At 66.1% G+C, this 53,190-nt stretch carries 65 protein-coding genes (2 of these 65 running past the window's edge); 23 read left to right on the top strand and 42 right to left on the bottom strand.

Features of this window, described 5'->3' with window-relative positions:
• From PS060_RS04935 to PS060_RS04850, 18 genes are all read right to left on the bottom strand, one after another.
• Positions 1–618: the 5' portion of an OmpA family protein gene (locus PS060_RS04935; protein ID WP_273985908.1), read on the bottom strand. It extends 534 nt beyond the left edge of the window; only the first 618 of its 1,152 coding nucleotides appear in the window; its start codon is at positions 616–618; its stop codon lies off the left edge, out of view.
• A 168-nt stretch (positions 619–786) separates the two neighbouring features.
• Entirely contained in the window at positions 787–1,251 is a 465-nt protein-coding gene (locus tag PS060_RS04930) for a DUF2793 domain-containing protein (protein WP_273985907.1), read from the bottom strand.
• A gap of 18 nt (positions 1,252–1,269) precedes the next feature.
• Entirely contained in the window at positions 1,270–3,453 is a 2,184-nt protein-coding gene (locus tag PS060_RS04925) for a phage tail protein (RefSeq protein WP_273985906.1), read from the bottom strand.
• A gap of 4 nt (positions 3,454–3,457) precedes the next feature.
• Positions 3,458–3,877 carry a hypothetical protein gene (locus tag PS060_RS04920; RefSeq protein WP_273985905.1) on the bottom strand — a complete coding sequence of 140 codons (420 nt, stop codon included), beginning with the start codon at positions 3,875–3,877 and terminating at the stop codon, positions 3,458–3,460.
• Complete coding sequence (locus PS060_RS04915) at positions 3,874–4,683, bottom strand: DUF2163 domain-containing protein (protein WP_273985904.1); 810 nt, start codon at positions 4,681–4,683, stop codon at positions 3,874–3,876. The genes PS060_RS04920 and PS060_RS04915 overlap by 4 nt, the downstream gene beginning before the upstream one ends.
• Positions 4,683–7,004, bottom strand: coding sequence for a DUF2460 domain-containing protein (locus PS060_RS04910; protein WP_273985902.1), 2,322 nt, complete (start codon positions 7,002–7,004; stop codon positions 4,683–4,685). Before PS060_RS04910 ends, PS060_RS04915 begins: the two co-directional genes overlap by 1 nt.
• Positions 7,005–7,020: 16 nt before the next feature.
• Positions 7,021–7,596: a tail tape measure protein gene (locus tag PS060_RS04905; protein ID WP_273985899.1), complete on the bottom strand. Its 576-nt coding sequence runs from the start codon at positions 7,594–7,596 to the stop codon at positions 7,021–7,023.
• Positions 7,589–7,789 (bottom strand): phage tail assembly chaperone, encoded by a 201-nt coding sequence (locus PS060_RS04900; RefSeq protein WP_273985898.1) that lies wholly within the window; start codon positions 7,787–7,789, stop codon positions 7,589–7,591. The genes PS060_RS04905 and PS060_RS04900 overlap by 8 nt, the downstream gene beginning before the upstream one ends.
• Complete coding sequence (locus PS060_RS04895) at positions 7,786–8,097, bottom strand: gene transfer agent family protein (RefSeq protein WP_273985897.1); 312 nt, start codon at positions 8,095–8,097, stop codon at positions 7,786–7,788. The genes PS060_RS04900 and PS060_RS04895 overlap by 4 nt, the downstream gene beginning before the upstream one ends.
• Positions 8,097–8,504, bottom strand: a complete 408-nt coding sequence (locus tag PS060_RS04890) for a phage major tail protein, TP901-1 family (RefSeq protein WP_273985896.1) — start codon at positions 8,502–8,504, stop codon at positions 8,097–8,099. Before PS060_RS04890 ends, PS060_RS04895 begins: the two co-directional genes overlap by 1 nt.
• A 3-nt stretch (positions 8,505–8,507) precedes the next feature.
• On the bottom strand, positions 8,508–8,906 hold the full coding sequence (locus PS060_RS04885) for a DUF3168 domain-containing protein (protein ID WP_273985895.1): 399 nt from the start codon (positions 8,904–8,906) through the stop codon (positions 8,508–8,510).
• Positions 8,907–9,062: 156 nt separating this feature from the next.
• A complete protein-coding gene (locus PS060_RS04880; protein WP_273985892.1) occupies positions 9,063–9,605 on the bottom strand; it encodes a head-tail connector protein in 543 nt (180 codons plus the stop codon).
• Between the two features lie 151 nt (positions 9,606–9,756).
• The gene (locus PS060_RS04875; protein ID WP_273985891.1) at positions 9,757–10,914 is read right to left on the bottom strand and encodes a phage major capsid protein; all 1,158 of its coding nucleotides are present in this window, start codon (positions 10,912–10,914) and stop codon (positions 9,757–9,759) included.
• A 176-nt stretch (positions 10,915–11,090) separates the two neighbouring features.
• The gene (locus PS060_RS04870; RefSeq protein ID WP_273985890.1) at positions 11,091–11,507 is read right to left on the bottom strand and encodes an HK97 family phage prohead protease; all 417 of its coding nucleotides are present in this window, start codon (positions 11,505–11,507) and stop codon (positions 11,091–11,093) included.
• Positions 11,492–11,797, bottom strand: coding sequence for a DUF6127 family protein (locus PS060_RS04865; RefSeq protein ID WP_273985889.1), 306 nt, complete (start codon positions 11,795–11,797; stop codon positions 11,492–11,494). The genes PS060_RS04870 and PS060_RS04865 overlap by 16 nt, the downstream gene beginning before the upstream one ends.
• The gene (locus PS060_RS04860; RefSeq protein ID WP_273985888.1) at positions 11,794–12,951 is read right to left on the bottom strand and encodes a phage portal protein; all 1,158 of its coding nucleotides are present in this window, start codon (positions 12,949–12,951) and stop codon (positions 11,794–11,796) included. Before PS060_RS04860 ends, PS060_RS04865 begins: the two co-directional genes overlap by 4 nt.
• Before the next feature lie 26 nt (positions 12,952–12,977).
• The gene (locus PS060_RS04855; RefSeq protein ID WP_273985886.1) at positions 12,978–14,342 is read right to left on the bottom strand and encodes a DNA-packaging protein; all 1,365 of its coding nucleotides are present in this window, start codon (positions 14,340–14,342) and stop codon (positions 12,978–12,980) included.
• On the bottom strand, positions 14,339–14,812 hold the full coding sequence (locus PS060_RS04850) for a hypothetical protein (protein ID WP_273985885.1): 474 nt from the start codon (positions 14,810–14,812) through the stop codon (positions 14,339–14,341). Before PS060_RS04850 ends, PS060_RS04855 begins: the two co-directional genes overlap by 4 nt.
• Positions 14,813–15,074: 262 nt before the next feature.
• Between PS060_RS04850 and PS060_RS04845 the strand changes: the two genes are divergently transcribed.
• Entirely contained in the window at positions 15,075–15,347 is a 273-nt protein-coding gene (locus PS060_RS04845) for an usg protein (RefSeq protein WP_273985884.1), read from the top strand.
• Positions 15,348–15,404: 57 nt separating this feature from the next.
• Complete coding sequence (locus PS060_RS04840) at positions 15,405–15,971, top strand: hypothetical protein (RefSeq protein ID WP_273985883.1); 567 nt, start codon at positions 15,405–15,407, stop codon at positions 15,969–15,971.
• Here the strand turns inward: PS060_RS04840 and spt are convergent.
• Together spt and PS060_RS04830 are read right to left on the bottom strand one after the other, a co-directional pair.
• Positions 15,964–17,202 (bottom strand): serine palmitoyltransferase, encoded by a 1,239-nt coding sequence (spt, locus tag PS060_RS04835; RefSeq protein WP_273985882.1) that lies wholly within the window; start codon positions 17,200–17,202, stop codon positions 15,964–15,966. The two genes, PS060_RS04840 and spt, sit on opposite strands and share 8 nt — an antisense overlap.
• Before the next feature lie 2 nt (positions 17,203–17,204).
• Complete coding sequence (locus PS060_RS04830; protein ID WP_273985881.1) at positions 17,205–17,447, bottom strand: acyl carrier protein; 243 nt, start codon at positions 17,445–17,447, stop codon at positions 17,205–17,207.
• A 135-nt stretch (positions 17,448–17,582) separates the two neighbouring features.
• Between PS060_RS04830 and PS060_RS04825 the strand changes: the two genes are divergently transcribed.
• Entirely contained in the window at positions 17,583–18,158 is a 576-nt protein-coding gene (locus PS060_RS04825; protein WP_273985880.1) for a Pycsar system effector family protein, read from the top strand.
• Between the two features lie 6 nt (positions 18,159–18,164).
• Here the strand turns inward: PS060_RS04825 and PS060_RS04820 are convergent, their stop codons facing one another.
• Positions 18,165–18,527: a response regulator gene (locus PS060_RS04820; protein ID WP_273985879.1), complete on the bottom strand. Its 363-nt coding sequence runs from the start codon at positions 18,525–18,527 to the stop codon at positions 18,165–18,167.
• Positions 18,528–18,621: 94 nt separating this feature from the next.
• Here PS060_RS04820 and PS060_RS04815 point away from each other — a divergent pair, with 94 nt between their 5' ends.
• Genes PS060_RS04815 through PS060_RS04795 form a run of 5 tightly spaced genes read left to right on the top strand, consistent with a single transcriptional unit; the run spans position 18,622 to position 21,809 of the window.
• Positions 18,622–18,858 carry a DUF3572 family protein gene (locus PS060_RS04815; RefSeq protein WP_273985878.1) on the top strand — a complete coding sequence of 79 codons (237 nt, stop codon included), beginning with the start codon at positions 18,622–18,624 and terminating at the stop codon, positions 18,856–18,858.
• Positions 18,855–19,469 (top strand): HAD family hydrolase, encoded by a 615-nt coding sequence (locus tag PS060_RS04810; protein ID WP_273985876.1) that lies wholly within the window; start codon positions 18,855–18,857, stop codon positions 19,467–19,469. The genes PS060_RS04815 and PS060_RS04810 overlap by 4 nt, the downstream gene beginning before the upstream one ends.
• An 11-nt stretch (positions 19,470–19,480) precedes the next feature.
• A complete protein-coding gene (locus PS060_RS04805; protein WP_273985874.1) occupies positions 19,481–19,939 on the top strand; it encodes a RidA family protein in 459 nt (152 codons plus the stop codon).
• Entirely contained in the window at positions 19,936–20,664 is a 729-nt protein-coding gene (locus PS060_RS04800) for a glycerophosphodiester phosphodiesterase family protein (RefSeq protein WP_273985873.1), read from the top strand. Before PS060_RS04805 ends, PS060_RS04800 begins: the two co-directional genes overlap by 4 nt.
• Positions 20,661–21,809 carry a GNAT family N-acetyltransferase gene (locus PS060_RS04795; protein WP_273985871.1) on the top strand — a complete coding sequence of 383 codons (1,149 nt, stop codon included), beginning with the start codon at positions 20,661–20,663 and terminating at the stop codon, positions 21,807–21,809. Before PS060_RS04800 ends, PS060_RS04795 begins: the two co-directional genes overlap by 4 nt.
• Here the strand turns inward: PS060_RS04795 and PS060_RS04790 are convergent.
• The gene (locus tag PS060_RS04790; RefSeq protein ID WP_273985870.1) at positions 21,806–22,126 is read right to left on the bottom strand and encodes a hypothetical protein; all 321 of its coding nucleotides are present in this window, start codon (positions 22,124–22,126) and stop codon (positions 21,806–21,808) included. The two genes, PS060_RS04795 and PS060_RS04790, sit on opposite strands and share 4 nt — an antisense overlap.
• Positions 22,127–22,413: 287 nt before the next feature.
• On the opposite strand from PS060_RS04790, the gene dksA reads away from it, so the two are divergent.
• The 6 genes from dksA (at position 22,414) to kynU (ending at position 27,452) form a co-directional block, all read left to right on the top strand.
• Positions 22,414–22,872, top strand: a complete 459-nt coding sequence (gene dksA / locus PS060_RS04785; RefSeq protein ID WP_273985868.1) for an RNA polymerase-binding protein DksA — start codon at positions 22,414–22,416, stop codon at positions 22,870–22,872.
• A gap of 184 nt (positions 22,873–23,056) precedes the next feature.
• On the top strand, positions 23,057–23,434 hold the full coding sequence (locus PS060_RS04780) for a PilZ domain-containing protein (protein WP_273985867.1): 378 nt from the start codon (positions 23,057–23,059) through the stop codon (positions 23,432–23,434).
• Positions 23,435–23,512: 78 nt separating this feature from the next.
• Positions 23,513–24,976 carry an ABC transporter substrate-binding protein gene (locus PS060_RS04775; RefSeq protein WP_273985866.1) on the top strand — a complete coding sequence of 488 codons (1,464 nt, stop codon included), beginning with the start codon at positions 23,513–23,515 and terminating at the stop codon, positions 24,974–24,976.
• An 18-nt stretch (positions 24,977–24,994) separates the two neighbouring features.
• Positions 24,995–25,405 (top strand): DUF4112 domain-containing protein, encoded by a 411-nt coding sequence (locus tag PS060_RS04770; protein ID WP_273985865.1) that lies wholly within the window; start codon positions 24,995–24,997, stop codon positions 25,403–25,405.
• 35 nt (positions 25,406–25,440) lie between these two features.
• Entirely contained in the window at positions 25,441–26,232 is a 792-nt protein-coding gene (locus PS060_RS04765) for a tryptophan 2,3-dioxygenase (protein WP_273985864.1), read from the top strand.
• The gene (gene kynU, locus PS060_RS04760) at positions 26,229–27,452 is read left to right on the top strand and encodes a kynureninase (protein WP_273985862.1); all 1,224 of its coding nucleotides are present in this window, start codon (positions 26,229–26,231) and stop codon (positions 27,450–27,452) included. Before PS060_RS04765 ends, kynU begins: the two co-directional genes overlap by 4 nt.
• Here kynU and PS060_RS04755 read toward each other — a convergent pair.
• The 12 genes from PS060_RS04755 to PS060_RS04700 form a co-directional block, all read right to left on the bottom strand.
• A complete protein-coding gene (locus PS060_RS04755) occupies positions 27,449–28,351 on the bottom strand; it encodes an SDR family oxidoreductase (protein ID WP_273985861.1) in 903 nt (300 codons plus the stop codon). The genes kynU and PS060_RS04755 overlap by 4 nt on opposite strands.
• 137 nt (positions 28,352–28,488) lie before the next feature.
• Positions 28,489–29,697 (bottom strand): acyl-CoA dehydrogenase family protein, encoded by a 1,209-nt coding sequence (locus tag PS060_RS04750; RefSeq protein ID WP_273985859.1) that lies wholly within the window; start codon positions 29,695–29,697, stop codon positions 28,489–28,491.
• A 55-nt stretch (positions 29,698–29,752) separates the two neighbouring features.
• Positions 29,753–30,508, bottom strand: coding sequence for a ThuA domain-containing protein (locus PS060_RS04745; RefSeq protein ID WP_273985857.1), 756 nt, complete (start codon positions 30,506–30,508; stop codon positions 29,753–29,755).
• Between the two features lie 2 nt (positions 30,509–30,510).
• Positions 30,511–31,281, bottom strand: coding sequence for an SDR family NAD(P)-dependent oxidoreductase (locus PS060_RS04740; protein ID WP_273985855.1), 771 nt, complete (start codon positions 31,279–31,281; stop codon positions 30,511–30,513).
• The gene (locus tag PS060_RS04735) at positions 31,278–32,432 is read right to left on the bottom strand and encodes a thiolase family protein (protein WP_273985854.1); all 1,155 of its coding nucleotides are present in this window, start codon (positions 32,430–32,432) and stop codon (positions 31,278–31,280) included. The genes PS060_RS04740 and PS060_RS04735 overlap by 4 nt, the downstream gene beginning before the upstream one ends.
• Complete coding sequence (locus PS060_RS04730) at positions 32,429–32,854, bottom strand: Zn-ribbon domain-containing OB-fold protein (RefSeq protein ID WP_273985852.1); 426 nt, start codon at positions 32,852–32,854, stop codon at positions 32,429–32,431. The genes PS060_RS04735 and PS060_RS04730 overlap by 4 nt, the downstream gene beginning before the upstream one ends.
• Positions 32,855–32,878: 24 nt before the next feature.
• Positions 32,879–33,961 (bottom strand): acyl-CoA dehydrogenase family protein, encoded by a 1,083-nt coding sequence (locus PS060_RS04725; RefSeq protein ID WP_273985851.1) that lies wholly within the window; start codon positions 33,959–33,961, stop codon positions 32,879–32,881.
• A 5-nt stretch (positions 33,962–33,966) separates the two neighbouring features.
• Complete coding sequence (locus PS060_RS04720; RefSeq protein WP_273985850.1) at positions 33,967–35,208, bottom strand: cytochrome P450; 1,242 nt, start codon at positions 35,206–35,208, stop codon at positions 33,967–33,969.
• Between the two features lie 99 nt (positions 35,209–35,307).
• Entirely contained in the window at positions 35,308–35,685 is a 378-nt protein-coding gene (locus PS060_RS04715; RefSeq protein WP_273985849.1) for a limonene-1,2-epoxide hydrolase family protein, read from the bottom strand.
• A complete protein-coding gene (locus tag PS060_RS04710; protein WP_273985847.1) occupies positions 35,682–36,449 on the bottom strand; it encodes a ThuA domain-containing protein in 768 nt (255 codons plus the stop codon). The genes PS060_RS04715 and PS060_RS04710 overlap by 4 nt, the downstream gene beginning before the upstream one ends.
• Positions 36,450–36,454: 5 nt before the next feature.
• On the bottom strand, positions 36,455–37,465 hold the full coding sequence (locus PS060_RS04705; protein WP_273985846.1) for an NADP-dependent oxidoreductase: 1,011 nt from the start codon (positions 37,463–37,465) through the stop codon (positions 36,455–36,457).
• A 25-nt stretch (positions 37,466–37,490) separates the two neighbouring features.
• The gene (locus PS060_RS04700) at positions 37,491–39,632 is read right to left on the bottom strand and encodes a molybdopterin-containing oxidoreductase family protein (RefSeq protein ID WP_273985845.1); all 2,142 of its coding nucleotides are present in this window, start codon (positions 39,630–39,632) and stop codon (positions 37,491–37,493) included.
• Positions 39,633–39,763: 131 nt separating this feature from the next.
• Between PS060_RS04700 and PS060_RS04695 the strand changes: the two genes are divergently transcribed.
• Positions 39,764–40,768: an NADP-dependent oxidoreductase gene (locus PS060_RS04695; RefSeq protein ID WP_273985842.1), complete on the top strand. Its 1,005-nt coding sequence runs from the start codon at positions 39,764–39,766 to the stop codon at positions 40,766–40,768.
• Here PS060_RS04695 and mobA read toward each other — a convergent pair.
• The 3 genes from mobA to PS060_RS04680 are packed head-to-tail and all read right to left on the bottom strand — an operon-like array spanning position 40,765 to position 42,026.
• Positions 40,765–41,277 (bottom strand): molybdenum cofactor guanylyltransferase, encoded by a 513-nt coding sequence (gene mobA, locus PS060_RS04690; RefSeq protein WP_273985841.1) that lies wholly within the window; start codon positions 41,275–41,277, stop codon positions 40,765–40,767. The genes PS060_RS04695 and mobA overlap by 4 nt on opposite strands.
• Entirely contained in the window at positions 41,270–41,611 is a 342-nt protein-coding gene (locus PS060_RS04685; RefSeq protein ID WP_273985838.1) for a putative quinol monooxygenase, read from the bottom strand. Before PS060_RS04685 ends, mobA begins: the two co-directional genes overlap by 8 nt.
• A 4-nt stretch (positions 41,612–41,615) precedes the next feature.
• On the bottom strand, positions 41,616–42,026 hold the full coding sequence (locus PS060_RS04680; protein ID WP_273985837.1) for a nuclear transport factor 2 family protein: 411 nt from the start codon (positions 42,024–42,026) through the stop codon (positions 41,616–41,618).
• 125 nt (positions 42,027–42,151) lie between these two features.
• Between PS060_RS04680 and PS060_RS04675 the strand changes: the two genes are divergently transcribed.
• A complete protein-coding gene (locus PS060_RS04675; RefSeq protein ID WP_273985835.1) occupies positions 42,152–42,961 on the top strand; it encodes an SDR family NAD(P)-dependent oxidoreductase in 810 nt (269 codons plus the stop codon).
• Between the two features lie 77 nt (positions 42,962–43,038).
• On the opposite strand, the gene PS060_RS04670 is transcribed toward PS060_RS04675, so the two are convergent.
• On the bottom strand, positions 43,039–43,827 hold the full coding sequence (locus tag PS060_RS04670; RefSeq protein WP_273985833.1) for an SDR family NAD(P)-dependent oxidoreductase: 789 nt from the start codon (positions 43,825–43,827) through the stop codon (positions 43,039–43,041).
• A gap of 201 nt (positions 43,828–44,028) precedes the next feature.
• Here PS060_RS04670 and PS060_RS04665 point away from each other — a divergent pair, with 201 nt between their 5' ends.
• Positions 44,029–45,648: an FAD-dependent oxidoreductase gene (locus tag PS060_RS04665; RefSeq protein ID WP_273985832.1), complete on the top strand. Its 1,620-nt coding sequence runs from the start codon at positions 44,029–44,031 to the stop codon at positions 45,646–45,648.
• Between the two features lie 108 nt (positions 45,649–45,756).
• Here the strand turns inward: PS060_RS04665 and PS060_RS04660 are convergent, their stop codons facing one another.
• Positions 45,757–47,019 carry a cytochrome P450 gene (locus PS060_RS04660; RefSeq protein WP_273985830.1) on the bottom strand — a complete coding sequence of 421 codons (1,263 nt, stop codon included), beginning with the start codon at positions 47,017–47,019 and terminating at the stop codon, positions 45,757–45,759.
• The gene (locus PS060_RS04655; RefSeq protein WP_273985829.1) at positions 47,019–47,606 is read right to left on the bottom strand and encodes a carboxymuconolactone decarboxylase family protein; all 588 of its coding nucleotides are present in this window, start codon (positions 47,604–47,606) and stop codon (positions 47,019–47,021) included. The genes PS060_RS04660 and PS060_RS04655 overlap by 1 nt, the downstream gene beginning before the upstream one ends.
• A 140-nt stretch (positions 47,607–47,746) precedes the next feature.
• Here PS060_RS04655 and PS060_RS04650 point away from each other — a divergent pair, with 140 nt between their 5' ends.
• Genes PS060_RS04650 through PS060_RS04630 form a run of 5 tightly spaced genes read left to right on the top strand, consistent with a single transcriptional unit; the run spans position 47,747 to position 50,871 of the window.
• A complete protein-coding gene (locus PS060_RS04650) occupies positions 47,747–49,048 on the top strand; it encodes a cytochrome P450 (protein WP_273985828.1) in 1,302 nt (433 codons plus the stop codon).
• The gene (locus PS060_RS04645) at positions 49,048–49,449 is read left to right on the top strand and encodes a putative quinol monooxygenase (RefSeq protein WP_273985827.1); all 402 of its coding nucleotides are present in this window, start codon (positions 49,048–49,050) and stop codon (positions 49,447–49,449) included. Before PS060_RS04650 ends, PS060_RS04645 begins: the two co-directional genes overlap by 1 nt.
• On the top strand, positions 49,446–49,964 hold the full coding sequence (locus tag PS060_RS04640; RefSeq protein WP_273985826.1) for a nuclear transport factor 2 family protein: 519 nt from the start codon (positions 49,446–49,448) through the stop codon (positions 49,962–49,964). The genes PS060_RS04645 and PS060_RS04640 overlap by 4 nt, the downstream gene beginning before the upstream one ends.
• 11 nt (positions 49,965–49,975) lie before the next feature.
• Positions 49,976–50,509, top strand: a complete 534-nt coding sequence (locus PS060_RS04635) for a carboxymuconolactone decarboxylase family protein (protein ID WP_273985825.1) — start codon at positions 49,976–49,978, stop codon at positions 50,507–50,509.
• On the top strand, positions 50,506–50,871 hold the full coding sequence (locus tag PS060_RS04630) for a hypothetical protein (protein WP_273985824.1): 366 nt from the start codon (positions 50,506–50,508) through the stop codon (positions 50,869–50,871). The genes PS060_RS04635 and PS060_RS04630 overlap by 4 nt, the downstream gene beginning before the upstream one ends.
• Before the next feature lie 113 nt (positions 50,872–50,984).
• Here PS060_RS04630 and PS060_RS04625 read toward each other — a convergent pair whose 3' ends face one another.
• Positions 50,985–51,503, bottom strand: a complete 519-nt coding sequence (locus tag PS060_RS04625) for a VOC family protein (RefSeq protein WP_273985823.1) — start codon at positions 51,501–51,503, stop codon at positions 50,985–50,987.
• A gap of 1 nt (position 51,504) precedes the next feature.
• Positions 51,505–53,097 (bottom strand): fatty acid--CoA ligase, encoded by a 1,593-nt coding sequence (locus tag PS060_RS04620; RefSeq protein ID WP_273985822.1) that lies wholly within the window; start codon positions 53,095–53,097, stop codon positions 51,505–51,507.
• 88 nt (positions 53,098–53,185) lie between these two features.
• Here PS060_RS04620 and PS060_RS04615 point away from each other — a divergent pair, with 88 nt between their 5' ends.
• On the top strand, positions 53,186–53,190 hold the start of the coding sequence (locus tag PS060_RS04615) for a PaaI family thioesterase (RefSeq protein WP_273985820.1). The gene runs 403 nt beyond the window's last position; 5 of the gene's 408 nt are visible here — the first part of the coding sequence; the start codon lies at positions 53,186–53,188; its stop codon lies beyond the right edge, outside the window.

The raw sequence follows: 53,190 nt of genomic DNA, 5'->3' as shown, positions 1-53,190 counted from the left end.
GATCAGGCCCACATCCGGCACGTTGAAGTAGCGATACTTCAGGCCGACATCCCACGAGTCGCTCAGCGGAGCGCGGACGCCCGCAAGCAGTTGCCAGGCAAGGCCGGTGTCCGAATCGTTCCAAACGCCCGGGCCGTTGGCGTTCACGCGGCCGTCCATGTCGACGCGCGCCACACCGATACCGCCGCCAGCGAAGGCCTGCAGGCCATCGTCGGAGCCGAAATCGAACAGGCCGTTGAGCATGAAGCTCAGGGCGTTCACTTCACCCAGCGCTTCGCGGGTGCCGGTGAAGGTCGAGATGCCGCCCGGGACGTTCGCGCCCGAGTTCAGCGCCAGACCCTGGTTGCCAGCCTGCACGTCCTGCAGGTCAGTCGCACGGTAGCTGGCTTCCGCTTCGAGGCGGAAAGCGCCGAAGTCGTAGCCGACGATGCCGCCGAAGTCGTAGCCGGTTTCATAGTTGGCAACCGCGTTATCCGGCGCGCCGTTCACATCCAGGCTCTGGTCTTCGACGATCATCACGCCGCCATCACCCTCGATGTACCACTGGCCTTCACGGGCCGCGGCAGGCGAGGTCAGCGCGGTCGAGGCCATCGCCATACCAATGACGAGTTTGCGCATTCTAGAATTCCCCTTTGTATTGGACTTGAGGCACCACGTGTCTCTATCTTTTCCCCATCCTAGAGGCAAGCAATCAATGCCCTCTTGGTGTTGCAAGAATGTCGCGATGCAGCACCTGTGGAAAAAAATTCAACGCCAAAAGGCGCGAGAATCAGCCATTCGGCGGTGTCAGGTGTTCGGCGAATCCAGTATTCCGAGCGTGATCAGCGCGTCGATCAACGCTGCCAGAGCGGCCCGTGCCGCGGTGTCGACCACAAGACCGCCAGTGGGTGCGGCGGGTGCGGCGGCATATCGCCATTCGGATCGGAACACCAAGGTGTGGTCGGCGGCCCTGTCGAACAGCTGCATCCCCTCAACCGGGCTGACGAAATGCCAGTCCCCGCCGATCAAAACGGCGATCTCATCCTCGTGGTCGACCCATGCGCCGCTTGCCGGCGCCAGGACCCGAAAGCACTCGCCATCGCCGACGGTCGCGGGTGGGGCTGGCAGCGATGCGGTGACAGCTTGCGGATGAAGCGCATCAAGCAGGCACAGCGCCTGATTGACGAAGAATTCCTTCTGCGCCTGACCTGCAATCAGCAACGGCAAGCGAATGACGGGTGTTGAGCTGGGGAAGGTAATCGGATCGGACACGCGCAGTCTCCCGTTGGATCACATCAAGGTTGCAAGAAGCAGCGCTTCGGAATGGTCGTAAGTGCCAACCTGCCTGACCCAGAGCGCGCCTGGGCCATAAAGGGTGACCAGATTGCTGCGTTCGGCTGCGCTGAGCAGAAGCGAGGGCTCATCCTGATCCCACACCACATGGGGTGCCCCGGTCGGGCCAAAGCCGGCGCGGTAGGCTTCGCGTTCTTCGACCAATGGCACCTCGACGCTGTCTTCCCACCGCCATTGCCCGCGCGCGCGGCGCGTCCAGGAAAGCAGCAGCGTTCCGTCGGCACGCATCCTGGCTTGCGGATGCACGGGGCAGGGCGGTCGGCGGGACAGGCCTGCATTGGCGAGGCTGGCGACGACCGTATCAGCATCGCCGGTGCCGATCGCAGCGATCTGCGAAGTGGCAAGCGGCGGTACCAGCAGCGGATCAAGCGGCACCAACGCATCATCGATGAGCACCACGGAGGTCAGCGCCCGATGCCCGCGGAGCGCTTCGGCTTCGGTTCCCCCTCGCCCGCGCAGGAGACCGGAGAGTCGCCAGCCACCGCCGCCGAGCGGCTCTGCGCGCAGGAACTGCACCAGTTCTCCGCCGATCAGCAACCGGTTGGCCCCGGCGGCAATCCCCGCAAGATCGGTTCCGGCAAGGTCGAGATCGTCGGCGACCAAGCTGATGGTGGCACTTGCCTGAGGCTCAAGCAGAAGTCCGGAGGATGGCGCCAGCGGCGCGGCAAGCGCCCCGAGAACCGCGCGCTGCGTTCCGGATGTTCCAAGATCGATCAGGCTGCTGCCCTGCACGGCAAACAGTGCTGCGCCGCGCCATGCACTGTTCGCGGCTGATGCGGCTGCGAAAATCAGCGGATTGGCGGGATTGCTGTTGCTGTCGGGCGGAAGTTCCAGTGCCGCGAGGTGTGTCGGGGGGATGACCAGATCCATTGGCGGCAGATTTTCCCCCGGATCGCTCTGTCGCGGCGCAATTCCGGTCGGCGCTAGCCTTTCCAGCTCCAGGGCAATGCCGCGATCAAGCCACTCCCAGCTCTTCAGCAGCCACAGGCCGGGGGCATCGGGGAGCCGGACGATGCTGCCGGGCGCAATGCGCGGATCAAGTTCGGCGATGTGCCAGGTGACCGTTTCGTGCTGCCAGCGCGCCCGGTTGGCGCTGGCGTTTGCGAGCTGGCGCGCGCCGCTGGCAATCATCGTGGCAGGCAGATCGATCATGACTTCGCGCCCGGCTTCGCGCGCCCCGGCGGCACGCTGAACACCGGTCTGGTAGTCCCGCTCCTCATCGTAATAGCGCAGTGCGGCCGGTGTCCGGGCAGGCGCGCTGGCGCGTTGCCTGGTGCGGGCCTCATCATTGCCCCAGCCGGCGGTGGCAAGCTGCTGCGGCAAGGTCATGACATCGGCGTCGCTTTCCGCGCGCGGGGCAATCGCGAGCCCTTCGCTCCCCGAAAGGCATACCAGCGGCACCACCTGATCGATCGCCGCAAGCGTCGAGGCGAGCGGCCCTCCCTCGTCGGCAAAGCCGCGTGTGTGCGCCAGCGAAAAAGCGCGGGTCAGTGTCGCCGCCGAGGGGACAAGCCCTGCAAGCGACACGCTTTCCTCGCCGCCGTCGGCGAATATCTCGAAGCTCAGCGCAGGGATCCGGTTGCCGTAGTCGCCCAGTTCGAGATTCTCGAAGACGACATAGGCACAGTCGCGAAAGGCGGGCGCGGTGTTGCCCTTGGCGGCCGCGATCAGCGGATCGACCGGGTCATCACCAAAGCCGCGATAGACGCGCAAGGTGCCGCCAACCTTCAGGTCGCCCTGCACGCCGCGCAGCAGATTGCCGTCCGCCCAGATCCGTCCAAGACGGGCAATCGGCGTACTGGAAAGGGCAACGGCGAAAGACGCGGAATAGGAATAGACCGTGGTCGAAGGCTGGCCTTTGCGGCCCTTTTCCTTGCGCTTGCTTTCGATCAGGTCGGTCGACCAGATGATCGATCCGCCGACACGCATCTTCCCGAACTGGCGGGGGATCGGCTGGCCATAGCTCGATGTGGTGATGGTCAGGTCCCGCATACGCGGGCCTTCGCGGCCCCCGGGCGCGAACAGGCGCGTGTCGACCTGCTGACCGACCAGTGCACCCAGCGCGCCGCCAATCGGGCCACCGATCGCGGTGCCGATCGCAGTGAGAAGCAGAGTTGCCATTGCCTTAGCCTTCCCTTCGATTGGCCAAACGCCACTGCGACACAACCTGCCAGGCCACATCGCGCGGCTGGATCACGACCCGCCTGAGTCCGGCATGGGCGTGCACGACCCTTGCGGGGTCGACGGCAATGACAAGGTGATGCTGGCTGTGAGGAAGCGCGATCAGCAGCACATCGCCCGCCCGGATCGGCCCATCGGCTGGCACCAGACCTGACGGGAGCGCCAGCGGCAGCCACTGGCCGATACTCAGATTGCGCAGGCCATAGCCGCTAGGCGCCACCGGTTCCGCGCCCGTTGCAGCGAGGGCCGCTGCGACCAGACCGACGCAATCCAGTCCGGTCGCGGGATCGCGTCCATGCAGGCGAAACGGGCAGCCGACCAGCGCGAGTGCAGCCTCGGCCAAAGCCGGGACGGGCCCGGTCATGGCTGGCCATAACGGGCAAGAAGGTCATTGCCCGGAAGAAACGGCTCCCCGCGGAAATTCGTCGCATTGCCGAACCGGGAAGAGCAGGTGCCCAGCGTGTGATCGCAGCCTTCGCGCAGCTGCGCTCGGGTGCCCGGCAGCGTACCTGCGACCAATGGCCTGTCGAGCACCAGCCACCCATCCTGCGCGTCGATGATCCCGAAGGCCAATCCCGTTTGCGGCCCCGCCATGAAGCGCATCCTGCCATCGACATGGGCCTCGCTATCGAGTCCTGCGAAGCGAACCCGGTTGGCGTCGAGATCGATTGCGGCAAGCGCCTGAACCGAGGAGAACCGCGCCGCCGAGAGCCCACAGCCGTGGCCGCAGAACTCGGCACGGCAGGTCGGGCTGGTGCGCGGCACCAAGTCCTGTTCGAGCAGGCTCTTGTTCGACTTGAGCTCGGCGACGAATTGCGACTGGTCGTCCTCGATCCGGCCGATCTGGCCGGTGTAGAGCGTATGGTGCCCAAGATCGCTCCAGTCGACCGCCCCGATCTCGATGGCGGCCTCGTCGAAAAGTCCGGCCGCCAGATCAACGGCTCGGATCGAGGCGTGGTTGAGCGCCCCCTGCACCTCGGCACTGTCATTCGCGAGTTCGGCGGTAAGGCGGATCGCGGCGGGGACCATGCCGGGGGCCGCCATGTGCCGGATGCCGCCGAAGGTCAGATCACGGTCGTGGCTGGTGAAGGCGAGCGCGACGCCGTCACGGCGATAGATGCGCCAGAAGGTTGCGACCGTATCGAGCTCGCGGTCGAAGAAAACGCGCATCAGGCGGTCTCCCTGATCTCGATGAGCGGCACGGAAGGTGCCTCGCCAGCGGCAAAGCTGACTGCCGAAATGTCGAGGCGATCCTCGGCAAAGCGCACCGGCACATCGAAGCGGAAACCCGCGCGCACCTCGGCACCTGCGGGGGGCGGAGAGGCAAATCGCAGCACGCCCTTGTCGCCCAGCGTCCAGCCGGTGCTGGCCGCGCCGCCGACGCTGACCACAAGCGTTTCGGCCCGCGGGCGCGTGATCGGTCGCACTTGTGGCTCGGCCCCGCCATAGGCCTTGGACAGCTGGAAGTCCGCGCGAAGTCCGTCCCCGATGCCGAGCAACTGGTCGAGCATGGTCGGCGCGCCGGTCATGCCGTTCGAACTGTTATCGAAGGGGTCGGCGATCCGGAAGCCCCGCGCAGGCCCGCGCCGGGCGCGGAAGAAGGCGATCAGTTCGGACAATTCTCCCTCCGACCGGATGCCCGGGCCGACATCGAAGTGCAGCCTTGCGTCCGACCACAGCGAATTGCGCCTCTCGTGCCCCGAGGCCGTGACCGCGATCGAGGTCGAGAATTCCGGCGCGACCGAGGCGCTGCGCCCCAGGGCAAAGGGGTAAAGCACGTCGTCGAAGGGATCCATGGCTTGCTCCGGGGGAGAGGCGAGGCGGGTGTAGCCATCGCGATTGACCTGCGGCAGCGCCCAGACATAGCGGCGCGTGATGCCGCGCGTGGCGGCTTCATCGATCCCGGCGTCGATGCGCGTCCAGAACGGCTCGGCATCGGCCGGGTCGAACACGAAGCCGGCGAGATAGTCTTGATCTGCAAGGGCATAGCCGAGCCGCGCGTTCACCAGTTCATAGGCCGCGCGCCGCGCAGCATCGGCTCCTGCGGTGAGCCAGTCGTAATCTTCCAGCTGCAACCGGTCGAAGGCGGGCGCGGCCCATCCTGTCGGCAGATTGGCGCGGTAAAGCTCGGGCGTGGCGGGGTTGAGGATCGTCGGGGTGAAGGCCAGCAGCAGCACTTCGGACGGCCCCTGCGCCGCCGCGCGCACCGCGGCGGTCAGCGCGGCAGTCGATTGCGCCAGCAACACACCTGCCGCATCGAGCAGCGCGGTGGCGGCGGCGTTCTGGGGCGCTGCGATGTCGGCGATAACCGGCGGGTTGCCTCCGAATGCAGCCTTGGCGGCATCGTCGTAGAGGCAGATCTCGCGCGCCGGTGTGACCCACCACCACGGCTCGCCGATCTGGAAGCGCACCGGCTGGCCGCTCGCCCGCAGCAGCCCGACGAAGCCTTTCGCCACGTCCGCCAGCCACCCCATCGCCTGCGGATTGGCAGGCGACAGCAGCGAGGAGGGCGGCACCCATCCGGTCAGCGCGGGCGCACCACTGGCGGTGCGTTGCTTCCAGCTTTCCGGGCAATAGGCGTCGAACAATTCGTAGGAGAGCGAGGCGATCACCTCGAACCCGCTCTCCTTGGCAAGCGCGAGGAAGCTGGTGTGCCAGGCGGCGGCAGGGGCGCACAGGGCACCGTCCGCTGCCGCTTTCAGCGATCCGTCCGGCTGGCGCGCGAGCCGCATGAAGTGGCTCATCCCGACATAGTGGACAAGATCCTCGCGGTAGCCGAGCCCGATGACCGCGCGCAGCAGCCGGGCCGGGGTCTGGTTGTAGGCATCGTCATAGGCGGTCGCCATGCGCTCGCCATGCGGGGGGACGAGCACATCGCCCAGCTCCAGCATCGCCCCTGCCCCGTCGGCGAGGATATCGGACAGAGTGACCGATCCCTCGAACCGTGCGGGCAGGGGCGCAGTGCTGCCCGCGACGAAGCCGGGAGCGACCAGCGAGATGAACATCCGGTCGATATCGGCGGGATGGATCGGCTCGCCCGGCAAGCCGTAACCGCTCTCCAGCGCCGAGAACGGCAGCTTAATGCGCGCATCGGTCGGCGAGCCTTCGGCATAGTTCCAGAGGCGCACATACCAGGTGCGGGCCAAGCCTGCCGCGTCGCGCCCTTCGATCGTCAGCGTCGGGCCATTGGGCTGGTCGAGCGCAATCACGCCGTCCGACTGCCAGCGAAAGCTCAGGATCGTGTGGGAATAGTCGCGGTCGTTGGCATAGGCGAGCAGCGGGTGATCGAGCGTGTCGGCGCTGTCCCAGATCAGCCCCACGAGCTCGCCCGCATGGTGCAGTTCGACATCGATCCGCAGGCTGTCCGGCCCGGTCGTCACGACGCTGGCCATGGCAGGGCGCGGGAAGTTGACGGTCCAGAAGCGCGGATCGAAGCGCTGGATGAAGGTGCTTTCCTGCGCCCGGCGTTCGCGGGCGAGCCAGAATGCCATGGGTGTGTTCCTTCGATCAGGCTTGCTGGAGGGCGCGGCGCACAGCGCTGGCGATCTGGCGGGACGAGCGCTGCATGGCGGTGGGCGCGGCCTGCCCGCGCGGGACGGCGACCTGGATCGCCACCCGCACATCGCGGCCCGGCGCCGCGCCGGTTTCAACCCGCCCGGCTTGGGTCGGGACGAACAGCTCGGGCCCGCGTTCCCCCACGAGGTAAGGCCGCCCGGGCGATACCGGCCCGCCAGTCGCGCGGCCCGGCAGGCCGAACAGCGCGCCGATCGACTGGCCCAGCAGATTGCCGAGCCCGCCGCCCCCGCTCCCGCCCGCGCCGCCAAACAGGCTGCCGATCCCCGATTGCAGCGCAAACCCCGCAATCTCGCCCAGCGCGCTGAAGGCGACCCGTTTGAGATCGTCAAAGCCCAGGCTCCCGCGCCGCAACGCACCCAGCAGGCCGCGCTCCAGCACGTTGCCCGCCCGCGCAAAGCCATCGACCAGCGAGCCGTCGAGCGAGCGGCGCATCCCCTCGACATCGCTGGCAAAGCCATCGGTGCTGGCGCGCACTTCGATCACCATTTCCTCGAACGTGTCAGTCATGGGCATCGCGCTCCATCATGCGGGCGATCATCTCGCGGGTGGGTGGGGGAGGGGTGGCAGGGTCTTCGGGTGCGGCGAGTGCCATCGCCAGTTCGGCCGGGGTGGCGCTCCAGAATTCGCCCGGTCGCCAGCCCAGCAGGCGTGCGGCCAGCGCGCACCAGCGGGCGGCGGCCTCGGCGAAGGACGCGCTCATGCCTCGCCCTGCAAGACCTGCGCGAGCACCGCGCGCACCGGCTGGGTCGCGCCGACCAGCCCCATCGCCAGCACCGCCTGCCCGACCGCGATCCGCTCCGGGCGGCCCTCGGCGGGCAGGCAGTGCCACAACAGCGCGGTCATTTCGGTCAGCGTCAGCGTGCCCGCGGCGGCACGCTCGACCAGCGCGAACAGCGAGCCGAGTTCGGCCTCGGCCAGCACCAGGTTTTCGAAGCTCGGGCGCAGCACGTAATGGCGGCCAGCTACGGCAAGCGAGCTTTCACCGCGCAGGGGATTGGCCGCGGGCATCACGCCGCCACCACCGGGCCGGAGCTTTCGAGCTGGAGCGTGTAGCTGCGCTCCCCGTTGAAATCCCCGGCATAATCGAGCCGCTGCACGAGGAACCGCCCGCGCAGCTTCTCGCCATCCTCGAAGGACAGCTCGTAATCGTCGAGCGTCCCAGCCAAGGCGTGGGCGCGCACTGCGCTTTCCGCCGTGCTGCCGAGGAAGATTCCCGCCGCGCTGACCGAGACCGAGCGGTTGCCCGCCCCCGACAGCAGGTCGCGCCAGCCGCCCGATTGCTTGTGGGTGACGACCACGGTGTCGCCGTTGATCGACATCTGCGTGGTGCGCAGGCCGGCGATGGTCTGATAGGCCGGGGGTGAGGCTCCGTTGGTGATCTTGAGCAGGAAGGCGGCGCCGGATTGTGCGGGCATGGGTCAGGCTCCTTGAAGCGGTTCGAGAATGCGGAAGCGGTATTCGACCAGCGCCGCCCGGCGGTTGTCCGCGCGGGCCTCGCTGCGCGAGCGCAGGAAGCGGATCGAGGCGAGTTCGAAGCCGGGGTGGAACGGCGGCAGATCGAGCACGCGTCGTTCGATCGCGCCCAGCAAGGCCGCGTCGCCTGCGGTCAGATCGGAGTGGCTTTGCAGCTCAAGCGCGATCCGCACCTCGCGCCCGGCGCGATCCTTCGTGCCCCAGTCGGCCGATGCACTGGCGGCAATGCCGAGCCAGGGCGGGGTGACGGACAGCGGCGCTTCTTCCTCGATCGCGTGCAATTCGGCGAGGGCCGGATCGGCAGCGAGCCAGGCGATCAGGCTTGCGCGCAGGTCATTTTCCATCGCGGCTATCTCCGAAAAGGTCAGGCCAGAGCGCTGCTGCGGAATACCAGTCCGCTCGCGATCGGCGGGCGCGGGTTGCAGCCTGTGTTGCGGTAAGGGCTGCGGCCCGCGCCCGCATTTGCTGCACCACGCGGCCTGCGCGCAGAACGGCGCGGATCATCCGAGCCGCATTTCGCGCCATGGCCGCCACAAGGCGGTGACGCTGGCGGGGGGGACAGCGGACTTGCCCTCGCGGTCGCGGAAATGATGCGCGGCGAGGCGAATGATCCCGTGGCGCAGGGGCGGCGGAAGGGTCGCCCAGTCATTGGCAACTCCGACCACAAGCTGCAAAGCGAGCCCTCGGCCTTCGAACGGGCGCAGGATCTGGACGCAGGCGCTGGCCGTGATGCGCCACTCGAGCACCTCGGCCAGCACCGCAATCGGTGTGCGACTGCCATCGGGCGCGATCAGCGCGCCAGCGGTCAGGTCGGTGACAGGCCGCGAGACCAGCTCTTGCCAGCCGCTCACCAGCGGGATGACTTCCTCGACCGTCTGGCGCAGCGGCGCCTTGCCGGTGAAAGCCTCGCAGATGGTCAGGCTCGTATCGAGCAGCGCCATCAGCGTTTCGTCTTCGTTGTCGCGGTTGATCCCGAGCCAGTGCTTGAGCTCCGCCAGCGCAGGCGCGCCCGCCACCGGGGGCTGCACGATTGTCCGCTGCATCGCGGTTTCTCCCAATGAGTGATCCACAAGGTTGCGCCCGCATCGCGTGTGTCAGGCGGGAGGAACGGCCTGAGGCGATGCGGGCGCGAGAGTCCGGACGGGGCGCGAAGGGGAACACGCCCCGTCCGGTAGGGGGTAAGCCGGGGGTGTCTCAGGCCTCGACCTTGAGCAGCTTGATCGCCGCCGAATCCAGCACCTTCCCGCCGATCCGCTTGGTCGCGTAGAAATGGACGAAGGGCTTGTTGGTGAAGGGATCGCGCAGGATCCGGGTCGCGCTGCGTTCGGCGATGAGATAGCCGTTGCGGAAATTGCCGAAGGCCAGCGGGAAGGCGCCGGCTGCCACATCGGGCATATCTTCGGCCTCGATCACCGGATAGCCCAGCAGCCGGTTGGGCTGGCCTTCGACAAGTCCCGGCTGCCACATGAAGGCGCCGTCTGCCGTCTTCAGTTTGCGCACGGCGGCAAGCGTGGCCGAGTTCATCACGAACACGGCGCCCTGGCGATGGCCCGGGCGCAGCGTGTGGATGAGATCGATCAGCTTGGTATCGAGCGTGGTGCCCAGCCCGGTCGCATTGCCGGTGCCGATATACTGCATCGTCCCGAAGGGGCGCACGCTGTCATCGGTGGTGGCCTTGGTGCCGGTCAGAAAGCCCTCAGGCTGATTGGTGCCCGTGCCTTTGACGAAGGCGGCCCCTTCGGCGCGGGCGAATTCGTTGGCGATCTCGGTCGCCAGCCAGCTTTCCAGGTCGAAAGCGGCATCGTCGAGCATCGCCTGGCTGGCCGCCGGGTTGGCGTAGAGATCGCCGCTCGGAGGCGCGATTTCCGCGAACTGCGGGGTGCCTGTCTCCGGACGCGCGGCTGCTTCGGTGACCCAGCCCGAGGCCACATTGGTGGTCGCCACCAGCTTGCGGTAGCCTGCCGTTCCGGTCTGCACGACCTGCGCGATCGAGCGGATCGGGCTCATCTTGACGATCCGCGAGGCAATCGCCGCGTCGATCTGGCGCGGCACGGCAAAGCCGCCATCGGCGGGCGTGACACCGGTGATCGACTTGAGTTCGGTCTCGCGACCGCGGCGAAGATAGCCATCGACGAAGCTCTTGACCTCCGCCGGGTCGCCAGCCGGTGCCGCGCCGCCCATCGCCGGACGGCTGGCCGCCCGCGCGACCTTGTCGAGGCGGGACTTCACTTCGTCGACATCATTGCGCAGCGCTGCGATGTTCGCCTCAGCCTCGTCCTGACGGGCAAGGATGTCAAAGCTGGCGTCGAGCTGATCGGTGGCGGGGCCATTGGGGGTAGAGGTATTGTCCATGGGGCAGAGGCCTTTCGGTTGGGCAGAAAAAAGGCCGCCCCAGTGGCGGCCGGTGGAAGGGTTGCGGTTTTGCGGGATTTCGGTCGCGCAGCGACCGCAAGGCCGACCGGCCGCCCGCAGCGACCGGAGGGAGCGAGGAAAGCCGAGGCCGCGGATGCGGCCGCCGGCGCTTGAGGCTATTTGATCAAATGCACCCGCGCCATGGGGTGCAGCGGATGCGTGACCAGGCTGACTTCGAAGAGGTCGACCTCGATCAGTTCGCGGCCAGCCGGGCTTTGGCGCGCGGTGCGGGCACGAAAGCCAAAGCTCAGACCATTGACCGCGCGCTGCGACAGCAACTGGGCCGCCCGGCTTTGAGGCCGATCGATGCGGGCGATCACCCTCAGGCCGCGCGCATCTTCCGCAGCGCTTTCAATGATGCCGATCGGCTGGTCGGGACGGTGCTGCCAGTACAGCGGCAGCGGCCCATCGCGGGCCGCCAATGTCCGTGCAAAGGCGCCGCGCCGGATCGTGTCGCGTCCGGCATCGGCAATGTCGAACAGTGCGGCATAGCCGGCAAACCGCATCGGGGCCGCGCTCACAGCCGGTCCCATGCGCCAAGCCTTACGATAATGCCGATCAGCAGCAGCGCCAGTGCGCCGCGAATGATCCATTCGATGAAAGCCTTCCAGGCGCTGGTCTTGGCATCGCGCCACGCCTGGAGCAGCTCGCGCAGTTCGCCCAGGTCGCCTTCCGCGCCCGGATCGCCGAGGCCAAGGCGTTCGAGAGCGCGGTCGGTGGCAAGACCGCTCGCTTCCTCGACGATGGCGCGCAGGGTGACGAGGCCGGCTCCCTCCTCGCGCGCCTGCGCCATCAGGCTGGCCAAAATGTCTTCACGGCTCATGGGGCATTCTCCTCGGCTGGGAAGCCCAGCATCTGGCGCTTTTCGGCGCGGCTCAGGAAATCGGCATCGGAGACTTGCGACCACAGGCGTTCGCGATCCTCGGACAGGGCCGGCACCTGATCGAGATCGATACGAAGCGCAGCCTCGGGGAACCACGGCGCCAGCCCCTCGCGCAGAGCGGCGAACAGCTTCTCGGCGAGCGGGAGCAAGGTCAGCCGCCACAGCGCGCGGTTGGCCTCGCGGTAATTGGCGTAGGTGTTGTCTCCCGGCAGGCCGAGCAGCATCGGCGGCACGCCGAAGGCAAGGGCTATGTCCCGGGCCGCCGCGCTCTTGAGCGTCGCGAAGTCCATGTCGGCCGGGGACAGCGCGATGCTTTGCCACTTCAGTCCGCCATCCAGCAGCATGGGGCGGCCCGCGTTGGTCGCGCCTGAAAAGGCAATATCAAGCTCGCGCCGCAAGCGTTCGAACTGCTCATGCGCCAGTGCTGCGCCGTCCCCGGTCTCATAGACCAGGGCGCCCGAGGGGCGCGCGGCGTTCTCCAGCAGCGACCGGTTCCATGCGGTCGCGGCATTATGGATCAGCACCGCCTGCCATGCCGCTTCGAGCGCCCCTGCGCCGCAGTGGTCATCGAGCGGGTGCATCGCCCGGATCGCGATCACGCTGGGCCAGCCGTTCTCGTCTTCGCTGGCAAGGTGCGTGGTGTGTCCGTCGACGGCGTAATCGAAGCCGCAGGGCCAGCCCCTTGCATCAAGCACCACCTTGACCCGTTCCGGCCGCAGCGCGAACAGTTCGATGGGCGTGCCGGAGGCGTCCTTGATGATCTGCACATAGGCATTGCCATGTAGCAGCAGGCTGGCTGCCAGGGTTTCGACCAGCGATTGTCCGGCGCTCGTGGCCGTCACCAGCGCAGCGAGCCGCGGTTCGGAGCAGTCGAGCGGCGCCTGACCCACACCCTCGGCCAGCAGCCGCACCGACCGCTGGGCGATGGGGTTGGCCAGAAAGCCCTCCGCAATGGCACGACGATATTCGTAGCTGCGCGGGGCCGGGCCGGCCTCGAAAGCCGGCAGCCAGCCCTGCATTGCGCTGGCCGTCAGCGGCACACGGGTCTGCTCCCCGCCCTTGAAGGCGGAGCGGAAGATGTCGAGCAAGGCCATGAGTTTTCCTTTGGTTGTGTGGGCCGTCACAAGGGTGTGATGCTGGGACGCATGGTCTTGCCGAGCAGCAACTCGGTCAGCGCCCACACTGCCGCATCGGCGCGGTCAGGGCTGTGTCCGGGGCCGGCATAGGTGCCGCCGACGAGCAGCCCGCACAGTTGATCCTCGAGCCGCGCGAACACCCCGACATGGCGCACCCGTCCGGCGGCATAGAGCGCGGCGACAGGCTCGGCGCGGGCGGTCTTGCCGCGGCTCGCATGGACGAGCCTGACCGGCAGGGTCTGGTCGGCCGCGCGCAGCACGGTTTCCACCATCGCGCCGCCCTGGTTGGCCTCTGCCACGACGCGGTCGGCCTGCCACTGCTGCGCTGCATCGGCAACCTGCCGCGCCCATTCGGAGGGCGCAGCCCCGCCGAGCGAACAATCGGCCACCACCCGCGCGATGCCGTCGATCCCGAGCATGGCGACGATGATCCCGCATTCATCACCACTGGCGCTGGCAGGCGGATCGACCGCGACCACCACCCGGGCCGCCTCAGGCACCGTCCCATCCTCGCGCGACCGCTCGATCAGCGATCGCGTCCACAACGCGCCTTCGATGTCCTCGAGCAGCTCGCCATTAATCTCCTGCCGGGCAAGCTGCGTGCCGCCATATTCGCTGGCGATGGCAGCGCGAAAGCGTTCCGGCAGGCAGCTGTTGTCATTGGTCGAGCCGCGGCTGATCACCACTGCGTCGCCGTCTGCCGCCTGCGCCACCAGCCGCTTGACCAGCGGAACCGCGCGCGGTGTGGTGGTGACGGCGATGCGGGGGTCTTCACCCAGCCGCATCCCCAGCAGGAGATTATCCCAGCACCGCGTCGCCCGTTCATTGGCGAGCGGCCACTTGCCGATCTCGTCGCACCAGGCATGGCTGTGCTGCGGGCCGCGCAGGGTTTCCGGTTCGGCTGCGGAGAACAATTGCGCCTGCGCCCCGCTGGCAAAGCGGATGCGGTGGAGCGAAGGCTCGAAGATGGGCTGGTGATCGGGCCGGCAGATCGCCAGCAGCCCGCTTTCGCCTTCAACCATCACCGCGCGCGCTTCGGCAAGCGAGGAGGAAATGAGCGCGATGCGGGCGTGGGGGTTGGCATCTGCGATCATGCGCACCCACTCGGCCCCTGCACGGGTCTTGCCGAAGCCGCGACCGGCCATGATCATCCAGACCCGCCAATCGCCCTGCGGAGGGAGCTGCTCTTTGCGGGCGGTGTAGTCCCACAGGTAGTCGAAGCTGTTCTTCTCGTTCTGGTTCAGTATGTCGGCGAGGGCGCGATAGACCTTTTCGCTATCGGCCCGTTCGCCCTCGGGTGTGTCAGGGTCGGCCATCTGGTCGACCATTTCGTCATAGGGGCCACTCATTGGTGCTGGCCCTGTGCAGCCGCCTTCTGCCGGGCGATCCGGCGGCGAATGTCCTCGATCTTGCGGTCGATCGAGGCGCGCACTTCGGCAGCGCTGACATCGCGGACCTGGTTTGCACCGCGCGCAGCCGCATCGCGGTGGGCGGCGAGCAGGCGGATGGCATTGGCGAAGTCGAACTTGCCCTCGTCGGCCGTCTTCGTGTCGCCTTCGCGCAAGCGCCGCACGACGTCCATTTCGAGATGCAGGTAGCCCTCGGCCAGCGCCACCCCCCATAGTCGGGCAAATTCGGGGTCTTCACGGCGCACCTTGTAGGCGCGGCCCGGGCTGATCCCCGCAGCGGCAGCGGAGGTGGTCACATTGGAGCTTTCGGCCAGATGGTCGAGGAATGTCGCGCGCCACTGCTTGTTGACGTGATCGGCCTCGCCCTGTCGCAGACTCGGGCGGATCGTGACGCGCTTGGCATTGGCCATGTCGGGTTCTCCTCGCGCACAGACAAAAAAGGCGGCGCTCCCGATCGGAGGGCCGCCTGCTGGCGAATCGCTATTTCTCGACTATGCCTCTTCCTAACCAGATAGCGTTACGATGTCAAGATAAATAACCATATCGGTTATGTCAGGCGCGCACTTTCGGCGGAGGGATGTGGGGTCATCTGGCAATTGACCCATTGACGACAAACGGATTCGTGCGATTCTCGGATCAAGCTTTTCTTCATGTCGCTTGCGAGGAGGAGTGATGACGACAGACCGCGCGTTCCTGGCACAGATGGCAGGCTACGGCCTGACGACCGTCCAGATCCATTACTACATGCCCGATCACCGCAGCCTGCTGCAGCAATTCGTGATGCAGCAGTATGACGTCGCCCCGCAGTTTCCCGAGCTCGATCGCTTCCTCGCCTTCTGGCGGCGCGAGATCGACGCGGTGCTGCATTCGGTGCGGGTCGCACACAAGCACCTGATCGGCCCGCAGGAATGGCGCGCCGTCGACGGGATCATTTCCATCCACTGAATTTTAGCGCTTTTCACGCCAAGCTGCCGTCTTCGGACCCCCCAAGGACGACGCGCTGTGCTGCAAGATCACGTTACGGAACTGCCGCTGGCTGTGCTGCTCACTGCGCATGGGTTGGTGCTGGCTGGCCTGACGGCGATGATGATTGCCTTGTCACGGCGTCAGAAGCCGCGGGGCTGGCGGCTGATCGCGCCGTCGGCGTCGCATTGGTTCGCTGTGCTGGGCAGCTGGGCTTTGTCATTGCTGATCAGCTGGGTATGGTTGTTTGTCGGTTCTGCCCGCCATGATGCGGCAGAGCAGATGCGCTGGGCTTTTCTGCTGGCCTCGACCTTTGCACTGGGTGCAGCCTACGTGGCGTTCCAGATTTCACACCTGCTGCGCATGGGCCTGCGATGGCGCGGGGATGAGCTTGTCTGGTCCGGCAAGGGTTGCGCGCGCCAGCAATCCATCCGCGATTGCGTCGATCTCGGCAAGCGCTGGACGGGGCATTCGCGCGTTCGGTTTGCCGACGGCGCAACGCTCGACATCGATCCCTACGCCGCGCACGCGACTGGGCTGCTAGCGTTGTTCGCCGAACAGGTCACGCACAACGCCTTCGACGACGGCAGCAGCCGGATCAGATAATCCCGATTGCCTTGCCAGCCCGCTCGAACATCCCGAGGATGGTCTGCACCTGCTCGGCCGAATGTTCTGCGCACAGCGAGCAGCGCAGCAGGGTCATGCCTGCCGGGGTTGCCGGGGGACGGGCGAGGTTGACGTAGAGGCCTTCCTTCAAGAGCGCCTCCCACATCATCGCGCCGCGTTCGAGATCGGGCATGATCACCGCGATGATCGCACTCTGAGGGGTTTCGGTGCCGAGCTTGAAGCCGAGGTCGCGCAGTCCCTTGTGCAGGGTGCGGCTGTTCTCCCACAGATGCGCGCGCTTGTTGCTGCCGTGCATCAGCTTGCGGATCGAGGTGGCGCTGCTGGCCATCACGCTCGGCGGGAGCGCGGCGGTGAAGACGTAGGGGCGGCAGACGAGGCGCATCACCTCGAACTTCGGGTGGTTGGAGACGCAGAAGCCGCCGACCGTCCCGACGCTCTTGGAGAAGGTGCCGATGATGAAGTCGACATCGTCCAGCACGCCCTGTTCTTCGGCAACGCCGCGGCCATGTTCGCCGATGAAGCCCATCGAATGGGCCTCGTCGACCAGCACCATCGCGCCGTGGGCCTTGGAAATGCGCACCATCTCCTTGAGCGGTGCGACATCGCCCATCATCGAATAGACGCCTTCGAGCACCACCAGCTTGCCCGCGCCCGCCGGCACCCGCTTCAGGCGCTTTTCGAGCGCTTCGATATCATTGTGCTTGAAGGGGACGACCTCGGCATCGCCCATCTTGCAGCCATCCCAGATCGAGGCGTGGCTATCGATGTCGAGGATGATGTAATCGCCCTTGCCCGCCAGCGTCGAGATCACGCCGAGGTTGGCCTGATACCCGGTCGAGAAGACCATCGCATGGTCCATCCCGTAGAAATCGCGCAGCGCCGCCTCGACATCGCGGTGGTCGCGGAAGGTGCCGTTGAGCACGCGGCTGCCGGTCGTCCCCGCGCCGAAATCCTCCATCGCCGCCTTGCCGGCCGCGATCACGTCGGGGTCGAAGGTCATGCCCATGTAGTTGTAGGTGCCGAGCAGGATCGTGTCGCGCCCGTTGCACACTGCGCGGGTGGGCGAGAGCACCTGCTCCATCACCAGATTGAACGGATCCTCCACCCCGGCGGCGAGAAGCTGCTCGCGGGTCTGGATGATGGGATCGAACTTGGCGAGCAGGTCGACGGGCTCGGCAGCGGTGGTCGTTTCGGTCATGGCGGTTGCCATTATCAGCTATCCTGCAACTTGTGGACTGCGGCGACGAGCTGACCCCAGTTTTCGATCTCGGCCTGCTGGTTCATGCTGATTATGATGTCGAACTCGTCCTCGATCGCAGCGACGAAATCCATCACGGTGAGGCTGTCGAATTCGAGATCGCCGGCAAAGGTGGTCGCATCCTCGATCGCGATGCCCTTCTTGTTGAAGGGCGCGACAAGATTGCGGATGGTGGCATCGACTTCTGCGGGAGTCATGGCGAGGTGCTTTCTTCGGGTCGGTTGTCGCGCGGGCCTTAGCCCGGTAATACGGCTGCAAAGCGGCGGATGATGCAGCTTGTCAAGTTTTCGCCGCGCCAAGGCAGGGTGGCGCGGCCTTTCCGGGGGGGAAGTATGGCTGAAAATCCGACCGATGGCGAAGTGCCCAAGGCTGCGCCGTCGCTTCCCTCGCCATCGGGCTATTCCAATCACGCGATCCATCTGGTGCGCACCACCCAGCAGATCAACCTCGCCCTGAGCCAGATGGCCGACCAGAAGGCCTCGATCCTTATGGGCGCGACCTTTCTCGTCTTCACCATCGCAGTCGGGCAGGCGCGTGGAGGATCGCTGCCGATATCGCTCGCGGTGCTGGCGCTGTTTGCCTTCATTTCGGCCATGTGCGCGGTGTTTGCGGTGCTACCCTCGGTCAGCACCCCGCAATCGGCGAAACTCAATGACGGCGTGCCGAACAAGCTGTTTTTCGGATACTTCACGCACATGGACGAGAGTGAATGGACCGACAGCGTGCTGTCCGAACTGCGGGCTGACGAAACGGTGTTTCGCACCATGCTGCACGATGTTTACCAGAACGGGCAGGTGCTCCAGCGCAAGAAGTACAAATTCCTCGCCTACGCCTACAAGAGCTTCATGTTCGGCATGTGTCTGACGGCGATCACGTTTTTCATAGAAATCGCAGTGCGTTATGCGTGACGCCGGTTACACCAGAGCGTTGACCGCATTCATGAAAGGCCCGATCGACACCGGCTTCGACAGATAGCCCTCGGCTCCAGCGGCGCGAATGCGTTCCTCGTCGCCCTTGGCGGCAAAGGCGGTCACCGCAAGCACCGGGATGCCCGAGAGGCGGCGGTCGCGCTTGGCCGCCTCGATCAGGTCAACGCCTGAGACGCCGCCGAGCTGGATGTCCATGATGATGAGATCCGGGGTCACCAGCCGCGCCGTCTCCAGCACCAGATTACCGTCGGCCACCGGCTCCACATCGAAGCCGTTCGCGCGCAAGACGTCGCAGAACAATTTCCGGTTGAGGTCATTGTCCTCGACAACCATGATCCGCTTTGTCACTGCACGCCCCGCATAACGACCGCCTTACGATTAACCCCGCGCAAAGGACAGAACAATCCCGCTTTGCTCCGCCCCCGAGCCGACCAACCCGCAAATGCTGGCGCTGGCGGCGCTTGGCTGGGTGCTGGAATGTGGGGATCGCGCCGCGCGCTATCTTGAATTGACCGGGCTCGATCCCGATTCTCTGCGCAGCGGGCTGGGCGATCCCCTGATCCTCGCCTCGGCGCTGGAATTCCTCGCCAATCACGAACCCGACCTGATCCGCGCGGCCGAGGCGCTTGCCGTCACGCCCGAGGAACTGGTCGCCGCCAAGGACGCTTTGCAAGCATGACCCGCCCCCTGATCATCTCCGATTGCGACGAAGTGCTGCTGCACATGGTAGCGCCCTTCAAGGACTGGCTGGAGGCGAGCCAGGGCGTCAGCTTCCACCTCGAAGGCCACAATTTCGCCGAGGCGCTGCGCTGGAAGGAGAGCGGAGAATTGCTCGCCCCGCCCGATATCTGGCGGATGTTGCGGCTCTTTTTCGACAACGAAATGGATTCGCAAATGCCCATCGCTGGCGCGGTCGAGGGGATCAACACCCTCGCCGAAAAGGCCGATGTTGTGATTTTGACCAACCTTACCGACCACCACCGCGATGCCCGGGCCGAGCAATTGGCCAAGGTCGGAATCAATGCCCGGGTGTTCACCAATCAGGGCCCCAAAGGCCCGGCATTAAAGGCGATTATCGAGGAATATGCGCCCGCCAAGGCGTTCTTCATCGATGATCTGGCGCAGCATCATGCCTCGGTTGCAGAGATCACTCCGCAGGTTACCCGCCTGCACCTGTGCGGCGAACCGATGATTGCCCATGCCATTGATTGCGCACACAAATCAGGCCACGCCGAAGCCCGGATCGACCGTTGGGACGAAGCGCTTCCGTGGCTGCTGGATCGACTTTGAGGAGCTTAAGAATGACGACAATCCGCGCAAAACTCGACACGCTCGGCATTACCCTGCCCAAAGCCGCCGCACCCGTGGCAAGCTATGTGCCGGTCGTGGTGCATGGCGGATTTGCCCATGTTTCGGGCCAGCTGCCCTTTGCCGATGGCCAGGTGATCAAAGGCCGGCTGGGCGATGATGTCAGCGTTGCCGAAGGTCAGGCTGCGGCGCGGGCCTGTGCGCTGATGATCGTCGCGCAGCTCGATGCGGCCGGGCTGCTTGAGCAGGTCGAGCGGATCGTCAAGCTCGGTGCTTTCATCAATTGCACCGCCGACTTCACCGATCAGCCCGAAGTCGCCAATGGCGCGTCCGATCTGATGGAGCAGGTGTTCGGCGATGCTGGCAAGCACGCGCGTGCTGCCGTGGGCGTGCCCGCCCTGCCGCGCGGGGCGGCGGTCGAGGTTGATGCGGTGGTTGCCCTCAAGGCATGAGCGCAAGGCCCGTTCCCGACTGGCTGACGCGGTGGGAGTTTGCCCATCGCGGGCTGCACGGTGCGGGCGTGCCGGAGAATTCGCTCGCCGCTGCCAAGGGCGCGATCGCGCGTGGCATGGGGATCGAGTGCGACATCCAGATGTCGGCCGATGGCGCGGCGATGGTGTTCCACGATTGGGAGCTGTCGCGGCTGACCGGCGCAATCGGGCTAGTCGCGATGTTCAGCGCCGATGCCCTCGGCGCGCTCGGCCTGCTCGGCACCGATCAGCGCCCGCCGCGACTGGAAGCGCTGCTTGACCTGATTGCCGGGCAGGTGCCGCTGCTGATCGAGGTGAAGTCGATGCCCGGCTATGATGTCGCCCGCTCCTGTGCGGCGGTGGCGGCGCGGCTGGCCGACTACCAAGGTGCCGTAGCGGTGATGAGTTTTGATCCTCGTGTGCCAGAATGGTTTGCCGATGCCGCCTCGCCCATCACCCGCGGGCTGGTCGGCACGGACAGTTTCGAGAACGGCTTCGAGGGCGTGTGGCGCACCCCCGAGGCGATTGCTGCCGCGCAGCCCGATTTCCTCGCCATTGATGTGCGCGACCTTCACCGGCCCGAGGCAGCGGCATGGCGTGCCGGAGGCGGCCCGCTGCTGACGTGGACAGTCCGCTCGCCTGAGACGCGGGCGACCGGTCTTGCCCTGGCCGATGCGCTGATCGCTGAAGGGGAAGGGCTGGCGTGAGCGACGCCCCGAATGAAGGCGGTCTCACCGTCCGCATCGCGCCCTCGGTCGGCAGTTTCGATGCCGCGGAATGGAACGCGCTCGGCGGGAACGACAACCCCTTCGTCTCCCACGAATTCCTGACCGCGATGGAGGATTCGGGCAGCGTCGGCCCGGGCACCGGATGGGAACCTGCGCCGATCGTCATCACCGACGAAGGCGGAAAGCTGCTCGCAGCCATGCCGTCCTATGCCAAGGGGCACAGCCAGGGCGAATATGTCTTCGATCACAGCTGGGCCGATGCCTGGCACCGCGCCGGCGGGCGATATTACCCCAAGCTCCAGATCGCCGCGCCCTTCACCCCTGCGACCGGCCCGCGCCTGCTCCTGTCCGACCCGAGCCTAGCACCCCATCTGCTCAAGGGGGCCGAGGCCGTGTGCCTGCAGAACGCCATGTCGTCGGCCCATGCAACCTTCATCGCTGACGATCAGATCGCGCTGTTCGAGGCCGGCGGCTGGCTGACCCGCAGCGACATCCAGTTCCACTGGTTCAACCGCAATTACACAAGCTTCGAGGATTTCCTCGGCGCGCTCTCCTCCCGCAAGCGGAAGGATTTGCGCAAGGAGCGCGCCGCCGCCACGCAAGGCCTCACCATCCGCCACCTTACCGGCGCAGACATCCGCGAGGCGCATTGGGATGCCTTCTGGGTATTCTATCAGGACACGGGCAGCCGCAAATGGGGCAGCCCCTATCTCACCCGCGAGGCCTTCAGTCTGCTTGGCGAGCGGATGGGCGACCGGATCGTGCTGATCCTCGCCTATGACGGCAGCGAGGCGATTGCCGGGGCGCTGAATTTCGCCGGGAAGGAGGCGCTCTACGGGCGCTATTGGGGCTGCACGCGCGAGGTGCGCTTCCTGCATTTCGAGCTGTGCTACTATCAGGCGATCGACATTGCGATTGCGCGCAGACTGGCGCGGGTCGAGGCGGGAGCACAGGGCGGGCACAAACTCGCCCGGGGCTACGAACCGGTGCAGACGCTTTCGGCCCATTGGATCGCCGATCCCGGCTTTCGCGCGGCGGTCGCCGATTTCCTCGAACGCGAGCGCGCCGGGGTGGCGAGCGACCAGCTCTACCTCGGCAGTCGCACCCCGTTCCGCAAAGATTAGGCGGCGCGCAGGCGGCCCTCGGCGAGCCACTGGCGCGCGCGGCGCTGGGCTTCGGCGATTTCGCGGGCGGTCATTTCGTCGGAAATGTCGGCGCGGCAATGGGCCGCTTCCTCGTGCCCGCGCGCAGCGGCGAGGTTGAACCACTTGTGCGCTTCGATGAGATCGCAGGGCGCGCCGTTGCTGCCGGTCGAGAAGGCGACACCGAGATCGAAGCAGGCGCCTGCCTGTCCTTCGCTTGCGGCGGCCAGCCATGCGCCCAGCATGGTATCTTCGGCGGCGTGCTGCGCGACATTCGCGTTCAGAGTGATGATCGTCATAAGTGGTCCCCGTCAGTCACCAGATCGCCCCCCGGCGACCTTCCGTGCTGCAAGGAGTGCGGCGTTTATGGTCAAAAATTAGTTAACAGCGGTTGCACTTTGTCGGCTCCCGCGAGCCTCGGCCGGTTTGCCCCCCGATCATTCCCAAAGCCGCTTGTGCGCCAAGGGGGGCTTGCCTATAGGCGGCGCATTGCTCTTCGCTTGCTGGGACCAGGTGAGCCAATGAAAAAATTCAGGGCGTCAGGACGCGATGGTCTCCCCAGCGGCTCACGGGATGAGAAAGCTTGATGCCAACCGCCGCGTCTGACGATATCGACATCCTCGAAAAGGCCAAGCGTATGCTCGCGCCGGACTATGTGCCGAGCGAGGACGAGGAATACATGAACGAGCGCCAGCAGGCCTATTTCCGGATGCTGCTGCTCGAATGGAAGCGCTCGATCCATTCCGCCGCCGGGCAGACGCTGCAATCGCTGGCCGATGGTCCGATCCGCGAAGCTGACCTCACCGACCGCGCCTCAAGCGAGACCGACTGGGGCATCGAACTGCGCACCCGCGACCGGCAACGCAAGCTGGTGTCGAAGATCGACGCGGCGCTGCGGCGGATTGATTCGGGCGAATATGGCTATTGCGAGGTCACCGGCGATCCCATCGGGCTGCGTCGTCTGATCGCGCGGCCGGTGGCGACCATGACGGTCGAGGCGCAGGAAGCCCACGAACGCCGCGAAAAGGTCTCGCGCGACGACTAGGCGTAAAGGGCTGGCGGACAGCTTGTCCCGGCTTGGTACGCCCTTGCAAACAGGGAGTTTGCGCAGGGCAATCTTTACGCCTTGTTAACCGCAAATGCGGCACCACGCTCGCTATGCCGCGGTGCCATTTGTTGCGCGCCGCACAGGTCGCAAGACAATGTTCTGCCAAGGAGGCCTTGCAGCAATGACAGGGGTTGAGACACGCAGCGTCGCGCGCGACAGCCTGTTTCTGCTGGCTGATATTCGCGTCGAGCAGGGCACCGAAGTCCACCGGGTGCGGGTGCGCAACCTGTCGGATGGCGGGATGATGGGTGAGGGGCAGCTGCGCGTCCAGCGCGGCAATCGCCTCGCCATCGAGCTGCGCAATATCGGCGAAGTCGGCGGCACGGTCGCCTGGGTTCAGGACAGTCGTTTCGGCATTGCCTTCGACGAAGAGATCGATTCCCAGAAGGCACGGCGCCCGCTTCAGGCCGGTGACACGCCGGCGGCCGCGATCGTCAAGCCTTCGTGGGCGCACCGCGCTCCGCCCCCGCCCGAGCCGGGCCGGTTGCGCAAGATCTGATCGTCGCATCAGGCGGCACCCACCGCTTTCCTGCACCCCCCGCTGACCCGCGCGCCGCAACCTGCTAGGCAGGCAGCGATGCGATTCTGGCTGACTTTGCTTGCTGCGCTGGCAACGGCGTCCTGTGGCCCTTCGAACGGCGGCGGAACGGTCGAAGTGGCGATGATCGGCGCGCGCGAAGACCCCTTTGCGCAAGGCGTCCGCTTGCCGGCTGCGGCGCAGCATATGCGCGGGGCGACGCAGGAAGGGCTGGTCGGCCTCGACGCGGCTGGTCAGGTGGTGCCCGCGATTGCCGAACGCTGGATCGTCACCGATGACGGCCTGAGCTACATCTTCCGCCTGCGCGACACCACCTGGCCGGACGGCGAGGCGATCACGGCGGTCGATATCCGCCAGCAATTGCGCACCGCAATCGACCGGACACGGGGCACCTCGCTGGGGCTTGATCTGGCCAAGGTGCGCGATGTTCGCGCCATGACCGGGCGCGTGATCGAGGTGCGCCTGTCCTCGCCCATGCCCGATTTCCTGCGCCTGATGGCGCAGCCCGAACTGGGCTTCGTCAGGAGCGGCAGCGGCGCAGGGCCGATGGCGATGTCGCGCGACGATGCCATCAAGGGTGCCCGGCTGACCGCGCTGCCCCCCGAAACGCGCGGTCTGCCCGCGCGCGAGGATTGGGAAGAGCTCGCCCGCCCCATCGCTGTCCGCGCGCTTTCGGCCAAGGATGCCGTCGCGGCCTTTTCTCGCGGGGACGTCGATCTGGTGATGGGCGGGACGCTCACCGATTTCCCCCAGGCAGAGGTCGGCCCCCTGTCGCGCGGGACCGTGCAGGTCGACCCGGCGATTGGCCTGTTCGGGCTGGTCGTGCGGCGCGAGACCGGGTTCATGGCCGACCCCGGCCGGCGCGAGGCCTTGTCGATGGCGATCGACCGCGCCGCACTGATCCAGAGCTTCGGCATCAGCGGCTGGCGTGACAGCAGCTGGATCGTCCCGCCGACCCAATACAGCGCTCCGCCCTATGAGGACGACCGGTGGGATGGCGCCTCGCTTGACGATCGGCGCCGCATCGCCGCCGCGCGCGTCCGTGCCTATGCCGGCTCGGGCGGTAAGGCGGTGGTGAAGGTGGCCCTGCCGCGCGGGCCGGGCAGTGTCCTGCTGCTGCGTCAGCTCGCCGAGGCATGGGGTGCGATCGGGGTCACGGTCAAGCGCGCCGCACCGGGCGAGGCCGCCGATCTCGAGCTGCGCGACACGCTCGCCCGCTACACATCGCCGCGCTGGTATCTCAATCAGTTCAATTGCAGCCTTGGGGCAGGCCTGTGCGCACCGCGGGCCGACGCGCTGGTGCGCCAGTCCCTCACCGAGCCCGATGCCGCCGCGCGCGAGCAGCTGCTTGTCGAAGCCCATGCCGCGCTCGTCGAACGCGAAGTCTACATCCCGCTCGGTGCGCCCGTGCGCTGGGCGCTGGTGCGCGCCTCGATCCGGGGTTACCTGCCCAACCCCTGGGGCTTGCACCCCTTGTTCCCGCTGTCGCAGCCCACCACATAATGCGGTATGGAACAGCCCATGCCCCGCCGCCCCGAGCCCATGACCTTCAACCTGCCGACCGGCAACGATCCGGCCTCGGTGCGCGCCCGCGTGGTCGCGCTCGAGCGGCTGCTTGAACGCAGCTTCACCATCCCCGGCGTGAATATGCCGGTGGGCCTCGACGCGCTGGTCGGCCTTGTGCCGGTGCTCGGCGATGTCGTGACCACGGCGATGGGGGCGTATATCGTGTGGGAAGCCAAGAACCTCGGCCTGCCCAAGTGGAAGCTGGCGCGGATGGGCATGAACGTCCTCTTCGATACGGCGATCGGCGCGATCCCGCTGATCGGCGATGCCGCTGACCTTGTGTTCCGTTCGAACTCCAAGAACCTGCGCATCCTCATCAAGCACATCGACGCGCACCATCCGCAGACCCGCGTGATCGAGGGCTAGTTTCCTCAGGCGACGCGGCGCGCTAACAGTCTCGCATGAGCGCCGATGTCACCTATGCCAGCTATCTCGATCTGGGCCGCATCCTCGCGGCCCAGCACCCTGCCTCCGAGGCGCATGACGAGCTGCTGTTCATCATCGTCCACCAGGCGAGCGAGCTATGGCTCAAGCTGTGCCTGCACGAGTTGACCGCTGCGCGCGAGTGCATCGAGGCTGATGACCTCAGGCCCGCCTTCAAGATGCTCGCCCGGGTGGCGCGGGCGCAGCAGCAGCTGATCCAGAGCTGGGATGTGCTCAGCACCATGACCCCGCATGATTACTCGGCGATCCGCCCGCACCTGGGCGCGTCCTCCGGGTTTCAGTCGGCGCAGTACCGGATGATGGAATTCATGCTCGGCGGGCGCGACGGCAAGCACGTGCGCCTCCACAAGTCGAACGCCGACTGGGCCGAGCGGCTGGAGGCGGAACGGTGCCGCGCGAGCCTTTATGACGCGGCGATCCGGCTGCTGGCGCGGCGGGGGCTGGTGATCGACGCGGGCGTGCTGGCGCGCGATCCGTCTGCGGCTTACGTGGCCGACCCCAGCGTCGAAGCGGCATGGGCGGCGATCTATCGCGACCCGCAGGCGCACTGGGATCTGTATGAATTGGCCGAGAAGCTGGTGGACCTCGAATACCACTTCCAGCGCTGGCGCTTCGGGCACCTGAAGACCGTCGAGCGCATCATCGGCTTCAAACGCGGCACGGGCGGCACGCCGGGGGTGCCCTATCTGGAAGGGGTGCTGAAGCAGGCCTTCTTCCCCGAGCTCCTCAGCGTCAGGACGGCGATATGACCCCCGAGGCGCGCGCCGCCGACTTCGACGCCGCCGATCCGCTGGCGGGCTATCGGGAACGCTTCACCCTGCCCGAAGGGGTGATCTACCTCGACGGCAACTCCTTGGGCGCGCTGCCCAAGGCGACCCCGGCGCGGTTGCAGGCTGTGATCGAAGGGGAATGGGGTGAGGGGCTGATCCGCTCATGGAACGACGCGGGCTGGTTCGACATGGCGGGCCGCGTCGGCGGCAAGATCGCGCCGCTGATCGGTGCGCAGCCGCACGAGGTGATCGCCTGCGATTCGACGAGCGTAAACCTGTTCAAGCTGATCGCCGCCGCGCTCGCCATGCGACCCGGCCGCAAGGTCGTGCTGTCCGAGCCGGGCAACTTCCCGACCGATCTCTACATGATCGCAGGGCTGGAGGCGCAAGGCCTCGCCACCCGGCGGCTGGCGGAGCGAGACAGGCTGGCCGAGGCGCTGGGCGATGATGTCGCGCTGCTGATGCTGACCCATGCGCATTACAAGACCGGCGCGCTCCACGACATGGCCGCGCTCACCCGAGCCGCGCATGAAGCGGGCGCGCTGGTGCTGTGGGACTTGTCGCACTCGACCGGCGCGCTGCCGGTCGATCTCAATGGCGTGGACGCGGATTTCGCGGTCGGCTGCGGCTACAAATACCTGTGCGGCGGGCCGGGTGCGCCCGCTTTCGCCTTCGTCGCCGAGCGGCATCATGCGGCATTGCAGCAACCGCTCACCGGCTGGTTCGGCCACGCCGCGCCTTTTGCGTTCTCGGACGATTACGCGGGCGCTCCCGGTATCGAGCGGCTGCAATGCGGCACGCCCCCGGTGCTGGGGCTGGCGGCGCTGGAAGTGGGTGTCGATCTGATCGCGGAAATCGGCGTCGGCCGGCTTTACGCCAAGTCGCAGGCGCTTTCGGAGTTCTTCCTCGAAAGCCTGATGGCGCATGATGTGACGCTGGAGCTGGTCAGCCCGCCGCGCGCCAGCGACCGGGGCAGCCAGCTCTCCTTCCGCCACCCCGAGGCCTACGCGATCTGCCAGGCGCTGATCGCGCGCGGCGTGATTGGCGATTTCCGCGCGCCCGATGTTCTGCGGCTGGGCTTCGCGCCCGCCTACCTGAGCTTCGCCAACATGGCCGCCGCCGCTCGCCACCTCGCCGAGGTGCTGGCAAGCGGCGAATGGCAGCGCGAAGAGTTCAACCAGCGCGCGGCGGTTACCTAACCAACCGTCCGATCCGCCTTGTCGGCAGCATTGGTGCCCTTGATCATCGCGCGCAACTGCTCCCACTCGGCATCGCCCAAGGCGCTGAGCATCGGGTAGAACGTCCCGCCATTGGCCTGGAAGCCCGCGCCGTCGATGGCGATGGTCTGGCCGTTCACATATTCCGCGCCCGGCCCCATCAGGAACACCGCGAGATTGGCAAGCTCATGCATCTCGCCCGCGCGGCCCATGGGATTGAGGTTGTTCCCCGAATTGCCGCCCGCGCCGCCCGGATGCAGTCGCGCGCTCATGCCCTTGGTGGGGAAGAGGCCGGGGGCGATGGCATTGAAGCGCAGGCCATAGCGGCCCCACTCGGTCGCAAGGCTCTGGGTCATGGCGTTGATCGCGGTCTTGCTCATGGCGCTCGGCACCACGAAGGCGCTGCCCGACCACACCCAGGTGGTGAGGATCGAGAGGAAACTCGCCTTCTTCTTCTCGGCAATCAGCCGCTTGCCGATGTCGAGCGTGACGTAGAACGTCCCGCGCATCACGATGTCGGCGATGGCGTTGAAGCCGTTGACCGAGAGGTCCTCGGTGCGGCTGATGAAGTTGCCCGCGGCGTTGTTGACCACGCCGGTGAGCGCCCCGCCATCGGCCCAGATCGCGTCGACCATGGTGTGGATCGCGTCCGCATCACGGATGTCGCAGGCCATGCCGACAATCTTGCCGCCGTGGAGCGCGGTCAGTTCGGCGGCGGTCTCGTCCAGCTTGTTCTGGCGGCGGCCGCAGATGTAGACGGTCGCGCCGAGCTTGAGGAAGGCTTCTGCCATCTCGCGCCCAAGGCCGGTGCCCCCGCCAGTCACGAGAATGCGCTCGCCTGCCATCAAGCCGTCGCGGAACATCAGTTTCGAAGCGTCCATTGGTCGTGTCCTCTGTTGTCGTCATTGCGAGCCGCCGCAGGCGGCGCGGCAATCCATGGCCCGCCATCAGCGGCTCGGGGGAAGGGCCATGGATTGCTTCGTCGTTTCACTCCTCGCAATGACGAGGAGGGGTTTGGTCAAAGCCCCAGTACGGTCTTGGCAATGATGTTCTTCTGCACCTCGTCCGATCCGCCGAAGATGGTCGACGCGCGGTTGTTGAGGAACTTGCCCATCGCGGTCTGGGCATATTCGCTGCCCACCGGCTCGGGCGCCTCGTTGCCGTAGAGCGGGCGTTCCAATGGCAGTTGCAGCGCATCCGGTCCGAGCAGCTCCAGTCGCAGCACATCGACCTTCTGGCCGATGTTCGATCCCAAGAGCTTCACCAGCGAGGTCTGCGGACCGGGCGCCTTGCCCTTGGCGAGTTCGGCGAGGATGCGCAGCTCGGTCACTTCCAGCGCCTCGGCCTCAAGCCGCACGCGGGCGAGCCGGTCGCGGAAGCGCGGGTCATGCGCGATCGCGCCGTTGACGCCCGAGGGCTGGGTCTGGGCGAGGTTCTCGAGCCGGTCGATGCTCTGGAGCAGGCGCGGGGCGTAGCACGATCCGCCGCGCTCGTTCTCGAGCAGGAACTTGGCGATGCTCCATCCGGCCCCCTCGGCCCCGATGCGGTTCTCCTGCCCGGTGCGCGCGTCGGTGAAGAACACCGCGTTGACCTCGTGATCGCCCGACATCGAATGGATCGGCGTAACGCTGACGCCCGGCTGGTCCATCGGCACCAGCAGGAAGCTGATCCCCTGCTGCTTCTTCACGCTCGCATCGGTGCGCACCAGCGCGAAAATCCAGTCGGCGTGGTGGGCGTGGGTCGTCCAGATCTTGGAGCCGTTGATGACATATTCATCGCCCTCGAGCCGCGCCGCAGTCTTGAGGCTGGCGAGGTCGGAGCCTGAGCCGGGTTCGGAATAGCCCTGACACCAGTAATCCTCACCCGAAAGGATGCGCGGCAGGAAACGCGCCTTCTGTTCGGGCGTGCCGAATTCGCAGATGACGGGGCCGACAAGGCGCAGGCCGAGGATCGCCAGGGCAGGCGCGCCGGCGAGCGCACATTCCTTTTCGAAGATGAACTTCTGCGTCGGCGTCCAGCCGGTGCCGCCATCTTCCTTGGGCCAGTGCGGGGCGACCCAGCCCTGCTTGTAGAGGATGCGGTGCCATTCCATCCCGATATCGGGCTCGACGAAGACGCCGGGCGTGCGACGCGCGCCATCGCGCAGCCGTTCGGGCAGGTTGTCCTTGAGGAAGGCGCGCACTTCCTCGCGGAAGGCGATGTCCTCGGGCGAGAAGTCCATGTCCATTCGAGTCAATCCCAGTTGCGATCCCGCAAGATACGCCGCAGCGCCCCTGCCAGCTTCAATTCCCGTCCCGCATGGCCCAGCGGATCGTCCGCCGCAGCAGGTCATAATAGACGTCGTAGTTCCAGGCGCACATTTCCTTGTGCGGGTAGAAGTCGGCCATGCCCGGAAGATCGTAATGCCCCCGGCAATGCCCCAGCGCATTGTATACGATCTGGCCTGCGCCAATATCCCTCGTATAAACGATAGGCACGGTGGTCTTGCCCCACTGGCTTTGCGTGAACCCGGTCGCCTCGCCTTCGAAGGTGGTCTGCATCAGCGTGTCGATCGGCGCGGTGGTCTTGGAGAGGTAGAGTTCGTCCACTACCTCGAAATCCGCGATGCCGCGGGTCAATTCGTGGTCCTTGTTGACCACCTCGACCGGGAACTTGTCGATCGGCGGGTGGGCGACGAACTGCGTGCCGAGCATTTCCATCACGTCGGGCCGCTCGTCGGGCGCATCGACAAGACCCTCGGCGGTGAAGACGAGGATGGAATTGGTGCCGTGGAGCGCCATCCACTTGCCGCCCTTCTCCATCCACGCCTTCAATTGCGCGGCTTGCTCGCGGGTCGGCATAAGATCGCAGGTATAGGTGATGAGGAAGCGGCACTGGTCGAGCCGCTCCAGCCCCGAATAGTCCGCCGCCACGGTGGTGCGGATGTGGGGATGCTCGGCCAGCAGCTTGAGGATCTCGAGCCGGGGGTAATCAATATCGTGATACTTGCCCGCGGCGATGAAGTGCGCGTCGATGCGGGTGGCAGGTTGTGCGCCCATGCTTAGCTCCTGATGCTGCCGCCACCATCGACGGTAAAGTCGCAGCCGGTGGTGAAACTTGCGTCGTCAGAGGCGAGGAACACCACCGCGCGGGCGACTTCCTCGGGCTCGCCGATGCGGTTCATCGGGTGGGTCGCGGCGAAGTTCGCCTCGATGTTTTCCGGCGTGTCGGCGCCCGAGAACTGGTAGCGTTCATACATCGGCGTGCGGATCGCGCCGGGGTGCACCATGTTGACGCGGATCGGCAGGCCTTTTTCCGCGCAATCGAGCGCAGCGCTTTGCGTCAGGCCGCGCAGACCTGTCTTGGAGGCGGAATAGGCTGCGACGAAGCTTGCCGGGCGCAGCGCGATCATCGAGCCGATGTTGACGATGGCGCATTTCTCGCCGCTGGCGACCATCGCCGGGATCGCGGTGCGCATCCCGTAGAAGGGGCCATTCAGGTTGATGTCGATGGTGCGCTGCCACACGTCGAGCGTGCCGTCGGTGATCGTGCCGGGCTCGGAAATGCCCGCGATGTTGCACAGCACGGTGAGCTTGCCGAAGCGGGCTTGCGTGGCCGCGACGGCGGCCTCCCATTGCGCAAGATCGCGCACGTCCAGCGCGGTCGCCGCCGCGCGCTCGCCCAGTTCAGCCGCCAGCGCCTGGGCCTTCTCCAGCTGCACATCGCCCAGCATCACGCTGCCGCCCTCGGCCACGATCAACCGCGCGACCGCAGCCCCGATCCCCTCCGCGCCGCCCGAAACGAGCGCGACCTTGCCCTGCATCCTGCTCATTCGCGCTCCAGAATAGCGACGCCCGACAGGCCGGGTGCGCCGTAGACGTGGGAATAACCGAAGCGCACCTTGCCGGGCACCTGCCGCTCACCTGCGCGGCCGCGCAACTGGGTGACGTTCTCGTAGACCTGCCTGAGGCCCGAAGCGCCAATCGGCTCCCCGCAGGCGAGGCACCCGCCGTCAGTGTTCACCGGCAGCTTGCCGCCCCCGATCTCGGTCCAGCCATTGGCGAGCCATTCCTCCTGCTCGCCATCCTTGCAGAAGCCGTTTTCGGCCATGTGCATGATTTCCGCGCCGCTTTCGGTGTCCTGCAGCTGCGCGACCGAGATGTCCTCCGGGCCGATCCCGGCCTTCTCGAAGGCGGCCTTGGAGGCGAGGACCGTGGGTTTTCCGCCTTCCTCGATGCTGATGCCGGCCTGGAACACCTCGAAGGAGTTGGGCGGGCGGGTCTTCACCGAAACCGCGCGGATCTTGACCCCGTCTGCGCCCAGTTCCTTCATCTTCTTCTCGCTGGCGAGGATCAGCGCCACCGCGCCCTCGGCGGGCGAGCAGAACATATACTTCGTGAGCGGATCATTGATCATCGGCGCGTTCATGATCGTGTCGAGATCGACTGGGCTCCTGCGCCACGCATGGGGCGTGATCGTGCCGTTGCGGAAGGCCTTCTCCGCGACACGCCCCAGCGTCGTGCGGCTGATGCCATGGAGTTGCATGTAGCGCTGGATTTTGAGCGCGAAGAACTGCGTCGTCAGCATCATCCCGGTCTGGCCGTACCATTCGGGCAGGCCATAGTCGGATGGCTTGGCGTTGAACGCGCCCCTCGGGTGCTTGTCGAAGCCGACCGCGAGCGCGAGATCATACATCCCGCTCGCAATCGCCTGCTGCGAGGCCGCGAGCGCGCTGCCGCCGGTGGCGCAGCCATTGGCGACGTTGGTGAAGGGGAGGCTCGTCAGCCCCAGCTCGTTGACCATGATGTCAGCATTGCCCGCCGCTGCCGAGCCGCCATAGGCGCATTCGATGTCGGGCCATTCGAGGCCCGCATCGGCGAGCGCCTCGCGCACGGCATAGACGCCCTGTTCGCGGCCCGAGCGGCTGTCGGTGCGGCCGAAGGGGTGGATCCCGGCGCCGATGATATAGACGTTCTCGCTCATGCGGCTTTGCTTTCGCTGGCGGTGGCAGGACGGAAGGCGAAGGTGTCGTAGCGCGCGTTGAACGGCACGATGCAGAATTCGAGCTCCATGCCGAGATGGAGGTCTTCCAATCGCGCGTCGACGATGCGGCTCTCGACGATCACTTCGCCGGGCAGCTCGACATAGCCCAATAGGAATGGCTGGAAATCGGGCGGGCCTTCGCCGGGGCCGGAGCCTGGGCCTTCATAGGGCTCCTTGGGCAGGAAGCCCTGGCTCGTCCACGACCACAGCGTGCCGCGGCGCGACAGCTTGTAGGGCTCCACGCCTTCCGCCGCATCGCCCACAGGCATCGGAAAGACGATCTGGCCCGAAGGCAGCCTGCCGCCCATCAGATGCGGCTGCGCCCCGTCGCTCCACAGGTTCGGGTCGATCTTTTCGCCCATTGTTCAGTCCCCCTCAGGCCCGCGTCATGCCGCGAGCGCATATTCCGCAAGCACGGTGTCGACGTCGCCGAACAGCCGCGCGAGCACCAGCACGCGCTTCAGGGCGTGACCAATGGCCAGCTCGTCGGTGATCCCCATGCCGCCATGCATCTGCACCGCCTCACGGGCGATGGCATCGACGTTCTCGCCGATATAGGCCTTGGCCCCGGCCGCCGCCTTGTGCCACTTTGCGGTGTCGGCACGGTCGGCCAATGCTGCGCGGTAAAGCATTGATCGGGCTTGCTCTTCCTTGGCGTAGCAATCGACCAAGCGGTGCTGCAAAGCCTGGAAGGAACCAATCGCAACGCCGAACTGCTCGCGCTCTTTCACATAGGCGAGCGTGTCGTCGAGGAGGCGCTGGCCGAGCCCCACCATTTCCGCTGCCGCATAGAGCCTGAGGTCGGCCACGATGCCATCGAGCGCTGCCGGATCGAGCCCCAGCTTCGCGCTCGCTGGCGTGCGGGTCAGCTTGATCTCGCCCGCGATGCTGCCGTCCGCGAGGCGATAGGCGCGCACTTCCAGACCGGGCGCATCGCGCGGCACCAGGAAGCAGGCGGTCTCCCCGCCAAGATCGGCGGTGACGATGAACAGGTCGGCCATCAGCGCGCCCATCACCATCGTCTTCTCGCCAGTGAGGGTGAAACCGTCCCCGGCGGCGTCGGCCTTCATCCCCTTGGCCTTGAGGCTGTAGCGCTGCCCGCGTTCCGTCCACGCGAAGGTGACGAGGCTCTCGCCCGACAGCACGCCGTCTAGCACCGCGCCAGCGCCGCCGCGTTCGAGCAGCAGGGCGGGCAGGATGCCGTGTTCGAGCAGCGGATCGGGCGCGTTCGCCTTACCGATGGCCTCGCACACCAGCGCCAGATCGACCGGCGAACCCGCCATGCCGCCCGCATCCTCGCCCGCGGCGAGCGCGATCAGGCCCATCTCGGCAAGGCTTTGCCAGCGACCGCGATCATAGCCGGTGGGCGACAGGCGAAGCTTGCGCCGCGCTTCGACATCGATCGGCGCAGCGAAGCGCTCGACCGAGGTCACGAACATCTGCTGTTCTTCGGAAAGGTCGAAATTCATGAGGCTCAGGCTTTCCGCGTGAAGGTGATCGGCAGGTGGGTGACACCGCGCAGCAGGATGTTGGGGAGGATGCGGATTTCCTTCTCGTCCGCGACCGCGAAGTTATCGAGCCGTTCGAGCAGCTCGTCGAAGGCGACCAGCATTTCCTTGCGGGAGAGCATATTGCCCACGCACATATGCGGCCCCTTGCCGAAGCTGAGGTGGGTGCGGGCATTGGCGCGTTCGATGTCGAAGCGGTCGGGATCGGGAAACTTCGAAGGGTCGCGGTTGGCTGCGGCATAGCGCAGCTGCACCACCGCACCGTTCGGGATTTTCATCCCCCCAAGCTCGGTGTCCTGCTTGACGATCCGCCACATCCCTGCGGTCGGCGTTTCGTAACGCAGCGCCTCTTCGACGAGGTTCATGATGACCTTGGGGTCGCGCCCCCCGGCGGCCGCCTTGGCCTTGGCCATCTGGTCGGGATTGCGGATCAGCTGGAGCAGGCCGCCCGCGAGCGTCGAAGTGGTGGTCTCGTTGCCGGCCACCATGAACTGCTGCATCAGCGACATGATCTCGGGATCACTGAGGGGCGTCTCGCCCTCGACGCGGGCTTCGACCAGATCGGTGAGGAGGTCATTGCCGCCATTGGCGCGGCGGTCGTCGATCAAGCCCTTCATATAGTGCTGGAACTCGACGAGGCTGCGCGCGCATTCGAGCTTGCGCTCATGATCGACCATCTGGCTGAAGCGGTCGACCGCGGCATCCGACCAGCGCTTGACGCGCTTGGGATCGTCATCAAGCCCGATCTGCCCGGCGATCATCGCCACCGGCAGCGGCACGCCGAATTCCTCGACGAATTCGCAGTGGCCGCGGTCGGCAAAGGCTTCGATCAGGTCGATCGACTTCTGCCGCATATCGGCCTCGATCGCATTCACGCGGGGGGCCGAGAAGGCGAGGTTGACGAGCTTGCGGTTGCGGGTGTGCACCGGATGATCGGCGGTGAGCAGGGTGGGCAGGTCAGGCCAGCCTTCCGCGAGGATCGCCTGAATGTCCTCGTCGGCCTCGCGGCCCATCAGCGCGGTGAAGTCGTTGGAGAAAATCTCGGGCTTGGCCGCCGCTTCGCTGCACAGGTCGTAGGAATAGACGACCCAGGTGTTCATGCCTTCGAGGTGCTCGATCGCGATCCCGGCTTCGTGGATGGCGCGGTAGTAGTCGAACGGATCGATCAGCGTTTCGGGCGCAAAGACATTGCCTTCAGGCTTGTTCATGGGAAGCGGCTCCAGACCCACGGGTTATCATGGGGCAAGCCTAGCTGCCCTCGCGCCCCGGATGCGATGCGCGTTTGTGTTAGGATTGCGCGGTGCGCATCACTGGCCGGCGAATTCGCGCTGGAATTCAAGCATATCGAAATAGTCGCGCCAGGCGCTGATGCGGCCGTCGGCATCGATCTCGAAGGTGCCCATGACACGGATTGCGGCATGGCGGCCGTCCTTGAAGGTGAAGCCATCGGTGCGCTCGGTCAGGACGGTGTTGCCGTTCGCAGCGATGGCGTGGGTCTGCCAGTCGCATCCTGCGAGATTGACGAAAAAGCCTTCGACCATCGCGCGCATTTCGGCGGTGCCGTTGACCGGTTCCATCGGGATGTTGTGGTAGACGATGTCGGGCGCACACAGCGCCATCATCGCGTCGATATCGCAGGCGTTCCAATGGCCGATAAAGGCCTCGACGGTTTGCTGGGGTGTCATGTTGGTCCTCCCGAAATGTAATCGAGCGCCTGCCGCAGCATCTGGCGCACATGGGGGTTGGCATAGGTGGCAGGGCCGTCGCCGCATTGCAGGTAGACGAGCGGGGCGGGGCACTTGCGGCTTTCCCAGGCGATGCAGTTGCTGCCCGGCGGGTGGTTCCAGCCTTCATTGCTGAACATTGCCCCGGCAACAGCCAGCGCGGCGGAGTAGAAGTTGGTAGCCGTGAAAGCGAAGCCCTCGGCCCGGACAAGCGGCGTGAAGGCGTTCTCATCGATGGGGCAGAGATAGAGTTCGTCGGTGACGGGGAAGCGTTCCGGCAAGCCCCGCACGACCGGATGATCGGCCACGACCCGCGCTTGGTAGCTCACATCGTGACGGTAGCCGGAGTCCAGCCCGTGTGCGCCGGGCTGATAGTGGAACTGCCCGCCCAGCCATTCATGCCACTGAGGCCACTCGGCCCACCCGGCAATCGCATGGTGCATCGCCACCGCGCCCTTGCCGGCGGCAAAGCGCGCGGTGATCGCGTCGCGCAAGGCGGGCGGCGGCGGGCGGGTTGTCACCGTGCCCGCGCCGAAGCTGTAGCCCGCCATGTCGTAGAACAGCAGCGCGTCGGCCGCGGTGATGGCCTCTGCCGCGTCCGCCGCGCCGCCTTCGGGGTGGATCAGGTGGGTGATGTCCCATTCGCCGAGACTGTGCAGGAGTTCGTCAAACGGGCCTGCCTCGTAAGGATGGCCTCCTGACAGCACGAGCAGCGAACGGGTCATCGGTCTCAGGCGATCTTGAGGATCATCTTGCCGTCATTCGTGCCAGCGAACAGCCGCATGAAGCTGTCGAAGGCGTTCTCCAGCCCCTCGTCGATATGCTCGTCGATGGTGAGGCGGCCCTGCGAGGCCCACACGCCCATCTGCGCTGCACCTTCGGCAAAGCGCGGCACGTAGTCGGCGACGAGCAGCCCGCGGATATGCGCGCGCTTGACGATCAACTGCCACAGGTTGCGGATGCCGCGCGGCTCGGTGTTGTATTCGCTGATGAGGCCGCACAGGCCGATGCGCGAATGGAGGTTGAGGTTCATCAGCCCGGCATCGAGGATGATCCCGCCGACATTCTCGAAGATGACGTCGACCCCGTCCGGGCAGGCTGCGGCGATGGCAGCGGTGAGGGCGGCTTCGTCCTTGCCGCGGTAGTCGATGGCGGCATCGAAGCCGTATTTCTCGGTGAGCCGCGCGCACTTCGCCGGGCCGCCCGCGATCCCGACCGCGCGGCAGCCGTGGATCTTGGCGAGCTGGCCGACAAGGCTGCCGACCGCGCCCGCCGCACCCGAGACCAGCACGGTCTCGCCCGCCTTGGGCTCGCACACATCGAGGAAGCCGAAATAGGCGGTCATTCCGACCGCCCCGAAGATCGAGAGGTAGTTGGTGACGCTCGGCACCAGTGAGGGGTCGATCGGCTGGGTGAAGCCGCCCGCGACGCCGATCGAATAGTCTTCGAGCGCGTTGAGGCCCATCACCCACTGGCCGGGTTCGAAGCCCTCGGCGCGGCTTTCCTCGACCACGCCGATGGTGCTGGCGCGCACCGGATCGCCCAAGGGGATCGGCGGCATATAGTTGCCCTCGGCATCCATCCACCCGCGCATCGCCGGATCCAACGAGGCGTAGTGGTTGCGGATCAGGAACTGGCCCTCTTCCAGAGCGGGGGTAGGCTCGGTGACGAGCGCGAAGTCATCGGGAACGGGCGTGCCTTTCGGGCGGCGCTGGAGGAGGAAGCGGCGGTTCTGGGGCATGTCAGTCTTTCGATTTGGGTGAAAATCAGGCCGGTTCGAGCTTCACCGGAATGGCGCTCTGAAGCGATTGGCCGGTGATCGGATCGTAATCGACCACCTCGCTCACCAGCCGGTTGGTCGAGGAGCCGCGCTCGCGCACATCCTCCTTCGTCGCATCGGCATCGCCATAGGCATGGGCCATCGAGACGATCCCGCGCCGCACCTTGTCGCTCGCCTTGACGACCCCGTGAATGGTGGCGTGGGGGCTGGTGATCGCCACCAGTCCGCCTTCCTCGAGGCCCAGCGCGGCAATGTCGTCGGGGTGGATGAAGGCGGGGTTGGTGGTGGTCTTGGCTTGCAGCTTCTTCAAGGGGTGGCCGATCGAGTTGAACCGCGTCTTCGAGCGGCGGCTGATCAGCCGGAAGTCGAAGCCCTCGCGCGCGGCGCTGGCGTCGGCATATTTGAGGATTTGCGAGGGCATCGCCCCCACGGCGAGATCGAAGCGGTGGAACTCGCTCTCGTCGACCGGCTCCACCTTGGGGTGCTTTTCGGGATAGAGCACCGCCGCCCCGCCATTGGCCGCGCAGTCCTTGCGCACCTGGCTGGGCGGCACGAGGCAGCCGGTCACGGCCAGGTCGAGGAACTCCTGCTTGGTGGGCTTCCTGTCCATCGGCAGCGGGCCGCCCGCGAGGTTCATCTGGATGCCGAGATGGTGCGCCAGCGTCCAGAACATCTCGTATTCGTCGATGCAATCGCCCGGCGCCTCCACCACCGCCTCGGTGTAGCGGGCATAGGGTTCTTCATGCCACCATTCGGAGAGGCTGGTGATGTCCTCGCGCTCGAGGCATTGCGAGGGCGCGAGCACCACCGTGGCGCGCTTGGCGCTGGCGCTCATCCACGGGTCGATCTGCACGAACAGCTCGAGATCATCGAGCGCGCGGGCCATCTTGGCCTGATCGGGGAAGCCCACCACCGGATTGCCGCCAACCGAAATCAGCGCGCGCACCTGGCCTTCGCCGGGGGTGAGGATTTCATCGGCGAGCACGTTGCAGGGCATTTCCCAGCCCAGATGCCCGAGGCCGCGGAAGCGCGACTTCGGCATCCCTTCCGCGCCGAACATCGGCACAGGCGGGCCGACCTGCGCGCGCCGGGCGTTCTGGTAAGGACTGAACACGCCGGGGATCGCGGCCTTCTCGCCCTCCTGCTTGAAGCGGGCGCAGATGGTGTTGAGGCAGACCACGAGATACTCGGTCAGCGTCCCGTTACCCGCCATTTCAGGGCCGGTGCCGGTGACCGCGCAGCCCTTCGAGCCGGTCGCGAACATCCGTGCGGCGGCGACCAGTTGATCTGTGTCCAACCCTGCACGTTCGGCGGCGACTTCGGGCGGGAAGGCCTTCACCGCCTCCGCCAATTCGTCGAAGCCGTCGACATGCGCGGCGACGAAGTTGCGGTCGTAGAGGCCTTCGCTGATGATCACATTCAGCATCCCCGCCAGCATCGCCGGATCCTCGCCCGGCTTGACCGGCAGGTAGATGTCGGCAAGCCGCGCGACATCGCTCTCGCGCGGGTCGGCGACGATGAGCTTCAATCCCTTGGCCTTCTGATCGCGGATGCGGCGCGAGGGACTGAAGGGCGGGACGCCGCCGACGGGCGCGTAGTGCGAGACGATCGGGTTGTTGCCGATGAAGAAGGCGACGTCGCTCTCCGAAAAAGTATTCGGCCCCGCCATCCACTTGCCATAGCGCGCGGTGGTGAAGACCTTGGCGGGCTGATCGAGCGTTACCGAGGTGTAGAAATTGCGGCTTCCCACCGCTTGCGCAAAGCTCAGTGATGCGGCCATCGCGGCCGAGTTCTGGAAGCCGCCCGAACCCATGAACACCGCCACCGAATGAGGGCCGTGCTGGTCGATGATCCGCCGCAGTTCCGACGCCACATGGGCGAGCGCCTCGGGCATCGGGGTCGAGACGAATTCGCCGTCCGCGTTCCTCACAAGGCTGTGATGCAGGCGGTTTTCCGAATTGTGGCTGTCGGGCAGCTCGCGCCCCTTCATGCAGGTGTAGCCGCCATAGGCCGGATCGTCGGGATCGCCGCGCACTTCGACGACCTTCCCGTTTTCGACATCGACTTCCATCGCGCAGTTGGCATGGCAGAAGCGGCAGAAAGTCTTGTGAGTCTCGACGCCCATCATCTCTCTCCTTGGAGAGCGCAAACTACCACAGGGGGCAGGGGGCTCGACTGATACTTTTGTCCGTGGAGAGCGCGGCGGCGCGCCCGCAATAGGGCAGGCAAACAATTCTCTGACAGATGGAGCGATACCCGATGCCCACCACCACCCGCCAATGGCTCCTGAACGGTCACCCGCGCGGTCGCGGGATCGAGATCGACAATGATTTCAAGCTGATCGAAACCCAGCTCCCCGATCCTGCCCCGGGCGAGATGCTGCTCAAGACCCATTATCTCGGCTTCGATCCGGCGCAGAAGGGCTGGATGGAGAACATCGCCGATTACGTTGCGCCCATGAACATCGGCGACGTGATGCGCGGCAGCGGGATTGCCGAGGTGGTCGCCTCCAACGGCGGCAGGTTTGCTGTGGGCGACATGGTGTTCGGCACCACCGGCTGGACCGAATATCTCGTCACTGACGGCAAGGAGCTGACCAAGGTCGAGACCGAAATCTCGCCCACCGCCGTGCTCTCGGTGCTGGGGACGACGGGGCTGACCGCCTATTGCGGGCTGTTCAAGGTGGGCAAGCCGGTGGCGGGCGATACCGTGCTGGTATCGGGCGCGGCGGGGGCGACGGGAAGCATCGTCGGCCAGCTCGCGAAGATCGCAGGGTGCCGCGTGGTCGGCATCGCGGGCGGGCAGGACAAGTGCGACTGGCTGGTGGGCGAGGCCGGCTATGCCGCCGCGATCGACTACAAGGCGGGCAATGTGAAGGCGCAGATCCGCGAGCTGTGCCCGCGCGGCGTGGACGTGATCTACGACAATGTCGGCGGCAAGATCCTGAACGATATGCTCGCCTGCATCGCCACCGGTGCGCGTGTGGTGATCTGCGGCGGGATCAGCCGCTACGAGACGGGGAGCCTGCCTGCCGGGCCTGAGAACTACTTCAACCTCGTGTTCCGGCGTGGCACCATGGCGGGCTTCATCGTGCTCGACTGGGCGAGCGAATTCCCCGGCATCCGCAAGCGGCTGGAAGGCTTCGTCAAGGATGGCAGCCTGAAGTATCAGGAAGACATCCAGCACGGCTTCGAAAACGCGCCGACCACCTTGCAGCGGCTGTTCAGCGGGCAGAACCGGGGCAAGCAGCTGCTGAAGCTCTAGGCCAGATCCTCAGGGTAATTGACGTTCATCAGCGGCGCGGGAAGCGTGACCCGCCGCGCGCCAATATGGTCGGCGAAGCGGTAGAGCGAGCGGCCGCCGCCGGCCATGAAGGCTTCGAGCGCGGCGGCGGCCCCGGCCGGCCATAGCCCGACCACCGGCTGGCTCTCGACAATCGCTGCCCCGTCGCCTGCAAGGCAGATGGCCAGATCATGCGGCAGATCGGGCGCGTCGACACCTGCGGACAGGACATGGGAAAAGCCCTGCTCCCCCGCATGGCGCAGCGCCGCCGCGAGGCCGCCGAGCGGGCCAAGGCCGACCTCGGGCCAGTCGCGGATGCAGCGGAACCCCGGCTCTTCACGCCCGCAGACGATCAGGCCAGCGCACTGGGGCACCATCGCGTCAGCCACCCGGTCGATCAGCCGCGCGCCTTGATAGAGCGCCTGCGCCTTGTCGCTGCCGAACCGCCGCGCCTGTCCGCCGGCCAGGATCGCTCCCAGCAGCCTAGTCAAATGCTTCGGTCGCTTGCCCTTCGGCATTGTAGACCGGCCCCTCCGCATCGACACGGTACTTCTTGCTGACCGCCGCCGTGATGCCGAACTTGCCGATATGATCGCGCATCCCGGTATAGGCCGGATCGCGGAAATGGGCGGCGAGGTCTTCCTCGCTTTCCCATTCCTCGAACACATTGACCCTGGCGGGGTTCATCGAACAGGCGCTCCAGTCGTAGTGGATGCAACCCTTCTCGGCGAGCGCGGCCTCGATATGCGGGCGCGCGCTGCGCAGCGCTTCCTCGCGCTGGGCGGGGTCGAGGTCGATCTGCGCGGAAATCACGATTTTTGCCATTGGGTTAGCCTTCCACTCCGAATTCCGCGACGATCTTGAACGTGCGGCTGGTGAACAGCCAGCGCCCATCGACCTTTTTCAACTCGTCTTCATACAGCCCGCCGACATGGCGCGCCTTGCCGTCCTTGGGCTTCAAAATTTCCTGCGTCTGCACCCGCGAACGCGCCGTGTCGCCGGTGACTGCGATCATGCAGGGGACGCAGTGGAAGCTCACCGCCTCCAGCCCTGACATGGCTCCGTTCCAGAAGGCCACGATCGCGTCCTTGCCCTTGGTCTTGTGGCCCATCAGATCCCAATCGGCATCATCGGCCCACACCGTCGCCCAGGTGTCGGCATCGATCCGCACCACGCCATCGGCATAGGTGCCGTTCAATTCATGGATCGCCACGCGATCTTCGAGTGGGCCGGTAAACATGGTTCTCTCTCCCTTGCTGGTTCCGGCTATCGGCCCCCAGACCGCCAAGCGACAATGCCCACTTTTGGGAAGGGTGAGGGCGCGTCCGGGCGTGTTACTCCACGCAGCAAGAGAGGAGACACATCATGGGACAATTGCAGGGCAAGACCGCCGTCATTCTGGGTGCGGCATCGGAGGGCAACATGGGCCAGACCATCGCCCGGCTGTTCGCGAAGGAGGGCGCGAAGGTCATGGTCGCGGGCCGCAAGGAAGCGCCGCTCGCCGCGCTGGCACAGGAAATCGGGGGCGCATACGCCCTGTGCGACATCGCCAGGAAGCCCGAGGTCAATGCCATGGCCGACAAGGCGGTCGCCACGTTCGGGCGGGTCGATATCGCGATCAACACCACCGGCTGGGGGCTGCTCGCCAGCATGGAGGAGATCACCGACGAACAGCTCGACCAGATCGTCGACCTGCAGTTCAAGGGCGTGCACCACTTCCTCCAGGCTTTCGTCCGGGTCATGTCGGCCCAGCAACCCACGGGCGGATCACTGATTTCCCTGTCCTCGGCCACCACCAAGGCGATCATCACCAACCACGCGGCCTATATCGGCACCAAGCGCGGCAGCGAGGCGCTGATCGAGTGCGTGGCGAATGATTACGGGCACCTCGGGATCAAGGCCAACACCGTCTCCCCCGCCTTCACCGACAGCCCGATGACGCATGACAGCTTTCAGGTGCCGGGCCTGACCGATGCCTTCCTGCCGCGCTACCCGATGGGCAGGCTCAACACGGTGGATGACGTGGCGCACGCCTGCCTGTGGCTCTCGACCGATCAGGCCTATGTCACAGGGGCCAACATCCAGCCCAATGGCGGCCTTATCATGCGCGGCAATCCGCAAGCCCATGACGTTGCCGCCGCCGTCGGCGCGGCGATGGCGAAGCTGCAAAGCTAGGCCTGCTTGCGCCTGCGATGTTCCACGTGAAACATCGCAGGCGGCTGCAAAAACCCGACAAGGCCTGCGCAAAGCCCTCAATACTGCGCCGTGCCTCCATCGACGCTGATCTGCGCGCCGGTGATCCCCGCGCCTGCCTTGCTGGCGAGCAGCACCGCGACCGCCGCGATTTCCTCGACCTCGTTGGGGCGCTTGATCGCGGCCTCGCTGGCGAACAGCGCGATCATCTCGTCGAGCTCCATCCCCATCGCCTTGGCGGTGGCGGGGCCGTTGTTCTTGATGATGTCGGTGATGACGAGACCGGGGCAGATCGCGTTGACCGTCACCCCCTGTGCGCCGACTTCGCGCGCGAGGCTCTTGGTCATGCCGTTCACCGCGTGCTTGGCGGCGGAATAGGCGGTCAGCACCGGCTTGCCGTGCTTGCCCTCCATGCTGGAGATGTTGATGATCCGCCCGTCCTGCTTTTCGAGCATCGTGGGCAGCGCGCGGCGGGTGGCCCAGAAGGTCGAATAGACGTTCCACTTCATCGCCTCGTCAAAGGCGTGATCGGACAGGTTGACGAGCGGCTGCAAATCCCCCGCGCCGCCCGCGTTGTTCACCAGAATGTCGAGCGTGCCGAAATGCTTGATGGTCTGGTCGACGAAGCCTTCGAGATCGGCCTGGCTCATCACGTCGCCCGCGACGAAGATCGCCCGATCGCGCCCAAAACCTTTGGCCTCGAGTTCCTCGAGCACCTTCGCGCCCTTTTCGGCATTGCGCGCGAACAGCGCGACGCTCGCGCCCTCTTCGAGAAACGCCTCGGCGATCCCGCGCCCCATGCCGGCCGTGCCCCCGGTGATGGCGGCGATTTTTCCTGCGAGTTTCATTGCTTGCCCTCTTTCTCGTCATTGCGAGCCTTAGGCGAAGCAATCCAGGGACTGGCATTGCTTCCGGGCGCGAGGGCAGTCCGTGGATTGCCGCGTCGCCCTTCGGGCTCCTCGCAATGACGAATAGAGAGGACTGAACCCCAAGGCACCTTGCCAAAATGACGGGTTGCCGCGCCGGCCTCGCAAGGCGTCTATGGCACCATGAGCGAAGTCGATGTCATCATTCTCGGGACAGGCGCGGCCGGCATGGCCGCTGCGCTTGCGGCACACGAAGCGGGCGCATCGGTTGCTCTGATCGAGCGATACGACCGTATCGGCGGCACCTCGGCGATCTCGGGCGGGGTGATCTGGGTCGCCGACAACCCCCGGATGCGCGCCGCGGGCATGGCTGACAGCCGCGAGGACGCGCTCGCCTATTTCCGCAGTCTCGATCACGGCGATCTGGTGGACGAGACGCTGGAGGCCTTTGTCGATCGTGGGCCGGAAGCGCTGGCCTTCCTTGAAGGGATCGAAGCCCTCAGCGTGTCGGTGCTGCCGGGCTATCCCGACTATTACACCGACCGGCCGGGCGCAAAGCCGGAAGGCTCGCGCGCGCTCGACCACGATCTGTTCGATCTGCCTGAGCTGGGCGATTGGGCGGCGAAAATCTACGCGATCGAGGAACCCAAGCCGCTGATGCTGCGCGAAACGCCGCTGGGCGGCGCGACCGCGCTGCCGCCGCTGGAGGTGCTGGGGCAGCGCATGGCCGCGCAGCAATGCGGCTTTGGTCAGGCGATGGTGGGGCGGCTCCTGAAGGCGTGCCTTGTGCGCGGGATCGAACCGGTGCTCGGGGTGGAAACGCACCGGCTGGTCAAAGACGGCGCGCGCATCACCGGCATCGAGGGCACCCGCGACGGCGCGCCCTTTGCGCTCACCGCGCGGCGCGGGGTGATCATCACCACCGGCGGTTTCGAATGGGACGCAGAGCTGCGCCAGACCTTCCTGCGCGGCCCCGTCACCGCGCCTGCCAGCCCGCCCACCGGCACCGGCGGCGGATTGAAGCTGGCGATGGCGGCGGGCGCGAAGCTGGGCAACATGACCAGCGCGTGGTGGGCGCCCACTCTGGTGACGCCCGACGCGCCCTGGGCGAGCGGCGAGCCACGCGCGCAGATCATCCTGATCGAGCGCACCGTGCCCCATTCGATCATGGTCAACCGCTCGGGGCGGCGCTTCTGCAACGAGGCGGCGAATTATTCGGCATTGGGCGGCGTGTTCCACCAGTTCGACCCGGCGAATTACGACTATCTCAACCTGCCCGCGTGGCTGATCGTCGATGCGCAATATGCCGCGCGCTATCCGCTCGGGCTTCGCCAGCCGGGACAGCCGATGCCGGACTGGGTGATGCGGGCGGACACGCTGGAGGGGCTGGCGGATCAGATCGGGCTCGACCCTGACACGCTGGCCGCAACCGTGGCGCGTTTCAACGCCCATGCCGATGCGGGCCACGATCCCGATTTCGGGCGCGGGACAAGCGCCTACGACCATTTCTACGGCGACCGTTCGCGGGAGGGCACCGCCGTCACGCTTGGCGCGATCCGGGAAGCGCCGTTCTACGCGGTGGAGATCGCCTCGGGCCTGCTCGGCACCAATGGCGGCCCGAGGACGGACGGACAGGCGCGCATCCTCGGCCATGACGGCGCGCCGATTCCGGGCCTGCTCGGGGCGGGCAATGCCATCGCCTGCCCGACGGGAGGGATTTATGCGGGCGCGGGCGGAACGCTCGGCCCGGCGCTGACCTATGGCTACATCGCGGGGCGGACGGCGGCTCTCGCCAATCTCTAGTTCGTCATTGCGAGCCGAAGGCGAAGCAATCCATGGCCTCAAGCCGCCGCAAGCGACCGGTAGATGGATTGCCGCGTCGCCTGCGGCTCCTCGCAATGACGAAAGAGGCTATTTCTTCGCCTCGAACACGATGTTCAGCTGCTTCAGGCTCCGCAGCAGGAAGTGCGGGTGGTAGCTGAAGTCGTTCTCTCCGTCCGCGAAGTCCATGTCCTCGAACCGGTCGACCACGGCCTGAAAGCCCCAGGTCAGCTCGCGCCGGGCGAGCGGCGCGCCCAGACAATGGTGCGTGCCTGACCCGAAGGCCATGTGCGCGCCCGCCTTGGGCCGGTCGAGATCGAGCTTTTCGGGACATTCGAAGACGCGCTCGTCGCGGTTGGCCGCGCCGTAGCGGACGTTGACCACCGAGCCTGCGGGGATTGTCACCCCGTCCAGTTCCACGTCCGCATGGGTGAAGCGCATCAGCGATTGCACCGGACTCTCGAGCCTCAGCACCTCTTCGACGAAGTTGCGCATATACTTGTCTGGGTCGGCCTTGAGCTTCGCCCACACATCCTTGTTCTCGATCAGCAGCTTCATCCCCGCCGCGAGCGCATTGGTGGTGGTCTCCGATCCGCCGACGAAGGTATCGGCCATCATCTCGGCGTGGAGTTCATTGTCGTTCAGCGGCCGCCCCCAGCCCTCGATCACGGTGTTGACCAGAACGGAGATCAGCGAGCCATCGGGATGCTCCCTCAAGCGCTCGAAGATCGGCTGGAAATAGTGCTGCGCCTCGATCTCGCGGTCGACCATCTCCAGATGCTTGTCCTCGGGCAGCATGAGGGAAATGCGGTGGAAGAAGGCGTCGGTCCAGCCCTTGATCCGCCACATATCCTCGCGCTTGGCGCCCATCTGCTCGCCGATGATGAAGAGGGGCAGGGGGACGCAGAACTGGCGCACCCAGTCGCATTTGCCGTCGGCGAGGAATTCGTCGATCAGCTCGTAAGCGAGGGTTTCGACGCGGGGGTCGATTTCCTTGATGCGGCTGGGCTTGAACGCCTCGTTGAACATCGCGCGCATCTGCTTGTGATTGGGATCGTCGCGCCCGGCGAGGGTCGGGGCGGGGAGCCAGCCCTTCTCGCGGAACCGCTCGGCGACCTTGCGTCCGCGCTCCATGTCGACCGGGGAGGCGCGCATTAGCTCGTTCGCCGCCGTCGAGGGGAAGCGCGCCGGGTCCATCAGCACCTCGCGCACATGGTCATAGCGGCTGACGACATAGATCTGCGTGCCGGGGATATTGTAGACCGGCGCTTCGTCACGCAGCACCTTGTAGGCATCGTAGGGGCACTGCTGGAGCGCGGGGTCGAACAGGTTGATCTGGGGCGGCTGGTTCATCAGCGCACCTCGATCTTGTCGGCACCCCAAGGGGCGATTGTTTCCGCGGTCTGGAACGCCTCGGGCAGTTCCTCGACCATGTGATACGTCGCCGCGAGCCTGCCGAAGCCAACGAAGAAAGCGACCGTCATGCCGAGTTCGACGATCTGCGCCTCGGTGAAGTGCTGGCGCAGGTCGGCATAGACCGCGTCATTAATCGCGAGATGATCGGTCGCCATCAGCTCGCCGTAACGGATTGCGGCTTTCTCGGCGGCGCTTAGGTTCTCGGCCTCCTGCGGACGCTCCAATGAGCAAACCAGCCCTTCCGTGACCCCATCCGCCACCGCGTCCGAATAGCGGATCGCCATGCAGCTGCGGCACTGGTTGAAGAAGGCGACCCTCAGCCGCACCAGCTCCACCAGCCGTTCGGGCAGAGAGCGATTGCGCTTCAACGCCCCGCCGAAGCCCATCAGCCCCAGCGCCTGCTCGGGGCAATGCGCGAAATAGCGGGTCAGGCCTTGCTCCAGATCGGTGAGGTTGTCCGGCTGGATCGCAGCGACAAGGCGCGCGTCCCACTGGTCAGGGGGAAGTTTCTCGATACGGCTCACAGGTCTCTCTCCCCACTCGGCACTGGCATTTTCGCCCGTTTCCGTAAGGTCGAGGCTGCGGGACAACCCGGGCATCAGCAATTGGCGGATTCGCTAAGCAGGCGAACCGCTCCGCGTAGGGAGAGGCGGACTTGCGAGGCGTGGAACCGCGCACACTGGCCGATGTCGACCTGTTCGCTCCGGGCGCGCAGGAGCATTGGTATGCGGCCTATGCGATCCTCCACGAGGAAGCTCCGGTGCAGCGCCTCCCCGGCGAGGGGCTGACCCCCGGCACCGACGCCTTCGTCCTCACCAAATACGCGGACATTTCGCGGGTTGTGAAGGACTGGGACCGCTTCCCGCCGACACTCTCGCTGCTGGTGGCGCATATTCAGTCCTCGGGCGAAATGCCCACCCACATTCCCGATATCGACGCGATGGTGGCGAGCATCGTCTCGCTGCGTCCCGATCCCGAGCTGTGGCGCGCGCACCGCAAGGAACTGACCGATCCGTGGGTGGGGCCGGGCTGCACCCGCCACGCGGGGATGATCGCGGGGCACGTCGATGCGCTGATCGCCGGGATTCTGGCCAAGGCGCGCGCGGGCGAACCGGTCGATTTCGTCGCCGATTTCGCCCGGCCCCTGCCGCAGCGAGTGATGGCTAGCGTGCTCGGCTTTCCGATGGAGGACATCCCGCGCCTCGAACAATGGGGCAATGCGCAGGTCATGTCCTACGTGATCGGGACCACGCACAAGAACATCCTCACCCCCGAACAGAGCGCCGAGAAGTTCCGGCTGCTCGCGGGGATGAAGGAATATGTCGCCGAGCAGACCCGTGAAAAGCGCGCCCGCCCGCAGGACGACATGATCAGCTTCCTGACGCAGGTCGAATATCAGGCGCTCGGACGAAAGCTCACCGATGACGAGATCAATGGCGTGGTCTATGCGATGGTGATCGGCGGGCTGGAGACGACGCAATATGCCCTCGCCGAACAGGCGCAATTGCTGTGCGAGCGGCCGGGGATGTTCGCCACATTGCGCGGCGACCGGGCGGCGATCCGCACTTTCATCGAGGAGGGGATGCGGCTGCGCTCGCCCACCCAAGGCCTCTCGACCCGCATCTGCGCGCGCGACGAGGTGTTTCAGGGCGTCGCGGTGCCGGCCGGCTCGATGCTCCACCTGCGCTGGGCCGCCGCCAATATCGACCCCGACGAGTTCGACGATCCGCTCGAATTGAAGCTCGACCGCAAGGCCGCTACCCGCCATCTCGCGTTCAGCCAGGGGCCGCGCTCGTGCCCGGGCTCCAACATCTCGCGGCTCGAACAGATGATCGCGTGGGAGAAGCTGTGCGACGCCTTCGCCGATCTCGCCTTCGCGCCGGGCAATGATTTCCGCCATCAGGGCGGGATCATGCTCGGGATCTATCGGCTGATGCTCACCCTCACACCCACGGAGACCCCCTGATGGCCAGCCTGCTCGCGCACATTCAAATCCAGCCCGGCAAGGAGGCGAAGTGGGAGGCCATCATGCGCGACATGGTCCACCATACCTTCGGCACCGAGGAGGGCGTGATCCGCTACGAATACTGGAAGGGGCAGGAGCCGCTCAGCTATTACTGCCTGCTCTCCTTCAAGGACAAGTGGGCCTTCTATCACCACCAGATGAGCGACCATCACGAGGGCCACGATTTCGCCGATGTGCTGGCGGGGATCAAACTCGAATATATCGACCCCGTGGAAGGCGCAGGTGGCGGGCTGCCACCTACCACCGACCCCGCTTTGCCCGATGATGCCAGCGCGGCGATGCGGACGGCGCAGGAGCGGTTTCCCCTGTCGATCCCCGCATGGTGGGAGGCGCGGGCATGACCCTCGAAGCCAAAGTGCAGGAACTGCTCGACAAGCAGGCGATCAGCGAGGTGCTGCAACGCTATTCGCGCACGCTCGACTGGCTGGATGATGCCGGGCAGGCGAGCTGCTTCTGGCCCGATGCGCCGATCGACTACGGCTTCTTCACCGGCGCGGCGGCGGATTTCATTCCCGTGGTCATGGGGATCGAGCGCGCCAGCCAGCGGCGCTGGCATTTTCTCTCGACGCCCTCGATCGCGCTGCGTGGCCCCGACCGGGCGAGCGCGGAGTGTTACGGGTTCGCCACGGGCATCCGCGAGGGCGAGGACGGCACCTGGTCGGGCGGGCTCTATGGCGGGCGCTATCTCGATGAATTCGAAAAGCGTGAGGGCGAATGGAAGATCGCTGCGCGCCGCTACATCATGGATTGGAAGCTGCCGCTCGACGATCAGCCCGGCAACGAACCCAACCCCGATTTCCCCCTGCCTGTGCTTCAGATCATCGCCAGCGGGCACCCTGATTACCGGGTGATCTAAGGAGAACGACCATGTCCACGACACCCCGCGTTTCCTCCGCCCTTCCGGGCGAGCCGCCGCATTTCGGATCGGTGCTGGCGCATCAGCCGGACATCGCCGCAAGTTTCTTCGCGCTCTATGGCCGGTTCTGGGGCTCGGATGTGCTCGCCGCGCGGATCAAGGAAGTCGCGCGGATGCGCAATGCGCGCGTCACGGAATGTGGCTTCTGCCGCAATGTCCGCTTCGACAAGGCGGTGGCGCAGGGCTTGGGCGAGGAGGTGGTGGACGACATCACCGATGGCTATGAGACCTCCGACCGGCTCTCCGACACCGAGAAGGCAGTGCTCAAATTCACCGATGCGCTGATCCACGATCCCGAGCTGCTGACCGGCGATGCGAAGGCGGCCTTGCAGCGCCATCTCACGCCCGCGCAGATCGCCGAACTCGGCCTCGGCGTGACGCTGTTCCTCGCGCTCGCCAAGGCGCTGATCACCTTGGGGCTGGAGCCGGAGACGATGGATCGCACCGTGCTGCCGACCCCCGCCGTGCTGGAGGCGGCGGAATGAGCGCGGTGTGTGCAGCCTTGGCGGCCGATCCGGTGCTCGCCGCGCATTACGCCGACTTCCGGGGCAAGACCGAAGCCGCGCTCGATCCGGCGCTGGTGGCGCTGGTGCGGCAGGCGGTCGCAGCGGTGCACGGCATGGGGCGCGCGCCGGATGAGGCCGGGCTGGATGAGGGCACCCGCCTGTGCCTCGCCTATGCGCGGCGGATGCCGTTCGAGCATACGGCGATCACCGATGCCGAAGCGGCGGCGGTGGTCGCCCATCTGGGCGAGGCGGGCTTCGTCGCCTTCTCGGTGCTGGCGGCGCTGGCGGATGCGGAGTGCCGGGCGGAGCAGGTTGGGTTGGCGGAATTGGCGGGGGGCTAACCACCCTTCGTCATTGCGAGCGTAGCGAAGCAATCCATGACCGAACCACGCAATCGCGCTTGTCGGTCCATGGATTGCAGCGGCCTTCGGCCTCGCAATGACGAGGAGAATGGCTAACCCAACTCCCGGATCAGTTCCTTGCCGTCCCATTCCTCGGCGGCCTTGGCGATCATCGCGTAGAAGCCCGTCAGCTGCGGCGTCGGTTCATACAATTCGAGCATATGCCCGAGGCTCGCCCGCGTATCCACGAAGGCGAAGGCCGTGCCGCCTGCCGTCACCGAAAGCTGCTCGAGCGGCGCGCCTTCGCGCTCGAAGCGGGCAATGCTCGCTTCCAGATCATCGACGAACAGCGCCGCATGGTGCAGCCCCTCTGTCCCTGAGCCATGGGGAAACATCTCGTGCAGCGCGGATGGCTCGGCGTTGTGCTGCACCACCAGCTCGACCATGACGCTGCCCCACTGGCCATAGGCGCTGGAGTGATCGAACGGCTGTTCGATCCCGCGATGCTGCGATGACGCGAGCGCGACATGGCGCAGCACGAAGAACGGCCCCGATCCGAAAGCCCGGTGATGCGCTGCCGCCGCTGCCTCAAGATCGTTGACCTTGTAAGCAAGCTGGCGAACGGCGAGCACCTCAGTTCACCGCCCGATCTTTCCCCACCCAATAGGGCGCGCGCAGCTCGCGGCGCAGGATCTTGCCCGAGGGGTTCCTCGGCAGCGCGGGGATGAAATCGACCGACTTGGGGCACTTGTAGCCCGCGATCAGCGTGCGGGCGTGGGCGATCAGTTCGGCCTCGCTCAAGTCTTCGCCCGCCTTCACGACGACGCAGGCCTTCACCGCCTCGCCCCACTTGGGATCGGGCACGCCGATCACCGCCACATCGGCGACCTTGGGGTGCGAATAGAGCGCGTTCTCGACCTCGGCGGGATAGACGTTCTCGCCGCCGGAGATGATCATGTCCTTCACCCGGTCGTGGATGTAGAGGTATCCGTCCTCGTCGAGATACCCGGCATCGCCCGTGCGCAGCCAGCCCTCGGCGTCGATGGTCGAAGCGGTGGCATCGGGGTTATTCCAGTAGCCGCGCATGTTCTTGTTCGAGCGGGTCGCGATTTCGCCCACGGTGCCGGCAGGGACTTCGTTCCCCGCCTCGTCGATCACCTTGATCTCGACGCCTGCGAGCGGCTTGCCGACAGAGCGCATCCGCACCGAGCCTTCGGGCACGTGATCCTCGGGATCGAGCGCGACGATGGTTCCTGAGGTCTCGGTCATGCCATACATCTGCACGAAGCCGCAGCCCATCACCCGGATCGCCTCGCGCATCAGTTCGAGCGGGATCGGGGAGGCGCCGTAGGTGACATATTTCAACCGGCTGAAATCGACCTCGCCGACCTTGGGGTGATTGAGCAGGATCTGCAGCGCGGCCGGGACGAGGAAGATCTTCGAGATATTGTAATTCTGGATCAGATCGAGCGCCTTGGTCGGGTCATACTCGGGCAGGACGATCGAATTGGTGCCCGCCACCAGCGTGCCGATGCCGGTGCCGGTGCCGCTGATGTGGAAGCAGGGCATGGCGAGCAGCGTGACGTCGCCCGGGATCGGCTCCTGCCATTCCCGCATGGCGTCGCCCGCCGCGGTGCCATCGCGGCTGGAAAGCAGCGAGCCATGGGTGATGACCGCGCCCTTGGGCTTGCCGGTGGTGCCCGAGGTGTAGAGTTGCAGCGCGTCGTCCTCGGCGCTGATCCGATGGGCCGGGGGCGTGGCGGGAAAGCCGTCGCGCCAGATGCGGTAATCGGTCCCCGCGAAGTCGGGCGCGTCGATGCCGATCACCTGGTCGACATGGGGGCAGTCGGGGCGGATCTGGCCGAGCACCTCGGCAAACCCCTCGCCCACGAACACCACCTTCGCGCAGGAGTTGTCGAGCACATAGGCCACCTCGGGCGCGGCGAGGCGCCAGTTCACCGGGGTCATCACCGCGCCGATGCGGTTCGCGCCGAGGAAGGCCTCGAAATAGAGCGGGTGGTTCTTGCCGAGGAATGCCACGCGGTCGCCCGGCTTCACACCCAGCGCCGCAAGCCCGTTCGCCACGCGGTTGGCGCCCGCGTCGATCTCGGCGAAGCTGATCTCCTCGCCGGCATAGCTGAAGGCGATCACATCGCCCTGGCTGCGGGCGTGTTCGCGGACGACGTCGCAGAAGCTTTCTGCGACCTGTGCTGTTGTCTCTCCCATGGGGCGAGGGGATAGCCCGCGCCGGGGGCCGTGTCATTGGCACAATTCATAGCGGGCGAAGCGTCGCGCGGCGGGGTAGGGTGTGCGGATGGC

Source organism: Erythrobacter sp. BLCC-B19 (assembly GCF_028621955.1).
Taxonomy (GTDB): Bacteria; Pseudomonadota; Alphaproteobacteria; order Sphingomonadales; family Sphingomonadaceae; genus Erythrobacter.
This window is presented reverse-complemented; position numbering and strand designations above follow the sequence as displayed.

What these genes read in the sequence shown, in the direction of transcription:
- PS060_RS04925 (WP_273985906.1), bottom strand. Translation starts at nt 3,453, where the DNA reads ATGGCAACTCTGCTTCTCACTGCGATCGGCACCGCGATCGGTGGCCCG.
- PS060_RS04920 (WP_273985905.1), bottom strand. Translation starts at nt 3,877, where the DNA reads ATGACCGGGCCCGTCCCGGCTTTGGCCGAGGCTGCACTCGCGCTGGTC.
- PS060_RS04915 (WP_273985904.1), bottom strand. Translation starts at nt 4,683, where the DNA reads ATGCGCGTTTTCTTCGACCGCGAGCTCGATACGGTCGCAACCTTCTGG.
- PS060_RS04910 (WP_273985902.1), bottom strand. Translation starts at nt 7,004, where the DNA reads ATGGCATTCTGGCTCGCCCGCGAACGCCGGGCGCAGGAAAGCACCTTC.
- PS060_RS04905 (WP_273985899.1), bottom strand. Translation starts at nt 7,596, where the DNA reads ATGACTGACACGTTCGAGGAAATGGTGATCGAAGTGCGCGCCAGCACC.
- PS060_RS04900 (WP_273985898.1), bottom strand. Translation starts at nt 7,789, where the DNA reads ATGAGCGCGTCCTTCGCCGAGGCCGCCGCCCGCTGGTGCGCGCTGGCC.
- PS060_RS04895 (WP_273985897.1), bottom strand. Translation starts at nt 8,097, where the DNA reads ATGCCCGCGGCCAATCCCCTGCGCGGTGAAAGCTCGCTTGCCGTAGCT.
- PS060_RS04890 (WP_273985896.1), bottom strand. Translation starts at nt 8,504, where the DNA reads ATGCCCGCACAATCCGGCGCCGCCTTCCTGCTCAAGATCACCAACGGA.
- PS060_RS04885 (WP_273985895.1), bottom strand. Translation starts at nt 8,906, where the DNA reads ATGGAAAATGACCTGCGCGCAAGCCTGATCGCCTGGCTCGCTGCCGAT.
- PS060_RS04880 (WP_273985892.1), bottom strand. Translation starts at nt 9,605, where the DNA reads ATGCAGCGGACAATCGTGCAGCCCCCGGTGGCGGGCGCGCCTGCGCTG.
- PS060_RS04875 (WP_273985891.1), bottom strand. Translation starts at nt 10,914, where the DNA reads ATGGACAATACCTCTACCCCCAATGGCCCCGCCACCGATCAGCTCGAC.
- PS060_RS04870 (WP_273985890.1), bottom strand. Translation starts at nt 11,507, where the DNA reads ATGGGACCGGCTGTGAGCGCGGCCCCGATGCGGTTTGCCGGCTATGCC.
- PS060_RS04865 (WP_273985889.1), bottom strand. Translation starts at nt 11,797, where the DNA reads ATGAGCCGTGAAGACATTTTGGCCAGCCTGATGGCGCAGGCGCGCGAG.
- PS060_RS04860 (WP_273985888.1), bottom strand. Translation starts at nt 12,951, where the DNA reads ATGGCCTTGCTCGACATCTTCCGCTCCGCCTTCAAGGGCGGGGAGCAG.
- PS060_RS04855 (WP_273985886.1), bottom strand. Translation starts at nt 14,342, where the DNA reads ATGAGTGGCCCCTATGACGAAATGGTCGACCAGATGGCCGACCCTGAC.
- PS060_RS04850 (WP_273985885.1), bottom strand. Translation starts at nt 14,812, where the DNA reads ATGGCCAATGCCAAGCGCGTCACGATCCGCCCGAGTCTGCGACAGGGC.
- PS060_RS04845 (WP_273985884.1), top strand. Translation starts at nt 15,075, where the DNA reads ATGACGACAGACCGCGCGTTCCTGGCACAGATGGCAGGCTACGGCCTG.
- spt (WP_273985882.1), bottom strand. Translation starts at nt 17,202, where the DNA reads ATGGCAACCGCCATGACCGAAACGACCACCGCTGCCGAGCCCGTCGAC.
- PS060_RS04830 (WP_273985881.1), bottom strand. Translation starts at nt 17,447, where the DNA reads ATGACTCCCGCAGAAGTCGATGCCACCATCCGCAATCTTGTCGCGCCC.
- PS060_RS04825 (WP_273985880.1), top strand. Translation starts at nt 17,583, where the DNA reads ATGGCTGAAAATCCGACCGATGGCGAAGTGCCCAAGGCTGCGCCGTCG.
- PS060_RS04815 (WP_273985878.1), top strand. Translation starts at nt 18,622, where the DNA reads ATGCTGGCGCTGGCGGCGCTTGGCTGGGTGCTGGAATGTGGGGATCGC.
- PS060_RS04810 (WP_273985876.1), top strand. Translation starts at nt 18,855, where the DNA reads ATGACCCGCCCCCTGATCATCTCCGATTGCGACGAAGTGCTGCTGCAC.
- PS060_RS04805 (WP_273985874.1), top strand. Translation starts at nt 19,481, where the DNA reads ATGACGACAATCCGCGCAAAACTCGACACGCTCGGCATTACCCTGCCC.
- PS060_RS04800 (WP_273985873.1), top strand. Translation starts at nt 19,936, where the DNA reads ATGAGCGCAAGGCCCGTTCCCGACTGGCTGACGCGGTGGGAGTTTGCC.
- PS060_RS04790 (WP_273985870.1), bottom strand. Translation starts at nt 22,126, where the DNA reads ATGACGATCATCACTCTGAACGCGAATGTCGCGCAGCACGCCGCCGAA.
- dksA (WP_273985868.1), top strand. Translation starts at nt 22,414, where the DNA reads ATGCCAACCGCCGCGTCTGACGATATCGACATCCTCGAAAAGGCCAAG.
- PS060_RS04780 (WP_273985867.1), top strand. Translation starts at nt 23,057, where the DNA reads ATGACAGGGGTTGAGACACGCAGCGTCGCGCGCGACAGCCTGTTTCTG.
- PS060_RS04775 (WP_273985866.1), top strand. Translation starts at nt 23,513, where the DNA reads ATGCGATTCTGGCTGACTTTGCTTGCTGCGCTGGCAACGGCGTCCTGT.
- PS060_RS04770 (WP_273985865.1), top strand. Translation starts at nt 24,995, where the DNA reads ATGCCCCGCCGCCCCGAGCCCATGACCTTCAACCTGCCGACCGGCAAC.
- PS060_RS04765 (WP_273985864.1), top strand. Translation starts at nt 25,441, where the DNA reads ATGAGCGCCGATGTCACCTATGCCAGCTATCTCGATCTGGGCCGCATC.
- kynU (WP_273985862.1), top strand. Translation starts at nt 26,229, where the DNA reads ATGACCCCCGAGGCGCGCGCCGCCGACTTCGACGCCGCCGATCCGCTG.
- PS060_RS04755 (WP_273985861.1), bottom strand. Translation starts at nt 28,351, where the DNA reads ATGGACGCTTCGAAACTGATGTTCCGCGACGGCTTGATGGCAGGCGAG.
- PS060_RS04750 (WP_273985859.1), bottom strand. Translation starts at nt 29,697, where the DNA reads ATGGACATGGACTTCTCGCCCGAGGACATCGCCTTCCGCGAGGAAGTG.
- PS060_RS04745 (WP_273985857.1), bottom strand. Translation starts at nt 30,508, where the DNA reads ATGGGCGCACAACCTGCCACCCGCATCGACGCGCACTTCATCGCCGCG.
- PS060_RS04740 (WP_273985855.1), bottom strand. Translation starts at nt 31,281, where the DNA reads ATGAGCAGGATGCAGGGCAAGGTCGCGCTCGTTTCGGGCGGCGCGGAG.
- PS060_RS04735 (WP_273985854.1), bottom strand. Translation starts at nt 32,432, where the DNA reads ATGAGCGAGAACGTCTATATCATCGGCGCCGGGATCCACCCCTTCGGC.
- PS060_RS04730 (WP_273985852.1), bottom strand. Translation starts at nt 32,854, where the DNA reads ATGGGCGAAAAGATCGACCCGAACCTGTGGAGCGACGGGGCGCAGCCG.
- PS060_RS04725 (WP_273985851.1), bottom strand. Translation starts at nt 33,961, where the DNA reads ATGAATTTCGACCTTTCCGAAGAACAGCAGATGTTCGTGACCTCGGTC.
- PS060_RS04720 (WP_273985850.1), bottom strand. Translation starts at nt 35,208, where the DNA reads ATGAACAAGCCTGAAGGCAATGTCTTTGCGCCCGAAACGCTGATCGAT.
- PS060_RS04715 (WP_273985849.1), bottom strand. Translation starts at nt 35,685, where the DNA reads ATGACACCCCAGCAAACCGTCGAGGCCTTTATCGGCCATTGGAACGCC.
- PS060_RS04710 (WP_273985847.1), bottom strand. Translation starts at nt 36,449, where the DNA reads ATGACCCGTTCGCTGCTCGTGCTGTCAGGAGGCCATCCTTACGAGGCA.
- PS060_RS04705 (WP_273985846.1), bottom strand. Translation starts at nt 37,465, where the DNA reads ATGCCCCAGAACCGCCGCTTCCTCCTCCAGCGCCGCCCGAAAGGCACG.
- PS060_RS04700 (WP_273985845.1), bottom strand. Translation starts at nt 39,632, where the DNA reads ATGATGGGCGTCGAGACTCACAAGACTTTCTGCCGCTTCTGCCATGCC.
- PS060_RS04695 (WP_273985842.1), top strand. Translation starts at nt 39,764, where the DNA reads ATGCCCACCACCACCCGCCAATGGCTCCTGAACGGTCACCCGCGCGGT.
- PS060_RS04685 (WP_273985838.1), bottom strand. Translation starts at nt 41,611, where the DNA reads ATGGCAAAAATCGTGATTTCCGCGCAGATCGACCTCGACCCCGCCCAG.
- PS060_RS04680 (WP_273985837.1), bottom strand. Translation starts at nt 42,026, where the DNA reads ATGTTTACCGGCCCACTCGAAGATCGCGTGGCGATCCATGAATTGAAC.
- PS060_RS04675 (WP_273985835.1), top strand. Translation starts at nt 42,152, where the DNA reads ATGGGACAATTGCAGGGCAAGACCGCCGTCATTCTGGGTGCGGCATCG.
- PS060_RS04670 (WP_273985833.1), bottom strand. Translation starts at nt 43,827, where the DNA reads ATGAAACTCGCAGGAAAAATCGCCGCCATCACCGGGGGCACGGCCGGC.
- PS060_RS04665 (WP_273985832.1), top strand. Translation starts at nt 44,029, where the DNA reads ATGAGCGAAGTCGATGTCATCATTCTCGGGACAGGCGCGGCCGGCATG.
- PS060_RS04660 (WP_273985830.1), bottom strand. Translation starts at nt 47,019, where the DNA reads ATGAACCAGCCGCCCCAGATCAACCTGTTCGACCCCGCGCTCCAGCAG.
- PS060_RS04645 (WP_273985827.1), top strand. Translation starts at nt 49,048, where the DNA reads ATGGCCAGCCTGCTCGCGCACATTCAAATCCAGCCCGGCAAGGAGGCG.
- PS060_RS04640 (WP_273985826.1), top strand. Translation starts at nt 49,446, where the DNA reads ATGACCCTCGAAGCCAAAGTGCAGGAACTGCTCGACAAGCAGGCGATC.
- PS060_RS04635 (WP_273985825.1), top strand. Translation starts at nt 49,976, where the DNA reads ATGTCCACGACACCCCGCGTTTCCTCCGCCCTTCCGGGCGAGCCGCCG.
- PS060_RS04630 (WP_273985824.1), top strand. Translation starts at nt 50,506, where the DNA reads ATGAGCGCGGTGTGTGCAGCCTTGGCGGCCGATCCGGTGCTCGCCGCG.
- PS060_RS04620 (WP_273985822.1), bottom strand. Translation starts at nt 53,097, where the DNA reads ATGGGAGAGACAACAGCACAGGTCGCAGAAAGCTTCTGCGACGTCGTC.